The organism is Pontiella sulfatireligans, from assembly GCF_900890705.1.
Classification (GTDB): domain Bacteria; phylum Verrucomicrobiota; class Kiritimatiellia; order Kiritimatiellales; family Pontiellaceae; genus Pontiella; species Pontiella sulfatireligans.
Genome location: NZ_CAAHFH010000001.1, coordinates 1,730,143 through 1,787,813, shown reverse-complemented (window position 1 = coordinate 1,787,813; position 57,671 = coordinate 1,730,143). Strand labels below are relative to the sequence as shown.

Annotated in this window: 50 protein-coding genes (2 of these 50 only partly in view); 40 read left to right on the top strand and 10 right to left on the bottom strand. The window is 54.8% G+C overall.

Annotation, left to right across the window (positions count from 1 at the left end):
- Positions 1-70, bottom strand: partial view of a helix-turn-helix domain-containing protein gene (locus tag SCARR_RS06090; RefSeq protein ID WP_168433045.1) — the beginning only. The gene continues 776 nt to the left of window position 1, outside the view; only the first 70 of its 846 coding nucleotides appear in the window; the start codon lies at positions 68-70; its stop codon lies off the left edge, out of view.
- 113 nt (positions 71-183) lie between these two features.
- On the opposite strand from SCARR_RS06090, the gene SCARR_RS06085 reads away from it, so the two are divergent.
- The 3 genes from SCARR_RS06085 to SCARR_RS06075 all read left to right on the top strand — a co-directional run bounded on the left by SCARR_RS06085 (position 184) and on the right by SCARR_RS06075 (position 3,994).
- Positions 184-1,671 carry an alpha-L-fucosidase gene (locus tag SCARR_RS06085; protein ID WP_136060614.1) on the top strand — a complete coding sequence of 496 codons (1,488 nt, stop codon included), beginning with the start codon at positions 184-186 and terminating at the stop codon, positions 1,669-1,671.
- A gap of 14 nt (positions 1,672-1,685) precedes the next feature.
- Positions 1,686-2,714: a uroporphyrinogen decarboxylase family protein gene (locus SCARR_RS06080; RefSeq protein ID WP_136060613.1), complete on the top strand. Its 1,029-nt coding sequence runs from the start codon at positions 1,686-1,688 to the stop codon at positions 2,712-2,714.
- Between the two features lie 251 nt (positions 2,715-2,965).
- A complete protein-coding gene (locus SCARR_RS06075; protein ID WP_136060612.1) occupies positions 2,966-3,994 on the top strand; it encodes an IS1595 family transposase in 1,029 nt (342 codons plus the stop codon).
- On the opposite strand, the gene SCARR_RS06070 is transcribed toward SCARR_RS06075, so the two are convergent.
- Complete coding sequence (locus SCARR_RS06070) at positions 3,980-4,303, bottom strand: IclR family transcriptional regulator C-terminal domain-containing protein (RefSeq protein WP_168433044.1); 324 nt, start codon at positions 4,301-4,303, stop codon at positions 3,980-3,982. The two genes, SCARR_RS06075 and SCARR_RS06070, sit on opposite strands and share 15 nt — an antisense overlap.
- Before the next feature lie 162 nt (positions 4,304-4,465).
- On the opposite strand from SCARR_RS06070, the gene SCARR_RS06065 reads away from it, so the two are divergent.
- The 13 genes from SCARR_RS06065 (at position 4,466) to SCARR_RS29040 (ending at position 21,281) form a co-directional block, all read left to right on the top strand.
- Complete coding sequence (locus SCARR_RS06065) at positions 4,466-6,397, top strand: polysaccharide lyase family 8 super-sandwich domain-containing protein (RefSeq protein WP_136060610.1); 1,932 nt, start codon at positions 4,466-4,468, stop codon at positions 6,395-6,397.
- A complete protein-coding gene (locus SCARR_RS06060; protein WP_136060609.1) occupies positions 6,394-6,777 on the top strand; it encodes a VOC family protein in 384 nt (127 codons plus the stop codon). The genes SCARR_RS06065 and SCARR_RS06060 overlap by 4 nt, the downstream gene beginning before the upstream one ends.
- 31 nt (positions 6,778-6,808) lie before the next feature.
- The gene (locus SCARR_RS06055) at positions 6,809-7,924 is read left to right on the top strand and encodes an AraC family transcriptional regulator (RefSeq protein WP_168433043.1); all 1,116 of its coding nucleotides are present in this window, start codon (positions 6,809-6,811) and stop codon (positions 7,922-7,924) included.
- Between the two features lie 174 nt (positions 7,925-8,098).
- Positions 8,099-8,980: a DUF4861 family protein gene (locus SCARR_RS06050; RefSeq protein WP_136060607.1), complete on the top strand. Its 882-nt coding sequence runs from the start codon at positions 8,099-8,101 to the stop codon at positions 8,978-8,980.
- 7 nt (positions 8,981-8,987) lie between these two features.
- Positions 8,988-11,444, top strand: a complete 2,457-nt coding sequence (locus SCARR_RS06045; RefSeq protein WP_168433042.1) for a glycoside hydrolase family 88 protein — start codon at positions 8,988-8,990, stop codon at positions 11,442-11,444.
- Between the two features lie 18 nt (positions 11,445-11,462).
- On the top strand, positions 11,463-12,290 hold the full coding sequence (gene kduI, locus SCARR_RS06040) for a 5-dehydro-4-deoxy-D-glucuronate isomerase (RefSeq protein ID WP_136060605.1): 828 nt from the start codon (positions 11,463-11,465) through the stop codon (positions 12,288-12,290).
- A gap of 9 nt (positions 12,291-12,299) precedes the next feature.
- Positions 12,300-15,830 (top strand): glycoside hydrolase family 88 protein, encoded by a 3,531-nt coding sequence (locus tag SCARR_RS06035; RefSeq protein WP_136060604.1) that lies wholly within the window; start codon positions 12,300-12,302, stop codon positions 15,828-15,830.
- Between the two features lie 90 nt (positions 15,831-15,920).
- Positions 15,921-16,937 (top strand): TRAP transporter substrate-binding protein, encoded by a 1,017-nt coding sequence (locus SCARR_RS06030; RefSeq protein ID WP_136060603.1) that lies wholly within the window; start codon positions 15,921-15,923, stop codon positions 16,935-16,937.
- Complete coding sequence (locus tag SCARR_RS06025; protein ID WP_136060602.1) at positions 16,937-17,494, top strand: TRAP transporter small permease; 558 nt, start codon at positions 16,937-16,939, stop codon at positions 17,492-17,494. Before SCARR_RS06030 ends, SCARR_RS06025 begins: the two co-directional genes overlap by 1 nt.
- Before the next feature lie 67 nt (positions 17,495-17,561).
- Complete coding sequence (locus SCARR_RS06020; protein WP_136060601.1) at positions 17,562-19,076, top strand: TRAP transporter large permease; 1,515 nt, start codon at positions 17,562-17,564, stop codon at positions 19,074-19,076.
- Positions 19,077-19,158: 82 nt separating this feature from the next.
- Positions 19,159-20,676 carry a sulfatase family protein gene (locus tag SCARR_RS06015; protein WP_136060600.1) on the top strand — a complete coding sequence of 506 codons (1,518 nt, stop codon included), beginning with the start codon at positions 19,159-19,161 and terminating at the stop codon, positions 20,674-20,676.
- 76 nt (positions 20,677-20,752) lie between these two features.
- On the top strand, positions 20,753-21,187 hold the full coding sequence (locus SCARR_RS06010; protein ID WP_136060599.1) for a hypothetical protein: 435 nt from the start codon (positions 20,753-20,755) through the stop codon (positions 21,185-21,187).
- Positions 21,159-21,281: a hypothetical protein gene (locus SCARR_RS29040; protein ID WP_281281131.1), complete on the top strand. Its 123-nt coding sequence runs from the start codon at positions 21,159-21,161 to the stop codon at positions 21,279-21,281. Before SCARR_RS06010 ends, SCARR_RS29040 begins: the two co-directional genes overlap by 29 nt.
- Before the next feature lie 114 nt (positions 21,282-21,395).
- Here SCARR_RS29040 and SCARR_RS29245 read toward each other — a convergent pair whose 3' ends face one another.
- Both SCARR_RS29245 and SCARR_RS06000 read right to left on the bottom strand, forming a co-directional pair.
- On the bottom strand, positions 21,396-21,614 hold the full coding sequence (locus tag SCARR_RS29245; RefSeq protein ID WP_136060598.1) for a CopG family antitoxin: 219 nt from the start codon (positions 21,612-21,614) through the stop codon (positions 21,396-21,398).
- A 4-nt stretch (positions 21,615-21,618) separates the two neighbouring features.
- The gene (locus tag SCARR_RS06000; protein WP_136060597.1) at positions 21,619-21,903 is read right to left on the bottom strand and encodes a BrnT family toxin; all 285 of its coding nucleotides are present in this window, start codon (positions 21,901-21,903) and stop codon (positions 21,619-21,621) included.
- 197 nt (positions 21,904-22,100) lie between these two features.
- Between SCARR_RS06000 and SCARR_RS05995 the strand changes: the two genes are divergently transcribed.
- The 4 genes from SCARR_RS05995 to SCARR_RS05980 all read left to right on the top strand — a co-directional run bounded on the left by SCARR_RS05995 (position 22,101) and on the right by SCARR_RS05980 (position 26,199).
- On the top strand, positions 22,101-22,373 hold the full coding sequence (locus SCARR_RS05995; RefSeq protein ID WP_222846194.1) for a DEAD/DEAH box helicase: 273 nt from the start codon (positions 22,101-22,103) through the stop codon (positions 22,371-22,373).
- 523 nt (positions 22,374-22,896) lie between these two features.
- Entirely contained in the window at positions 22,897-24,222 is a 1,326-nt protein-coding gene (locus tag SCARR_RS05990) for a DEAD/DEAH box helicase (protein ID WP_136060595.1), read from the top strand.
- On the top strand, positions 24,215-25,051 hold the full coding sequence (locus SCARR_RS05985; protein ID WP_136062118.1) for a CvfB family protein: 837 nt from the start codon (positions 24,215-24,217) through the stop codon (positions 25,049-25,051). Before SCARR_RS05990 ends, SCARR_RS05985 begins: the two co-directional genes overlap by 8 nt.
- Before the next feature lie 80 nt (positions 25,052-25,131).
- A complete protein-coding gene (locus tag SCARR_RS05980; protein ID WP_136060594.1) occupies positions 25,132-26,199 on the top strand; it encodes a M42 family metallopeptidase in 1,068 nt (355 codons plus the stop codon).
- 152 nt (positions 26,200-26,351) lie between these two features.
- On the opposite strand, the gene SCARR_RS05975 is transcribed toward SCARR_RS05980, so the two are convergent.
- Positions 26,352-27,038, bottom strand: coding sequence for a LamG domain-containing protein (locus SCARR_RS05975; RefSeq protein ID WP_136060593.1), 687 nt, complete (start codon positions 27,036-27,038; stop codon positions 26,352-26,354).
- A 46-nt stretch (positions 27,039-27,084) separates the two neighbouring features.
- On the opposite strand from SCARR_RS05975, the gene SCARR_RS05970 reads away from it, so the two are divergent.
- Complete coding sequence (locus SCARR_RS05970) at positions 27,085-28,332, top strand: cation:proton antiporter (protein WP_136060592.1); 1,248 nt, start codon at positions 27,085-27,087, stop codon at positions 28,330-28,332.
- A gap of 1 nt (position 28,333) precedes the next feature.
- Here the strand turns inward: SCARR_RS05970 and SCARR_RS05965 are convergent, their stop codons facing one another.
- Positions 28,334-28,555: a hypothetical protein gene (locus SCARR_RS05965; protein WP_136060591.1), complete on the bottom strand. Its 222-nt coding sequence runs from the start codon at positions 28,553-28,555 to the stop codon at positions 28,334-28,336.
- Between the two features lie 304 nt (positions 28,556-28,859).
- On the opposite strand from SCARR_RS05965, the gene SCARR_RS05960 reads away from it, so the two are divergent.
- The 6 genes from SCARR_RS05960 (at position 28,860) to SCARR_RS05935 (ending at position 35,716) form a co-directional block, all read left to right on the top strand.
- Entirely contained in the window at positions 28,860-31,715 is a 2,856-nt protein-coding gene (locus SCARR_RS05960; RefSeq protein ID WP_136060590.1) for a tetratricopeptide repeat protein, read from the top strand.
- Positions 31,715-32,608 carry a tetratricopeptide repeat protein gene (locus tag SCARR_RS05955; protein ID WP_136060589.1) on the top strand — a complete coding sequence of 298 codons (894 nt, stop codon included), beginning with the start codon at positions 31,715-31,717 and terminating at the stop codon, positions 32,606-32,608. Before SCARR_RS05960 ends, SCARR_RS05955 begins: the two co-directional genes overlap by 1 nt.
- A 16-nt stretch (positions 32,609-32,624) precedes the next feature.
- The gene (locus tag SCARR_RS05950; RefSeq protein WP_136060588.1) at positions 32,625-33,386 is read left to right on the top strand and encodes a MotA/TolQ/ExbB proton channel family protein; all 762 of its coding nucleotides are present in this window, start codon (positions 32,625-32,627) and stop codon (positions 33,384-33,386) included.
- Positions 33,387-33,435: 49 nt separating this feature from the next.
- Positions 33,436-33,840 (top strand): ExbD/TolR family protein, encoded by a 405-nt coding sequence (locus SCARR_RS05945; RefSeq protein WP_136060587.1) that lies wholly within the window; start codon positions 33,436-33,438, stop codon positions 33,838-33,840.
- A gap of 2 nt (positions 33,841-33,842) precedes the next feature.
- Positions 33,843-34,277, top strand: coding sequence for an ExbD/TolR family protein (locus tag SCARR_RS05940; RefSeq protein WP_168433041.1), 435 nt, complete (start codon positions 33,843-33,845; stop codon positions 34,275-34,277).
- A gap of 152 nt (positions 34,278-34,429) precedes the next feature.
- Entirely contained in the window at positions 34,430-35,716 is a 1,287-nt protein-coding gene (locus SCARR_RS05935) for a hypothetical protein (protein ID WP_136060585.1), read from the top strand.
- A 216-nt stretch (positions 35,717-35,932) separates the two neighbouring features.
- On the opposite strand, the gene SCARR_RS05930 is transcribed toward SCARR_RS05935, so the two are convergent.
- On the bottom strand, positions 35,933-38,824 hold the full coding sequence (locus SCARR_RS05930) for an insulinase family protein (protein ID WP_222846193.1): 2,892 nt from the start codon (positions 38,822-38,824) through the stop codon (positions 35,933-35,935).
- A 228-nt stretch (positions 38,825-39,052) separates the two neighbouring features.
- Here SCARR_RS05930 and SCARR_RS05925 point away from each other — a divergent pair, with 228 nt between their 5' ends.
- The 3 genes from SCARR_RS05925 (at position 39,053) to SCARR_RS05915 (ending at position 43,712) form a co-directional block, all read left to right on the top strand.
- Entirely contained in the window at positions 39,053-39,784 is a 732-nt protein-coding gene (locus SCARR_RS05925; RefSeq protein WP_136060583.1) for a hypothetical protein, read from the top strand.
- Positions 39,781-43,101, top strand: a complete 3,321-nt coding sequence (locus tag SCARR_RS05920; RefSeq protein WP_136060582.1) for a hypothetical protein — start codon at positions 39,781-39,783, stop codon at positions 43,099-43,101. Before SCARR_RS05925 ends, SCARR_RS05920 begins: the two co-directional genes overlap by 4 nt.
- 140 nt (positions 43,102-43,241) lie before the next feature.
- A complete protein-coding gene (locus tag SCARR_RS05915) occupies positions 43,242-43,712 on the top strand; it encodes a prepilin-type N-terminal cleavage/methylation domain-containing protein (protein ID WP_168433040.1) in 471 nt (156 codons plus the stop codon).
- 310 nt (positions 43,713-44,022) lie between these two features.
- Here SCARR_RS05915 and SCARR_RS05910 read toward each other — a convergent pair whose 3' ends face one another.
- The 3 genes from SCARR_RS05910 to SCARR_RS05900 are packed head-to-tail and all read right to left on the bottom strand — an operon-like array spanning position 44,023 to position 47,827.
- Complete coding sequence (locus tag SCARR_RS05910; protein WP_136060580.1) at positions 44,023-45,225, bottom strand: hypothetical protein; 1,203 nt, start codon at positions 45,223-45,225, stop codon at positions 44,023-44,025.
- Positions 45,226-45,241: 16 nt separating this feature from the next.
- A complete protein-coding gene (locus tag SCARR_RS05905) occupies positions 45,242-47,359 on the bottom strand; it encodes a PulJ/GspJ family protein (RefSeq protein ID WP_136060579.1) in 2,118 nt (705 codons plus the stop codon).
- A 9-nt stretch (positions 47,360-47,368) separates the two neighbouring features.
- Entirely contained in the window at positions 47,369-47,827 is a 459-nt protein-coding gene (locus SCARR_RS05900) for a type IV pilus modification PilV family protein (protein WP_136060578.1), read from the bottom strand.
- 575 nt (positions 47,828-48,402) lie between these two features.
- Here SCARR_RS05900 and SCARR_RS05895 point away from each other — a divergent pair.
- From SCARR_RS05895 to SCARR_RS05850, 10 genes are all read left to right on the top strand, one after another.
- Positions 48,403-49,914, top strand: coding sequence for a recombinase family protein (locus tag SCARR_RS05895; RefSeq protein WP_168433039.1), 1,512 nt, complete (start codon positions 48,403-48,405; stop codon positions 49,912-49,914).
- Between the two features lie 203 nt (positions 49,915-50,117).
- On the top strand, positions 50,118-51,035 hold the full coding sequence (locus tag SCARR_RS05890; RefSeq protein WP_136060576.1) for a ParB/RepB/Spo0J family partition protein: 918 nt from the start codon (positions 50,118-50,120) through the stop codon (positions 51,033-51,035).
- A gap of 411 nt (positions 51,036-51,446) precedes the next feature.
- Entirely contained in the window at positions 51,447-52,304 is an 858-nt protein-coding gene (locus SCARR_RS05885) for a ParB/RepB/Spo0J family partition protein (RefSeq protein ID WP_168433038.1), read from the top strand.
- A 479-nt stretch (positions 52,305-52,783) separates the two neighbouring features.
- Positions 52,784-53,197 carry an HNH endonuclease gene (locus SCARR_RS05880; RefSeq protein ID WP_136060574.1) on the top strand — a complete coding sequence of 138 codons (414 nt, stop codon included), beginning with the start codon at positions 52,784-52,786 and terminating at the stop codon, positions 53,195-53,197.
- 63 nt (positions 53,198-53,260) lie between these two features.
- Positions 53,261-53,494 carry a hypothetical protein gene (locus SCARR_RS05875; protein ID WP_136060573.1) on the top strand — a complete coding sequence of 78 codons (234 nt, stop codon included), beginning with the start codon at positions 53,261-53,263 and terminating at the stop codon, positions 53,492-53,494.
- Positions 53,487-54,452 (top strand): hypothetical protein, encoded by a 966-nt coding sequence (locus SCARR_RS05870; RefSeq protein ID WP_136060572.1) that lies wholly within the window; start codon positions 53,487-53,489, stop codon positions 54,450-54,452. Before SCARR_RS05875 ends, SCARR_RS05870 begins: the two co-directional genes overlap by 8 nt.
- A gap of 411 nt (positions 54,453-54,863) precedes the next feature.
- Complete coding sequence (locus SCARR_RS05865) at positions 54,864-55,451, top strand: helix-turn-helix transcriptional regulator (protein WP_168433037.1); 588 nt, start codon at positions 54,864-54,866, stop codon at positions 55,449-55,451.
- Positions 55,448-55,909, top strand: coding sequence for an ERCC4 domain-containing protein (locus tag SCARR_RS05860; RefSeq protein WP_136060570.1), 462 nt, complete (start codon positions 55,448-55,450; stop codon positions 55,907-55,909). Before SCARR_RS05865 ends, SCARR_RS05860 begins: the two co-directional genes overlap by 4 nt.
- Before the next feature lie 258 nt (positions 55,910-56,167).
- Positions 56,168-57,235 (top strand): DUF2800 domain-containing protein, encoded by a 1,068-nt coding sequence (locus SCARR_RS05855; RefSeq protein ID WP_136060569.1) that lies wholly within the window; start codon positions 56,168-56,170, stop codon positions 57,233-57,235.
- A 151-nt stretch (positions 57,236-57,386) separates the two neighbouring features.
- A protein-coding gene (locus tag SCARR_RS05850; protein WP_136060568.1) for a hypothetical protein crosses the window boundary here: on the top strand, positions 57,387-57,671 show its start. It continues 537 nt past the right edge of the window; the window shows 285 of its 822 coding nt (coding positions 1-285); the start codon lies at positions 57,387-57,389; its stop codon lies beyond the right edge, outside the window.

Sequence of the window (57,671 nt, the reverse complement as noted above, 5' to 3'; positions counted from 1 at the left end):
CCAGCCCCAGCCCGGAGAAGGGATGCTCGTAGGCTCCTGGCCTCGGAATGATTTTGACAGAATTAGACATAAGTTTTCCAGAACCGGATATAGACATATCTTCCCCGTTTCGTGAAGCTGAATCACCGTCTTATCCAGGGCTCACTATGCCGTCAGATGAAAGAATATGAATTAGGAGATGAAATGAGGTCCATCTTAGCTCTACTGTTTGCCACGGCCTGCAGCGTCCATGCATTGGAAAAAGAAAAAGGGCCGTTTACGGCCGATTGGGAATCACTGAAGCAGTATCGTTGCCCGGAATGGTTCCAAGATGCCAAGTTTGGAATCTATGCCCACTGGGGCGTTTATTCCGTGGCGAAGGCGCCCGGAAACACCGACTGGTATGGCCGCAACATGTACCGTGAAGGCCATCCCAACAATGTGTTCCACCAAAAAAACTACGGCGCGTTGGATCAGTTTGGCTATAAAGATTTTGTGCCGATGTTCACGGCGGCAAAGTTTAATGCCGACGAATGGGCGGACTTGTTCGTGGAAGCCGGGGTGCAGTTTGCCGGACCCGTCGGCGAGCACGCCGACGGCTTTTCGATGTGGGACTCGAACGTGAATTCGTGGAACGCGGCCGACATGGGGCCGAAGCGCGATATTGTTGCCGAGCTGGAAGCGGCGGTTCGCAAGCGCGGGTTGAAATTCATGGTCAGCATGCACCACTCGTGGCTGTGGGGTTGGTTCCCGACTTGGCAGGAAGGAACCGATTGCGCGGATCCGGCCAATGCATCCCTCTATGGCCCCAAGCTGCCGGCCACTTCCCGAGGGATAAAGGCGGCGAACAGACCAAAGGCTTGCAACCCGATGCCGAGCGCCGAATTTGAGCAGGTGTGGCTGGAAAAGGTAAAGGAAGTGGTCGATGGATATTCCCCCGATTTGCTTTGGTTCGACAACCGCGTGGAGATTCTATCCGAGAATGTCCGGCAGCAGATGGTGGCGCATTATTACAACCACGCCGCTTCCAAAAACAAGGAAGCCGTTCTAACCTTTAAGAGGCCGGATCTGCCGCTGGGCGTCGGCACCATCGACCTGGAACGGGCTCGCATGCCGGATATCTATCCCGATCCGTGGCTGACCGACACTTCGGTCTCGTGTGCATCGTGGTCGTGGGCATCCGACCTCGAATGCTACACCACCGACCGGCTCGTCGATGATCTGGTGGATATTGTCAGCAAGAATGGCTGCCTGCTTTTAAACATTGCGCCGCATCCCGACGGCTCCATTCCTGAAGAGCAACAGGAGCGGTTGCGGGGCATTGGAAAATGGCTGAAGCTCAATGGCGACGCCATCTATGGAAGCCGCCCGTGGCTGGTTTACGGCGAAGGCCCTACAGAAACCAAGGTGGGCCATATGGCCGATAAGGACTTTGATGGCTTTGGGGATGAGGATATCCGCTTCACAACCTGCAACGGGCAGCTTTATGCCATTGCATTGGGATGGCCGGGGTCGGGCGTTCTGCCGATTCAATCGTTGAGTCTCTCCTGCTACAACGGGGATGTGAAAGGCGTTGAGCTGGTCGGCTATAAAGGCAAGTTGAAGTGGGAGCAGACTGAAACGGCGTTGGAGATCAAACTGCCAAGAAAGAAGCCCTGCGAACACGCATTTGTTTTCAAAATAAACCGATAGAGAAGGGGAATAAGATGAACCACATTGAACGTTTCATTGCGACGATTGAGCGCAGGCCGGTGGATCGGCCGGCAACTTGGCTGGGGCTTCCAACCACAGCGGCGTATGAAGGCTTGTTTAGTTATTTCGGGGTCAGCAATGTTCTGGAGTTGAGCCTGAAGCTCGACGATGACGTGCTGCCGATTGAAATGCCATATCACTCGCCTTCGGCCGACGCGATCCACATGGCGCTCGATTTTTCCAGCCATGGGAAACTGGAGAACGAAGAGCGCACGCTCGGGGAAACCGGGTTTTTCCAAGGGGTGGAAGATCCCGCGCGCATCAATGATTTTGATTGGCCGGGCCCAGCAAAATATGTCGATAAGGACGAGTGCCGGAAACTGGTGAACGAGCTTCCGGACGACCGCGCGATTATGGGAATTCTCTGGTCGTCGCATTTTCAGGACACGTGCGCCGCCTTCGGCATGGAGGAGGCGATGATGATGATGTACGACGCGCCGGACATGTTTAAGGCCGTCATCAACCGTTGCACCGATTTTTACTACGAGGCCAACAAGATTTTTTACGAAGCGGTGGGCGACCGGATTCATGCAGTGCTGATCGGCAACGACATGGGCAGTCAGAATGGCCTGATGGTATCGCCGGAGCTGCTGCGCGAATTCGTGGCGCCGTGCAACCGGCGGCTGGTCGAGCAGGCAAAGTCGTACGGGCTGAAAGTGGTTTACCACTCGTGCGGCGCCGTGGCGGACATTATCCCGGATTTGATCGACTGCGGGGTGGATGTGGTTCATCCGATTCAAGCGTTGGCTGCCGGGATGGAGCCGCAGGGTTTGAAGGACAAGTATGGCGATGGGGTTTCCTTCTGCGGCGGCGTGGATGCGCAGCATTTGCTGGTGAATGGATCGCCGGAAGAGGTGGAGGCCAAGGTGAAGGAACTGCGGGAAATCTTCCCGACAGGGCTCATCATTTCACCAAGCCACGAGGCGATTCTTCCGGATATCCCGCCGGCCAACATTGAAGCGATGCTTCGTGCCGCCAAATAGTGCTGCTGATCTCTATTCCGTTCTACATCTTCCAAATGCCGGAACCGGCATGCCTCAGTTTGGAAAGAAGGCGAAGTTCCAACTCGGTTTTGAGCGCTTCCCAGTTTGGGAGTTTGGACTTCTGCAGGGCGTAAAGCGGCCCTCTCTGTTTCGAACCAGCCTCGTTTCGTATGTCGAACGTATTACTGTAGAGTTGATGTAACCATGCCTGTCCGGTTGACACAGGTTGATGTTTCAGCACAAAATATCACATGTCAAATTACCCACGAACATTGCTTGAATCCCAAACCCTTTTCCCAGATGAGGCAGCCTGCTTACGCTATTTAGAACATACCAGGTGGCCAGAAGGATTCGAATGCCCTTCTTGTAATCAGAAGGAAATCCCATGGCGCCACAAGACTCGACCTCGTATTTTAGAATGTCGAAAGTGCAGTCATCAGGTAAGTCTCACTGCTGGAACAATTATGCACCGAACACGGCAACCCCTCCAGGTTTGGTTTTGGGCTGCATATTTGACGACAACACAAACACCTGGACTGAGTGCCTTGCAGTTCCAGCGGCAACTTGGCATCAAACGATATGAAACTGCACTCCTCATTCTCCACAAAATACGGGCTGCCATGGTGCGCCCCGATCGAGATCAAATTGGTGTCGAATGGCCAGTTGAAGTGGACGAAACGTATGTCGGAGGTAAAACACAGGGAGAGGGAAAAGGTCGACACCATAAATCGCTTGTTCTTGGAATGGTGGAGGTTATACCTCGAAATAAAGTGACCGAGCCTGATTCCAATATCCCATCAGGGCAACGTCCACAACATCAGGGAGGGCATGGGCACGGATTTATTGCGGGAAGATTGCGCCTTGAGCTTATACCTAACCGAAAACAGGAAACATTGGAGGCGATAGTTTCAGCCAATGTTAGCAAAAAAGCCGAAGTAAGAACCGATGGGTGGGTTGGCTATAATGGTCTGAATAAACTGAAATATAACCATAAGGCGGTAGCTATCTGTAGTGATCAAGTGAAGACAGATCAGCATCTGCCCATGAACCATATTGTGTTTGGAAATCTTGATGCGTGGCTTTTGGGAACCCACCATGGCGTGAGTTCAGCACACTTGCAGGGCTATCTCAATGAATACGTGTTCCGGTTCAACCGAAGATACTGGCCCATGGTGGGTTTTGAGAGTGTGTTAAAAATTGCCGTCCAAGCGAAACCGGAAACCGAACAAAAATTTTATGAAAATGCGCGCATACGTTCGCATTCATCAAACATGTTTTAACCGGATAGGCATGGACTGTAGATTAAAGTTGCCCGGCCGTTGTCTAACGATGCCACCGGCGGCGATTGTTTTGCCGAATGCATTTTTCGACGGTGCGGTTATGCAGCGCACGCCGAGGACATATTCCTCCTCGTCCATAACATAGCCGAGCTTGCGGGTTTGCTCGATGCTGGTCAGCACCTCCGCGACGGAGGAGTCGGTGTTTTTAGTGTGCGGGGTGCATTCGAGCGCTTTGCAGAATTCGGACGGCTCGGGAATGCTGAAGGCGAGGAACACCTTTCCGGTTGAGGAGCAGTGTAGTTCGACCAAGGTCGCCCTGCGTGTAGGAAACCAGCTCCAGTACCTCGCACGCTTTTCCAAGGATTGGAATGTGGTATTTGTTTATTGGTCCAGTGTTCATATTTGGATAATGGCGATTTATATGAATGTGTTAATTGATGATTTGCTGATTTGCGGGCACAGTTGCTGACTATGAAAAAGTGCCTCCAGATTATGTGTTTGTGTTTCCTGCTGGCCATTACGGCTTCCGCTAGGGACAACGCGCGGATTCGCAAGCAGTTCATTGAATATTTTACACAGTATTCGACAAGCGAATCTGCGGTTGAGCGGGATCTGAAAACGATGCGGCCGGATGGAACGTGGCCGGATGTGAACTATACCAGTACGCGGCGGGGCGGCTGGCCGACGCTGAATCATCTTAAGCGGGTTGTGGCATTGGCGACGGCGTACGCCAATCCGGAATCTGCGCTGTATCAGGATCCGCGATTGAAGGCGGTACTTCTGGGTGCGCTGAATCATTGGATTGAGGCAGATTACCGGAATTCGAACTGGTGGCAGTGGAGGATCGGCATTCCCGAGAATATGCTGACCGCCTTTATTCTGCTGGGTGATGATCTGCCGGAATCCATGCTGAAAGATGCGCAACCGATTCTGAATCGGAGCAAGATGGGCATGACTGGGCAGAACAAAGTTTGGTGCGCCGGTATTGCGTTGATGAAAGGGCTGTTGGCAGATAATAGCGAAATGATGAAAACGGCCAGCGATGCCATCTGGTCGGAGCTGCGTATTACGACCGAAGAGGGCATTCAGCCGGATTGGAGTTTTCATCAGCACGGCCCGCAACAGCAGTTCGGCAACTATGGCGGTTCTTTTGGCGCGAGCATGGTGATGTGGGGCAGTATTCTGCGCGGTTCGAATTATGCCTTGGGCGGAGGGCTGCTGGCGATTCTGCGCAATTATCTCTTGGAAGGCCCCTCATGGATTCTATGGAAAGGACGGATGGATCTGAGTGGTTGCGGACGTCAGGTGGACGAAGGCTGCCAAACCGCTAAGGCGCGAGGTATTCAACGTCAGCTTAAACAAATGGGATCGATCGATCCGGACTATCGGAGCCGCTACGAAACAGTGAATGGATTGACGGGGCACAAGTCCTATTGGCGCTCCGATATGGCGGTGCACCGTCGTCCGGAATGGTATGCTTCCGTCAAAATGTCGTCCACCAGGGTGATCGGGGCCGAAACCTGCAACGATGAAAACATGCTGGGGCTCCATCTCGGCGACGGTGTGCTGCTGACGTACCAGACCGGCGCGGAATATGAAGACATCGTCCCTTTGTGGGATTGGAAGCGCCTGCCCGGAACCACGTGTGACCAAGGTTTAGAAAATCTCACCCCGAAGAGTTGGAACGGTGGCTATGGCGGTAGCGATTTTTCAGGCGTGCTGGGCGACGGTGAAACCGGCATGGCTTCGATGATTTACAAACGCGATAACCTGAGTGCTCAGAAATCATATTTCTTTCTGACTGACCATATGGTTTGTTTGGGTTCCGGTATCAGTGGTGAAACCCTAGGCGACGTTTACACGTCGGTAGAGCAGTCGTGGTTGACGGGTGACGTGAAACGGGGCAAGGGATGGATGAAACATTCCGGCGTTGCTTATCAGTTCATTGATAGTGAGCCGGTGTTAAAGACGGACAGGATTGAGGGTAACTGGCTTCCCGTCTTTCCGACCCGTGGTGATCAGCCTGTAGAGGGTAACGTTCTCAGCCTGTGGATTAATCACGGGAAGTCTCCGAAAGGCGCAACCTATGCCTATCGCGTTGTTCCCTGTGCAGGGAGTGAAGAGGTTAAGTCGACCGTCCTCAGCAATACGGAAGCGGTTCAGGCGGTTGCCTGTGAAGGGATGATCTATGCAGTGTTTTATGAAGCGGCTAAATTAAAGGCCGCTAAAAACCGGATTATTGAAACTGACGGCCCATGTCTGATGCAATTCTCGGAGGGCTTGATTATGGTTGCGGACCCAACGCACAACCTCCAGACCTTGGAAGTTAAAGTGAATGGGAAAAGCATGATAGTGGATCTACCGCAAGGGGCGGAACGAGGGAAACAGGTGACGGTGAAATGAAAATTGAACATTTTGCATATCAGGTTGAGGATGTTGCGGCAGTGGCCGATTGGTACTGCGAGCATTTGGGCTTTCAGGTCAAGCGCGGAGCGGATGATCCGTTTCCTGTTCGCTTCCTTGCGGACGGGTCAGGCGATGTGATGATTGAGATCTACAACAACCCAAAGGTAAATACGCCGGACTATGCTTCCATGGATCCATTGATCCTGCATCTGGCTTTTGTCTGCAATGAAATCGAAGCCACCATCGAACGCCTGTCGGCAGCTGGCGCTGAACTGCTTCTAACCGAAACCACGCCGGCCGGCGACACCGTTGCCATGCTTCGCGACCCGTGGGGGCTGGCCATTCAACTTTGCCATCGTGCCCAGCCTATGATTTAATCTTGCCATGCGATCCGAGCCCCATATTTTAATGATGATTGAGTCCTCCCGGGAATCGGGGCGGCAGTTGATTTCCGGGATTGCGGATTATGCCCGGCATTTCGGGCCGTGGCACTTTCATTGGGAAACCCAGGGGCTTGCACATGTTGACACCCTGCTTGAGGAAACGCGGTACGACGGCGTTCTGATGCGCGATATGGCCGAAGTGCAGGCCTTTCTGGATGTCGGGATTCCGGTCGTGGCTTTTGCGTACAGCAAGCGGCACATTGTGGATACGTGCTGGGTGAAAACCGATGACCGCGGGGTGGGCGAGGTGGTTGCTAACCATTTCCTGCAACGCGGCTTCAGGCACTTTGCCTTTTGCGGCTACGACGGATTGCCTTGGGCGGTTGACCGCGGAGACAGCTTTGCCGCGGTGCTCGGAGAGGCGGGCTTCCAAGTTGACTCCTTCTTGATTCCTCCTCCGGTGGCCGGGGAGCTGGACGATGCGGCGATCGTTCGCTGGCTGGCGGCGCTGCCATGTCCGGCGGCCTTGATGGCCGCCAACGATGACCTCGGGCAAAAAATCGTGCATCTATGCCGGGAATCGGGGCTGCGCGTGCCCGACGACTGCGCGGTGGTTGGAGTTGATAACGATCCCGTTGTTTGCGGCATGAGCAATCCGCCTTTGTCGAGCGTGCGGCTGGATCAATATCAGTCCGGCTATGGCGCCGCGGCCATGCTCGACAAGATGATGAAGGGGAAGGCGCCCGAAAACAAAATCATCACCGCGCGTGCGGGCGAACTGGTGGTGCGGCAATCGTCCGACCTCATTGCCGTTGACGATGCGGCGGTGGCCAAGGCGCTGCGGTTCATCCAAGAGAACGCCCACCGCCCGCTAAAAGTCGATGAGGTTGCACGCGCAAGCGGCTTGTACCGACGCGGTCTGGAAAAGCGTTTTCGGGAGCACTTGGCGCATTCCATTCAGGAATACTGCCGCAAGGCCCGGGCGGAACACGTTGCTAAAATTCTGCGCGAATGCCGTCTGAGCCTCGAAGAAATTGCCGCCCAGTGCGGCTTCTCCCATGCACCGCATCTAACGCGCTTCTTCACCTCCATGCGGGGTGAAACCCCTTCTGCATACCGAAAGCGGGTCTCGGTTCCCTAGCGGGGGGTGCCGCTTTCCAGAAGATCAAGGTTTGGATCAAGTATCGCAAAATGGTAAGAAACAGCACTTGAAGTGGTATGGTTAAAAATGGCTGAACATGCTTTCATACAGCAATTGTTTTAAGCTCATACGTTGTCGGTTGAGCGGTATTGGCGGAACGGGATAAGGGTGAACATGATGAAAATACATAAGCAATACGTAGCCGCGGCAATGGCGTGCGGTTTTTTGACTCTTGGCGCAGTGGCGGCTGAATCGGGGAAACCTTCGACCTTCTGCCGGTTTGTGCCGGAGCGGGTCGACGACTTTGCGTGGGAGAACGACAAGATTGCGTTCCGCGCCTACGGTCCTGCGATGCGCAAGGGCAAGGAAGACAGCGGCATCGACTGCTGGCTGAAGCGGGTCGATTATCCGATCATCAACAAATGGTATGGCGGGATGAAGAAAAAGACCTATCACAAGGACTGGGGCGAGGGGTACGATCCATACCACGTTGGCGGTTCAGCCGGCTGCGGCGGAACCGGCATCTGGCTGGATGGCAAGCGCGAGCCGCTGGAAGCCTATGCGAAACAGGAAGTGATTGAATGCTCGCCGGCGAAATCGGTCTTTAAACTCACCTACGAACGGGAAATCGGCGGCGTGGTTTACGGCGAAGAAAAAACCATCACCATCGAGCTGGGCCAGCGCCTGTTTCATGCGTCGTGCCTTTTTACCATGGATGGAAAACCTGCCGCTAATCTGCCGGTTTGCATCGGCCTCACAACGCACGACGGCAAAGCGGCGGCATCAAAAGATATTTCCAAAGGCTGGATGGCCTGCTGGGAAACGATAGACAAATTCGGAATTGGAACCGGCGTGGTCATGGCGCCTGCGAAGATCGCGGAGTACCGGTTGATCGAGTCGCCGAAGAAGGATGAAAGCCACGCGCAGCTCATCACCCAAACCGATGCCAGTGGGCAGGTGGAATATTATGCCGGCTACGGCTGGGAAAAGGCCGGCGAAATCAAAACTTCCAAGGAATGGAACGCCTATCTCGACGAGTTTCAGCAACGAATGTAGGAAACGAATGATTAAAAACGGATTTTATATGACCGCAAAGCCGCGAAGAAACAAAGCATTCAAATGCCGTTCCTTTGCGTCTTTGCGTCTTAGCGGTCTAATAATTGCAACGGCGATTGTTTCAGTTGCAGCTGCGCCGTATTCGAAGCTGGATGAATATGCGTTCCGTCAGGATACGATCAAGTCAACGATCCGTTCGGCGGCGGAATATCAGCTAAAACTGTATGGCCCGAATATCCCGACGAAGGATTGGCTGGTGGGTACGTTCTTTTCGTCGTTCGTTGCGGCCTATGGGCAGACGGGTGACGAATGGTATCTGCAACAGGCCTTGAAATGGGGCGAAGATTCGGAGTGGGATATCGTCCGTCCGCTGCACGCGGATGATGTCTGCCCGGGGCAGGCCTATCTGGATCTCTACTTCGCCAAGGGCGGCGATGAAAAGATCGCCAAGCTGGTTGAAAAGCTGTCCGCTTATCTGGAGCGCGATACCCTTTTGCCGGGCGAGGTCAACACGTGGGAGAAAAAGGAGCGGCCGTTCATTGGCCGCAAGCTTTGGAGCTGGTGCGATTCGCTCTACATGGCGCCGCCGGTCTACGCACGGATGGGCAAGGCCACCGGCGACAAGCGCTACTATGATCAGCTGCACAAACTCTATTGGGATTCGGTGGATTTTCTTTATGACGGGGATGAACAGCTTTTTTATCGCAACAGCAAGGCCCAGACCGAAAAGCTCAAGACGCCCAACGGCAAACAGGTGTTCTGGGGGCGCGGCAACGGCTGGGTGATTGGCGGCTTGGCGCGGTTGATCCCGTATCTGGAGAAGGATGATCCGATGCGTCAGAAATACATCGACCTGTTTGTGGATCTGTCGTTCAGCTTGGCGAAATACCAAGGCGAAGACGGGCTGTGGCGTCCGTGCGTCAACGATCCCGAATGGTACGCCATGAAGGAGACCACGGGATCCTCATTCTTTGTTTATGCGCTCGCCACGGGCGTCAACGAGGGCTGGCTTCCGCGCGAATATTTTGAGCCGGTGGTGATGCGTGGCTGGCGCGGACTGGTGGATTGCGTTTCGCCGGAAGGGCGGTTGGGCTGGTGCCAGCTCGTCGCCGGTTCGCCGCACGAGGCGCGCGCCGAGGACACCAAAGACTACGGCGTCGGTGCTTTTATTCTGGCCGGGGTGGAAATGCTGAAGCTCCAGCCGCTGGAAAAAATGAAGGCGGAAATCGCAACACCGTTCAAGCCGCGCTCGGTGGCGGATGACGGCGCGTGGACGTGGTACAACGATGAGCGCGTGATTTTTCACAACAATGTTTTTTATGCGAGCTATGTGAAGAGCGATGGCAAAACCGCTCTAACCGCATTTGGTTTGGAAAAGATGTCCAGTGCACATGCCCGAAAGGAAATGGTGCTTAGCACTTGGGAGCAAAAGGACGACCACAACAACGCCGCTTTTCTTCCGCTGAAGGACGGCAAGTTGTTGGTTTGCTATGCAACGCACGGCAGCCATAAAAACTTTTATCAGCGCAAGCTGACCCTGTCGCAATGGAAGGAAGCCCGGGCGTCTGATGAGCAGCGCTTTAAAATGAGTTTTGGAAAACGCGGCGTGACCTATCAAAACCTGCATCGTGTGGAAGATGAAGGCGGGCGCATCTACAACTTTTTCCGCGGCAATAATTATAATCCGCATTTCACCTATTCCGACGATGAGGCGGAAACGTGGAGCGAGCCGGTTCAGTTGGTTCTGGTCGGGCAGGGGAGCGCGCGGCCTTACATCAAGTATGTTTCCAACGGGAAAGACCGCATTGACCTGTTCTATACGGACGGCCATCCACGCGACTGCAAGCAGAACAACGTGTATCACATGTATTATAAAGACGGCGCGTTCCGGAAATCCGACGGTACAGAGATCCGCAATCTGCATGAACTGCAGGACAAGCCGATGGAGCCACAGGACGGAACCCTCGTCTTTGACGGCTCCACTCCGAACGGCCGCGGCTGGGTCTGGGATCTTGAATATGATCAGACCGGCCAGCCATTCGGCGCTTTCATCTCGTCGCCCAGCGGCGACATGGGAACCGACATGCGCTACTGGACGGCACGCTTAGAGAACGGCCAGTGGGCGTGCGAGCAGATTGCATTTGCGGGGAGCAATCTGTACCCGAAAGAACAGCACTATGCCGGCGGCGTTGCGCTGCATCCGCAGAACGACCAGCAGGTGGTGATTTCTGCGGATGTGAACCCGAAAACCGGCAAGCCGCTGCCGAAGCGGATTTATCAACTCTTCAAAGGAACGCGAAGCAATGGGGTGTGGAAGTGGGAGCAGCTGACGCACGATCCGGTCAACAACCACCTGCGTCCGGTCATTGTGCGGGGCAAGGAAAACGCGCTGTTCTGGTTCGCTGGGGACTACACGCGTTATCAGGAATACGACTGCCAAATTATGGCGTCATTCGAATTTTAACACATAAAGGAAATCATTATGAACGTACGTTATACAGTTGGAAAAAATGAATACAAACGCATGACGACCGACGAGCTGCGCGACGCGTTTCTCGTTGAACTATTCAAAGCTGGAACACTGAACCTTCTTTATTGCGAAGTGGAGCGTGCCATTGTCGGCGCGGCGGTTCCGACCGTTGGGAGCTTGAAGCTCGAAGCGGGCGCAGAGCTGGCGGCGGACTATTTTTGCCAGCGTCGCGAAGTTGGCGTGCTGAACATTGGCGGCAACGGAACGGTTGCGGTCGACGGCACCGAATACCAAATGGAAAATCTCGACGGCCTCTACATCGGTCGCGGTTCGAAGGAGATTGTTTTCGACAGTGTGAGCGGCGAAGAGCCGGCGCGCTTTTATCTGATTTCGTATCCGGCCCACGCCGAATATCCGACCACGCAGGCAAAGAAGGCTGACGCGAACGCCATTCAGTTGGGAACGGTTGAAGATGCCAACAAGCGCACGATCTACCAGTACATCCACGAAAATGGCATCAAGAGTTGCCAGCTGGTGATGGGCTTCACGGCGCTGGAGCCGGGCAGCGTTTGGAATACGATGCCGTGCCATACGCATGAACGCCGCACCGAAGTCTACATGTATTTCGGCCTCGACGAAGCGTCGAAGGTCTTCCACATGATGGGGCCGGGCGATGAAACACGGCACATTGTGATCGGCAACGAGCAGGCGGTCATCTCTCCGATGTGGTCCATCCACTCCGGCTGCGGCACGAAGGCCTATACGTTCTGCTGGGGCATGGGTGGTGAAAACCAGCGCTTCGACGATATGGACCACATTGCTGTTAGTGACTTGAAATAGGGGAAGCGAATGAGGCTGTTTAGTTTACTGATGTCGTTGGGTATTGCGGTCGGAACTTTTGCCGCGACTCCTTCGCCGGAGGAGGTGAAGGCTGTCACGGACAAAGTGGCCGATTGGCAGATCAAGACCTTTGATGATCAGCAACTATACCGCGGGATACCGCTTTCCCTCCAGACCGTGCTGGAGGAGATGGGGGATAGGAAGCCTGAAACCGGTTATGAAAAATATGCGGTGACCTTTAAGAAAAAGTGGCACGACAGGCAATGGCACAATGCGGCTTTATACGCTGGCATGAATGAATGGCGCCAAGTGGCCGACGATGGCGGTATCTATACCCAATGGTTGCATTCGATTGCGGAACGAAACGACTGGAAGCTGCACTGGTCGAAATACCATGCCGACGACCATGCCGTTGGGCATTATTACCTGGCACTCTATGAAGAGTCCCGAGATCCAAGGATGATTGCCGATACGGTCAAGCGTTTCGACTGGATTATGGCTAACCCGAAAACCGGGTCATTGGAATGGAAGGAAGGGGGCGACTGCCATAAACGATGGGGTTGGTGCGATGCGCTGTTCATGGCGCCACCGGTCTGGGCGCGATTGGCCAAGGTGACGGGGGAGCGGAAATACCTCGATTTCATGGATCAGGAATACCACGCCACCTACGACCTGCTCTGGAGCCAGGAGGATCAACTGTTTTTCCGCGATTCCACCTATTTTGACAGAAGGGAAAACAACGGGGCAAAGATTTTCTGGTCTCGTGGTAACGGGTGGGTTTTCAGCGGGCTCGCATTGATGATTCCCGATTTGCCGCAGGACTGGGATGGGCGGCAGTTTTACATCGATATGTTCAAGCAGATGGCTGAATCGCTGAAAAAGACGCAGCGCGAGGATGGTACCTGGTCGATGGGGTTGCTGGGCGACCCGAAAGACTATCCGATTCCTGAAGCCAGCGGTACGGCGTTCTTCACGCATGGACTTGCATGGGGCATCAACAACGGCTTGCTGGATCGCGCCGCCTACGAATCGGTCGTACTCAAGGCCTGGGTGGCACTCACGGCGTGCGTCACTGAAGAAGGGCTGCTCGGTCACGTGCAGCCGGTCGGTGCCTCGCCGGGCGAATCCTATCCTGACAAGACCGAGGTCTACGGAGTCGGGGCATTCCTTTCCGCAGGTTCGGAAGTATATCGGTTGGTTGGCGGCATTCCCGGAGCCACCCGTTCACCCGAACAAGTTAAAGCGGAAGTGAAAAAAGTTGCCGATTGGCAGATCGAACATTTTCACGGCGACTATCAGCGAAAGCATAAGCACAACAATGTGTATACCGCCTGGACATATGGTGCGTGCTATGTCGGCCTCGATAAATGGGCGGCCATGACGGGGGCTGATGAAGGCTATGAATTCCTTAAGTCGATTGCAGAAGGGCTGGACTGGAGGCTTGGCAAGCGAACATACCACGCCGATGACCAATTAATCGGTCGGCTCTACCTGCAACTCGCGGAGCACTACAACGACCCGGAAATGTACGCCAGCATTAAGGCGAGACTGGATTTTATCCTAGCCAATCCGAGCAAGCAGTCGGTCATCATCAAAGGCAAGCAGCAGGAGCGCTGGACGTGGTGCGACGCACTCTTTATGGCACCGCCGGTCTGGGCGCAGATGGCGCGAATCACCGGCGACGAGAAATACCTCGACTTTATGGTCAAGGAATACAAAGCCACCTACGACCACCTCTACGACCCGGAAGAGCATCTGTTTTTCCGTGATTCGAACTATTTCAAGAAGCGCGATAATGGGCGGAAGATTTTCTGGTCGCGCGGCAATGGTTGGGTGTTCGGTGGACTTGCGCTTATCATCGACGAGCTGCCCGAGGGCAAGGACAAAGAGTGGTTTGTGGGGCTCTACAAGGATATGGCTCCAGCCATTGCGAAACTCCAGACTCCGCAAGGGCATTGGGCGATGAGCCTGCTGTGCGCTGATGCGTATCCAACACCTGAAACCAGTGGGTCATCCTTCTTCACCTACGGATTGGCATGGGGAATCAACCAAGGATATCTGGATCGGGCGGCCTATGCGCCTGTGGTTTTGAAGGGCTGGGATGCGCTGGTGAGTCATGTGACTGCCGACGGCATGCTGGGCTATGTCCAACCCGTGGGCGCGGCGCCGGGCCAAGCCTGGCCTGACCAGACCGAGGTCTATGGCATTGGCGCATTTCTTTCAGCAGGTTCCGAGGTCTATAAGCTGGTGGGTGGCAGGGCGCTCTGTCCCCAGAGCGCCTCGGACAGCCGTCCCTTCCAAACGTTCATGAAAGACACGGGCTGGTGCTGGTACGAAGATCCGCGCGTGATCATCAACAATGGGAAGCTGATCATCGGCGGGATCAGCGGAAAAAGCGGCGATGCAAAAGTGGGCGTCTATGATCTGAAGGCAGACAAGCTTCTTGGCGCCGCGGTTCTTTATGAAAAGTTCGAGCGCGACGACCATGACTCGCCGGTCTTCCATGTTCGCCCCGATGGCAGCCTGCTGACCGTCTACGCCAAACATGGGAAGGAAAAGATTCATCACTATCATATTTCCGACCCTCAGGATTATCTGAAGTGGGGACCGCGCAAGGAATATCATCATACCTACGAAGATAAGCGTGGATCCACCTACATGAATCTATTCACCATGAAGGATGAGGAATTGCTCTATTGCTTCTTTCGGGACGGACAGCATTTTAACCCGGCTTTCATCACCTCTTCGGACGACGGGGGATCCTGGGGGAATTATAAGCACTTCATCACACACGATGTCGGCGGCCGCCAGCGTCCGTATGCGCGCTATCTGCAGCGCGATGAAAACACGGTGGGCATTTCCTTCACCGACGCCCATCCGCGTCAGTTTGGAAACAGCCTCTATTATGCCGACTTTCGCAAAGGCTCGTTCTTTAAAGCGGACGGCACCAAGATTAAGGATCTGTCGGAAGGGCCGCTCATTACTTCTGAAGCTGAAATCGTCTATCAGGGCAGCGGGGTTAAGCGCAAGGGCGGACACGGCGGCAGTGCCGCCAACAGCGCGTGGTCGTGTGCGGCGGGAATGGATGCCGAGCGCAATCCGCATCTAGGCTACACGGTGTATTTCACCAACGACGACCATCGTTTCCGCATTGCCTCCTGGACAGGGAGCGCGTGGAACGACCGCGAAATTGCGTATGCTGGGAAATGCCTCTACGAGAAAGAAAGCAGCTACACCGGCCTGATGGCGTTTGATCCGGAAAACCCGCAACGGGTTTATATTTCCACGGATGTCGATCCGGCGACGGGTAAGGATTCCGGCGGCGTGCATGAAATCTATACCGCGCTGATTGGTGCGAAAGATAATGTTTCCACCATCAAATGGGAAGCGGTCACATCCGGTTCGAAGTATAAGAACATCCGCCCGATTGTGGTGGCAGGCGATGGCTACAAGGTACTGACTTGGTTGGGCAATGGGCCGTGGAGCCACTTTTGCGACTATGCGACCGATGCCATCGGAATGATTCTGGAGCGACCTTGACCGGAATGGAGATCATGTATTTGGAGGATGAGGTTTGTCTTGATCTCAAACGTTTGAAATAGTAGTTATATCGGTTTTCAAGGGGTGAATATGAATAAGGCGTCATCAATGTTTGTGGGTGGAATTCTGGTGGGAGCCATGCTGGCATCCGCAGGTTTTTCGTTGTATTTGCGCGGGCAGAAGGCGGGGGCCGGCCGGCAGGGCCAGCTGGTGCTGAAGCTCGGGCATGGTTTGGATACCGGCCACCCGGTGCATAAAGCCATGGAATTCATGAAGCAACGGCTTGAGGCGCTTTCCGGAGGCAACGTTACGATCGATATCTATCCCAGTTCCGTGCTCGGCTCGGAAAAGCAGTGCATCGAGCAGCTGCAAAGCGGTGCGCTCGCCATGACCAAAACCTCGGCCGCCGCCATGGAAAGTTTCATTCCCGCGATGTCCGTCTATGGGCTGCCCTATATATTCCGTGACGGGACGCATTATTGGAGCGTGCTCAATGGCGAAATTGGCCGGGGAATGCTGCGGCAGGGCGAATCCAAGTTCCTTCGGGGCCTGTGCTACTACGATGGCGGAAGCCGCAACTTCTACACCAAAGAAAAGCCGATCCGCACGCCCGACGATCTCAAGGGGCTGAAGATCCGCGTTATGGAATCCAAGACCGCGATGGACATGGTCGAGGCCATGGGCGGGGCGCCCACGCCGATTGCGTGGGGCGAGCTCTATTCCGCGCTCGCGCAGGGCACCGTTGACGGTGCGGAAAACAATCCGCCCAGCTTCACCTCCAACAAGCACTACGAAGTGTGCAAGCACTTCACGCTCGATGGGCACACCCGCATCCCCGACATGCTGCTGATCAGTTCCAAGGTTTGGAAAAAACTGGATCCGCAGGTGCAGGCCTGGGTGCAGCAGGCCGCCGATGAATCCTCGGTTTTTCAGCGCGAGCTCTGGGCAAAAGAAACCGTCCTTGCGCTCGCAAAAGCAAAGGAAGAGGGGGTTGAGGTCTACGAAGTGGACACCGCCGCCTTCGCGGCCAAGGTGGCACCCATGCTGGCCGAGGTTGAAGATCCAGAAGTGCGCGAACTGCTGAAGCAGATTTCTGAGGTCAAGTGATGCTGGACGGTCTGCTTAAGTTCAAGAAGGGGATGACTTCCGCACTCAACGTTGTACTCATTGTTGTGGTCGCGCTGTTGGTCATCGATGTGGTGTGGGGGGTCTTTTCGCGCCACGTGCTGGGTGCGCAGACCAAGTGGACCGAAGAGCTTGCCCGCTTTCTGCTCGTCTGGGTTTCGCTGCTGGGCGGCGCCGTCGCCTTCGGCACCAAAGGGCATCTTGGCGTCGATTATTTCGTCGGCAAGTTTCATCCCGAAACGCAACGCCTGATGGCGATCGTTTCGCATGGGGTCGTCCTCTTTTTCGCCTCGGCCATATTTGTGTACGGCGGGGCCCGTGTCGTTTCCGATGCTCTGACGATGGAGCAGACCACGCCCGCGCTCGGTTGGAAAATGGGCTATGTTTATCTGGCGCTTCCAATCGCTGGAATTTTCATGGTGATCTATACGATCGAAAATCTCATTGAGACGATAAGCCTGAAACTGGAAAACGGAAACCTGAAACCTGAAAAGGACGGACCAAGCACGATGGACGCCGGCGGAGAGGTGGAGTCATGAACCTTTCACGTTTCACGTTTCACGTTTCAAGTTTCGAAGTTGCGAACGCAACTCAGGAGGCACTCTAATGGGTACCGTCGCGCTCGTCCTGGTTGTTGTTTTTGTGCTCCTGCTCGTCATGAATGTGCCGATCGCCGTGTCGATTGCATTGGCGACCTTTTTTGCGATCCTGGCCGATGGCACCGACCCGACGGTCATGGTGGCGGCCAAAATGGCCAATGGCGTAAACAGCTTTGCGCTGTTGGCGATTCCTTTCTTTATTCTCTCTGGCCATTTGATGGGCAAGGGCGGGCTGGCCCGCCGCCTGATTGATTTTGCAGCCACGCTCGTCGGCCGGCTTCCTGGCGGACTCGGCTATGTGAACACACTCACCTGCATGCTGTTCGGATCCATTTCCGGTTCGGCGGCCGCCGCGGTTTCGTCGGTCGGCGGTTTCATGATTCCCGAAATGAACCGCAAGGGCTATGGCCGCGAATTCAACGTGGCCGTAACGACCACGGCTGCGACCACCGGCTTGCTGATTCCTCCGAGCAATATCATGATCGTCTATTCCGTAGCCGCCGGCTCGGTCTCCATTGCGGCCATGTTCATGGCGGGTTTCCTGCCCGGTCTGATTACCGGCCTGTTTATCATGCTGGTCGGCGGGGTTATTTCGGTGATCAAGGGCTATAAGGGCGAAGCGCTCGAAATGCCCCGATGGAAACCCATTGCGGCAACGTCCATCGTTGCCTTGATGATCGTCTTCGTTTTTGCATCGCAAAAGGGCTGGGTCGATCTAGGGTTCAAGATCGGAAAACTGGTGGTTTCGAATGGGATCGTATGGTTCTTGATTTGGTCGGCCGTTTGCTGTGGCTTCTTCAAGACCTTCCGTCGGGCCTACTTCACGCTGCTGCTGATCGTGATCGTGATCGGCGGCATCCTCGGCGGCGTTTTCACCGCCACCGAAGCGGCGGCCATTGCCGTGGTGTATTCCTATCTGCTTTCCGTGGTCATCTACCGCGAAATCAAGACGAAGGAACTGCCTCGGATTCTGCTGGATACCGGCATCACAACCGCGGTCGTCATGCTGCTTATCGGCGCGAGTTCCGGCATGAGCTGGATCATGACGATGGCCAATATTCCGCAGACGGTCAGCGCCGCCCTCCTGGGGCTCTCCGAAAACCCAATCGTCATTCTGCTGACGATCAACATGCTGCTGATTGTGGTCGGCACCTTCATGGACATGACCCCGGCCGTGCTGATTTTTACGCCGATCTTCCTGCCGGTCGTCTCCGCGTTGGGCATGCATCCGGTTCACTTTGGAATCATGATGATCGCGAACCTCTGCATCGGCCTCTGCACGCCGCCCGTCGGCACTTGCCTTTTCATCGGGTGCGGGGTCGGCAAGACGACCATCGCGAAAGTGACGCCCACGCTGCTGCCGTTCTTTGCTGCGATGATCGCCGCGCTGCTGGTCATCACCTACGTGCCGGCCGTGTCGCTCTGGATGCCGCTGCAGACCAAACAGGTGAAGCAGGAAGACGTTGATAAAGCCTATTTTATGAATCCTCAGGAAGCCCCCGTTGCCGAAAACACGCAATAAGCGTTAAAAAAAACGGCAGGACTGCCTCTTTGGCGACGTCTCCTTGTGTAAGGTTCTAAATACAAGAAAAGGAGAACGGACAATGAAGAGAGTGACTTGTGGATTATTTGTGGCGGCGGCATTGATGCTGGCCGGTCATGCGGCGGGCGCGAAGCCCAACATTGTCTGGATTTTTTCGGACGACCATTCGTACCAAACCATCGGAGCCTACGGCGGACGGCTGCAGCCGTTGAATCCTTCACCGAACATTGACAGCCTTGCCCGCGACGGGATGCGGTTTGACCGCGTTTATGTAGGCAATTCGATCTGCGCGCCGAGCCGTGCGACGCTGCTGACCGGCAAGCACAGCCACATGAACGGGAAATACGATAACCGAGATGCGTTCAACCATGACCAGCAGCAGTTCCAGAAAATCCTGCAAAAGAACGGATATCAGACCGTTATGGTCGGCAAGATTCATCTGGATGGCGCCATGCAGGGCTTCGACTATTGGGAAGTGCTGCCCGGCCAAGGGAAATACTACAGCCCGGATTTCATCACCGAAGAGGGGAAGACCAAGTACGAGGGCGAATATGTCACGGATGTCATCACCGACCGCGCCCTCAACTGGCTCGAAAACAAGCGCGACAAAAACAAGCCGTTCATGCTGATGGTCCACCACAAGGCGCCGCACCGCAACTGGGATCCGGCGGACCGCCACATGAGCAAGTACGAGGATGTCGAGATTCCCGAACCGGCCAACCTGTTCGACGACTATGCCTCCCGTGGCGTGGCCGCACACGGGCAGGAGATGGAGATTGATCGCTATATGAAATTAGACTCCGATCTTAAGGCGGAAGGCAAACGCTATCAAAACAATCCTCGCTTTGCCGCCCGTCAAAAGTGGTTTGCCGAAAACAAACCGGAGGGCAAGGCGCTGGTGAAGTGGAAATACCAGACCTACATGAAAGATTATATGCGTTGTACCTGGGCGGTCGATGAAAGCGTCGGGCGCATTCTCCAATCCTTGGAAGAGCAGGGGCTGGCCGATAACACCATCGTGATGTATTCGTCCGATCAAGGCTTCTACATGGGCGAGCACGGCTGGTTCGACAAGCGCTTCATGTATGAAGAATCGTTCCGCACGCCGCTCATCGCCCGCTGGCCCGGCAAAATCAAGCCGGGCTCCGTCAACGATGACCTAGTGCAGAACATTGACTTTGCCGAAACTTTCCTCGATCTGGCCGGTGCGCCGATTCCCGCCGACATGCAGGGCAAGAGCATTGTCCCGTTGCTGGAAGGCCAAACGCCGCGGGATTGGCGCGAGTCGCTCTACTACCATTACTATGAATATCCTGGCGCCCACAGTGTTCGCCGCCACGAGGGCGTCTTTGACAGCCGCTGGAAGCTGATCCGTTTCTATGGCGTGGATGTGCCCGGCGAAGAGGAGTGGGAGCTGTTTGATCTGCAGAACGATCCCACCGAAATGAAGAACGTCTACGGAAACCCCGAAAATGAGGCGAAAATACAGGCGCTTAAAAAAGAGCTGTCGCGCCTGAAAAAGCAGTATCAGGTGCCCGACGAACCGCCTCCGCAAAAGCGGGCCGGCAAGAAGAATTAAGCCGCTTGATTTTTTCCTAGGAAATATGATCTGTGTTGTTATGTTTCTTGTGGATGGTTTTAATTGCGGGTGAAAAATGGGAAAGCAAAGATCGTTGGATGCGCAGATGCTGTTGGGGGCGCTCGCCCATATTGCAGAAAAGCTGACTACCGATTCGGGCGATGATGCGCTCTACGAAATTCTAAGCACACTCGGAATGGCCGTAGGCGTGGACCGGACCTATCTGTTTGACTTCAAACTCCTGCCTGCCGGCAATCTGATTGCGAGCCAGCGCGCGGAATGGGTGGAGGTCGGGCAGGACCGCCAAATCGCCAATCCAGAACTGCAAAGCTTTGACATGGCGGAGAGCGGTTTTGCTGACTGGAACGAAAAAATGCACAACGGCGAGGTGGTCGCCTGCCGCGCCTCCGAACTGAGCGCCGCTCAGCAAGAGGTGCTGCTGGAAATGCAGGGCATCCTGTCGATCGCTTTTGTCCCCGTCTTTGCGAACGGCACGCTGCGTTGGCTATGACGACTGCACGAACGAACGCGAGTGGCAGGTTGAAGAGATCACCGCGTTGCGCATCGCCTCCTGCATCGTCGGCGTGCTCTGCTACAAGGGCTGAAGTCTTTTAGGTAGTTCTACGGCCGCGGATAAGCACCGCTGAACGCTCATTTAGAACCGTCCATGTTTATGGGGGCGGGTCAGCGGGAATTGGACAGTCCGCTTCATGATAACGTTATGATGCCCACTTGAGGGAGAGTTTTTTGTGGTTTAGAGCACAGTCTCTCAAATAGAGATTGATTAAGCTTTGATAGGGCATGCCCAGTTCGTTTGCGAGTGACTTGAAGTAGGCAACCGTTGATTTGTCTAGGCGCATAGTCACAGGTTGTTTGAGTTCCTTAACGTAGGGATTCTTCTCTCCCTTCATGTTTTCGAAGTCGTAATGGTCTCTCATTGGTTTATCTCCAGTAATACGATTGTTCTTTTTTATCGGCCTTGCGTGCAGAGATGATTCGTATGACCGAATCATTATCTCTGTAGCAATGACTAACGATCAGGACACGAAGCTTAAAGCTCATGCCAAGCATCAAGAAACGATCCTCGTCTTCGGAATGGTCTGGGTCGAAAAACCGAATGGCATTTTCATCTAGGAAAGCAGTCTGGGCTTCCTCAAATGACACCTTGTGCTTACGTTTGTTTTCTAGGGATTTATTTTCATCCCATGTAAACTGGATCCCACTCATGCGTACAATGTACGTACCGACTGTTGTTTGGTCAATATATTTGATTTGTCGAACGACCAAGCGAGTTGCCTCAAATTAAATGACTCCGAAGCAATCGCGCTGCAGGGAGTAACCCGTGCCCGATTCGTTTGATTGGCCCCCTCGCGCTCTAGAAACGGGTTTCCTATGGCCGAACCCGCTTGATACGGGCGGGGCTATTGCCGGAAATCGGCCGCGCTGTATCCGATGCAGGCTACCACACACCGTCACCGATTCAGGAGCAGGCGATCCCGCCGTTGCTGAAAGGGCGCGACATGATTGGTTGCGCGCAGACCGGAACCGGAAAGACGGCGGCGTTTACGCTGCCGATCCTTCAGTACCTTGCAATAAAGAACAAACCCCCAGTCTCGAAACGGCCGGAAGTGCTGATTATTGCGCCGACCCGCGAGCTGGCCGCACAGATTGGCGACAGCGTGGCCAAATTTGTGTGATTCCTCTAAATTTGTAGAGCTTCATTTATCTTGTCGCCTAACGATTAGGATTTTATCCCTCCTGTTTCCCCAAACTCCAAAGTCCATCGCAGGAGCTGAATGGCAGGAGGATATGAGGGTACCCAAAAGGTGCCATCTTGATGTTGGACTGAGCCTCTCGGCACGTGCCAACTAACTGTGGGGATTGTATGGATGCCCGGGTGCTTCCGCCATGGTTTTCTTTATGTTTCTTTCCGGCGAAGTGGCAGACGATGAGGGGGTTGAAGGTTTTTGCGAAGGAGCGCTGTGGATTTTCAAGGGATTGAAGGGTGCTGCCACGCCTTTTTTCCGGGGTCGGAGCGTGCGGAAGGGCGGTGCAGCGGATTTCCTGTGGATTTCCTGTGGCCGAACCCGCTTGACACCGGCGGGGGTTGTCTATATGAACGCCGCTCAATTCATGGACGGCCGTTTGGGCTGCTCCTCTTTTTCTTCACTCCACCGGCGGCGAGCAGAAAAATATTTATTCGCCGGTAGGACAAAACATATGAAGAAAGAAAACGACCTCAACGGGGTCTTCGGATTGCTATTGCCGGAAATCGGCCGCGGAGTATCCGAAGCAGGCTATCACACACCGTCACCGATTCAGGAGCAGGCGATTCCGTTGCTGCTGAAAGGGCGCGATATGATTGGCTGTGCGCAGACCGGAACCGGAAAGACGGCGGCGTTCACGTTGCCGATTCTCCAGTATCTAGCCATAAAGAACAAACCCCCGGTCTCTAAACGGCCGGAAGTGCTGATTCTTGCGCCGACCCGCGAGTTGGCGGCGCAGATTGGCGACAGCGTTGCCAAGTATGGCAAGCATACTAAAACCTCGCAAACCGTCATCTTCGGCGGCGTGGGGCAAAACCCGCAGGTGAAGGCGATCCGCCGCGGCGTGAATGTGTTGGTTGCAACACCCGGCCGGTTGATCGATCTGGTGAACCAGGGCTTGATTGATCTCGGCGGGGTGGAAATCTTTGTCCTCGACGAAGCGGACCGCATGCTGGACATGGGCTTTATTCACGATATCAAGAAGGTGATTGCGAAGCTGCCGAAAAAGCGCCAGTCGCTCTTCTTTTCGGCCACAATGGAGCCGAAGGTGAAACAACTGGCAGAGTCGCTGGTGAACAATCCGGTGCAGGTGGCGATCGAACCGGACAAGCCGGCGGTCGACCGCATTATTCAGAAGATGATGTTTGTGGATAAGAAGAACAAGGACGAGCTGATCATGGCGCTGATGGCGAGCAAGAAGCTCGACCGCGTGATTGTCTTTGTGCAGATGAAGCACGTGGCCAACAAAGTGGCGCGCAAGCTTGAGGGCATTGGCATCGCGACGGCGGCGATCCACGGCAATAAGAGCCAGAGCGCCCGCACCCAGGCCTTGGCCGACTTTAAGTCCGGCAAGCTTCGCGCGCTGGTCGCAACCGACATCGCCGCCCGCGGGATCGACGTGGACGGCATTTCGCACGTGATCAACTATGACATTCCCGTTGAGCCGGAAACCTATGTTCACCGCATTGGCCGTACGGCTCGTGCCGGCGCCGATGGCGATGCGATCTCGCTGTGCAGCGCACAGGAGCGCGACTATCTCCGCGCCATTGAAAAACTGATCAAAATTCAAATCCCCGTCGACCTGAAGCATGGGTTGCATTGCGAGAAATCGATGAATGCCACGGGCGCCGACGCCAAGCCGGGGCCGAAGGTCCGCCAGCAACGCGGCAAGGTGACCGTGAATGCCAGCGGCCGCGCAAAGCATACCGCCAGCGACAAGCGTCCGGGCAAGGTGCATAGCCGCCGTGCTTCGAATTCGCGGAGAAGAAGCCATGGTTGAAGTGGGGAAGGTGAACACCCTTGAGGTGTCGCGCAATTCCGATTTTGGGCTGCTGCTCGACGGCGGCGACCTGGGCGAAATCCTGATGCCGAAACGTTATGTTTCCAAGGAGTGGAAGCCGGGCGACAAGATTGTTGCTTTTGTGTATCTCGATTCCGAAGACCGTCTGACGGCGTCGACGGATCGGCCCAAGGCGATGGTCGGCGAATTTGCGCTGCTGCGCGCGGTGGATGTGAATGCCGTGGGCGCATTCCTTGACTGGGGCATGCCCAAGGATTTGTTTGTGCCGTTCCGCGAACAGCGGGTGAAGATGCGCCAAGGCGAGTCGTATATTGTTCATCTCTACTACGACCGCGCCAGCGGCCGCATTGCGGCTTCGTCCAAGCTCGATAAATATCTGGAGTCGTCCCGCAAGTTCTATAAGAGCGGCGAAGAGGTCGATCTGATGATTTGGCAGAAGAGCGACTTGGGCTATAAGGCGATCATCAACAACGAGCGCTGGGGCATGGTGTTTTTTAACGAGGTGTTCCAGACGCTTCGCCGCGGCCAGCGCGTGAAGGGCTTCATCAAGCAGGTGCGTCCCGATGGGCGCATCGACCTCTGTCTCGACAAGCCGGGCTATGAGAAAGTCACCTTGCTGACCGACAAGATTCTCAACTACATCAAAGAACAGGGCGGTTTCATGCCGATCACCGACAAGAATCCGCCGGAAGAAATCTACGGCGTGTTCGGCGTCAGCAAGAAAACCTACAAGAAGGCCATTGGCGCGCTCTACAAGCAGCGGATGATCACGATTGAAGCGGCGGGAACGCGTCTGGTTGGGAAATAGGCTCTGCGTATTGCGTACTACGTATTGCTTGACCCGTTTCCAGCGGCCGGTACACCATACGCAATACGCAAAGGAGTCTTATGAACAAACAAACCAAGCAGTTTCTCGCCGATCTCGTCAACAGCATCAGCCCGTCGGGCTATGAAGCGCCGGTGGCCAAAGTCTGGAAGACTGAAGCCGCCACGTTCGCTTCGAAAGTCTGGACGGATACGCACGGCAACTCGCACGCCATCGTTAACCCGGGCGGTTCGCCGCGCGTAATGTTTGCTGGGCACTACGACGAAATCGGCTTCCAGATTTCATACATCGACGACAAGGGTTTTCTTTGGATCCAGGCGCTGGGTGGCTGGGATCCGCAGATTGCCCAAGGACAGCGCGTTCAGATCATGACCAAGAAGGGCGTCGTGCGCGGCGTGATGGGCAAGGTCGCGATCCACATGCAGACGCCGGAGCAACGCAAGCAGGTTACGGAGATCAAGGATCTCTGGGTGGATATCGGCGCGAAGGATAAAAAGGATGCCGAGAAAATGGTCGAGGTGGGCGATCCGCTCGTCGTGGCCTATGGCTTTGAAGAGCTGGCCAACGGGCTGGCGGCGGGGCGCGCGTTCGACGACCGCGCCGGCGCATTCGTAGTGCTTGAAGCGGCCCGCCAGTTGACAAAGCTTAATCCCAAGGCCGAAATCCACGCCGTTGCGACGGTGCAGGAGGAGATCGGCCTGCGCGGCGCACAGACGGCCGCCTACGGCATTGATCCAGACATTGGAATTGCCGTTGATGTAACCTTTGCCACGGACCACCCGAACATGGATGAGGCGAAGAAGCGCGAAAACCTGATTGAGCTCGGCAAGGGCCCCGTGCTGACGCGCGGTCCAAACATTAACTCAAAGCTGTTCGATCTCTTGGTGAAGACGGCGAAAGCCGAAAAAATCCCGTACCAGGTCAATGCCGAGCCGCGCGGCACCGGCACCGACGCCAACGCGATCCAGCTCAATCGGGCAGGGGTGGTCTCCGGATTGGTCAGCATTCCGCTGCGCTACATGCACAGCCCCTGCGAACTGATTTGCCTGAAGGATTTGGAACTCTGTGCCGCATTGCTCGCCAAGACCGTGGTCAAAATTACGTCGCGCACCAACTTTGTGCCGTTTTAATTGCGAGCTGCGCAAAGCGCTCTGGAGTGCGGAGACCGCGTCTCCGCTTTCCGTGCGCCGGAGCCGTTCATCCGCGAAGAGCGCCGACGTTGTCGGCGCACTCCAGGGCGTCGCTCCCGCGTCGCACTTTGCACCCGGGAAGAACAGTTCTATTATTGCCGGAAAATCTTGAGCGAGTTGAGGCCTCCGGTGAAGCCGTCGAGGGAGATGTTCGGCTTGAATTTCAGTGCAACCGGCAAGGTGCGATGCTGGCCGATGCGGATGTACATGTTTTCCCCGGCCAGAGGGGTGCTGAGCTGCGAAAGCGCTATTCGGGTCCGGTTTAGGAGCAGGGTGGCGGAGTCGGGTCTGATGCGCAGTTCGACGGTGACCCATTTATTGCGGTAGTCGGTTATGGCGGTGTTCGGATTTCTTTGGAGGGTGACGGCGGAGTGTCCGGCTTTTACGGATGCGTAGACCTCGCCGTCTTTGAGGTAGATGGCGTATCCGGTTCCCTCGTTGCCTTGTGAAAGGACGATGCCGTCGGTCAGTGCAAAAATCCGCGTTGAAACGATCCATTCGCTTCCGTCGGGATCGAGCAGCGAACTATGGGGGATGTCGAGCCCCTGTCCGTGTTGGATCCCCAGCATGCTGCGGTTGTTCACGGTTTCCGTAGCGAGCCCCGCGAGCGGGACGTGAAGCGGGAAGAGTGTTTTGCTCGGAATGATCCCTTTTTGTACGTTTTGAAAGTCGAGGTTGAGCATTAGTCCTGTAGGTTGGCGCTGCTCTGCAAGACCGGTTCCGGCGAGGGCGAGGAAAATAATTGCGATGGATGCTGTTTTTCTGCTGTTGTAATTCATCCGTATAGCTAACCTTTGCAAGCATACGGTTATCAAGGAGAAAAGGATGGCGTTTAGCATAGCGGAAATGATTCTGCTGGGATTATTGGCCGATTGGCTGTTCCGCAAGCTGCGGATGCCGGGGCTGCTGGGCATGTTGCTGCTGGGTGTTTTGTGCGGGCCGTTCGTTTTTGGGGTGCTGGACAAGGGGTTCCTTGATGTGTCGGCGGACCTGCGCATGATTGCGCTGATCATCATCCTGCTGCGGGCTGGTTTCGAGCTAAGCCGGGAGGTGCTCAACCGCGTGGGGCTGCAGGCGTTGCTGCTTTCATTCATTCCGGGCATGATGGAGGGTGGAACCATTGCGTTGCTCGGGCCGTTCTTTTTGCCGCTGACCCATCTGGAGTCGGCCATGCTCGGATTCATTATTGCCGCGGTTTCGCCGGCGGTGGTGGTTCCAATGATGATTAACTTCATTGAACGGCGCATGGGGGCCAAGAAGGGAATCCCCACCATGATTCTGGCGGCGGCTTCGCTGGACGATGTCGTGGCGATTGTGATTTTTTCCGTGTTCCTCGGCTTCTACACGGGCGCCTCGGAAAACGTGTTGCTGAAGGTTGGTGGAATTCCGGTTTCGATTCTGGCCGGCATCGGCGCCGGCTTGCTGGCGGGCTGGATTTTGCTGAAGATTTTCGAGCGGTTCAACCCGCGCGCAACGAAGCGGACGATGGTGGTGATCGGCGTCGCGCTTCTGTTGGTCCGGTGCGAGCACCTACTGGGCGGCTGGGGCATTCCTTTTGCCGCGTTGCTGGCGGTGATGGCCATCGGCTACCAGATTTTGGAAAAGCGGGAGCGCATGGCGCATGAGATTTCCTCCAAGCTGGGGAAGCTTTGGGTGTTCGCTTCGATCATGCTTTTTACGCTGGTGGGTGCGCAGGTGGATGTCGGGCTGGCTTGGGATACCGGTTTGGCGGGGCTGGGCTTGATTGCTTGCGGTTTGACCGCGCGCAGCGCCGGCGTGATGATTTCTCTTATAGGGAGCCCGTTGAACGCGGGTGAGCGCTTCTTTTCGGTAGTGTCCTATTGGCCGAAGGCCACGGTGCAGGCGGCGATGGGCGCTGTTCCCTTAATGGCCATGCAGGCGGCGGGAATGGAAACCGCCCCCGGTAACGTCATTTTGGCGGTTGCGGTAATGAGCATCGTCTTTACCGCCCCTCTGGGTGCGGTAGCCATCAAGCTCGCGGGTGAACGGATCCTGAGCCCCGAGCCCGAGTCGGGCCGGGCGGCGTTGAATGCCCTGTCCGAAAGCCGGTAGCCTAATAATAGGTTCCGTACGGCATCGGGACGCTGTATCTTGGAAGAACCGCATTGTTTCCAAGCAGCACGATGGCTGTAAACAGTCCGGCTAGAAGCGCAGCGATCAGCACAATTCCCCAAAATGCTTTTTCGTGAAACATGTGTCCAGTGGCGTGCGCCGCTTTAACGGTTCCGTCGTGCATCTGGTGCATCCAGATCCTGACTGTATCATTAGCATGCATTGTACTCTCCTTTCCTATTTGTTTGGACACAAGAGGGATGCGAATGCTCAATTTTTATTCCGCAGGACAGGGCGGTTGCCCCGTATGGCCGGCGGGAGAGCTCTGAGGCAAGCCCTGATTGCAATAAGAGGGCTTTCTAAACGCATTTTTGGCCGTTATTGGCTTGAATTGTTTCCTATGCCAGATACCTTGGTACGAATCGCAACTGCTAAGTGTCGAGCATGACCGGGCAGTGCAAACAGGGTGGGCAATGTTCGTGTTGCCACCTAAGGTCTTTTTTTAGCTGTAGCGAGGGGTACATATAATGAGTTTTTTCCACCGTTGTTGCGGATGTTCTGTTCAAGCTGTGCTGTTGGCGTCCGTTTTTGCGACTGGCGTCTGCACTGCGCAAGACTACAGTACGCTGGGCATTTCCGATGTTGTGGGCGGCGCCGACCGATTGCTTCAGCGCGGCGACTACCGCGGCGCCATTCCCGCTCTTGAAGAGGTGGTCCGCCGTACGCAGGACCTAACCGACCCCGCAGGCCGGGAAACACTTCAAACCTGCCGCTTCCAGCTGGCTCGTTCTCACTATCAGGTCGGTGACGTCGCCGCCGGGATGGCCGTGCTTCAGAACTATTTGGATGCTGAGCCCCGCAAGAAAGAGCGTCTGGCGCTTCGCATGATGGCCCAGGGGTTTTTTGAGGTTGAGGATTGGGACAAGATTCAAGAGGTGGCCAATCGCTTGCTCGCAATGCCTGACCTTGAAAAAGAGGATCGCTACAATGCCAACCTGCTGCTGGGCCAGGCGCTGTTCCGGCAGGAAAAATGGGCGGAGTGCGTTGGCCCTTTAAGTTATGCTGCAGACCATGCCACGGATGAGCGCACCGGCGGTCTCTGTCAGATCATGGCGGTTCGTGCACTGGTGGAGTCCGAAAGCTGGAAAGAGCTGTTTGGCTGGATCCCGCGCCTGTACCGCACAGATTCGAAGTATGACATTACCCTTAACCTCACTTTGATGAAGGCCGGAAAGGCCCGTTTCGAAGAGGACGACTACCTTAACGCCCTCCTGCTTTATCGCATGGTGCTCCCGCGCCAGGAGATGCTCGACTTTTCTGGAAAAAAAGTGCGCCGCCTCTCCAAGAAGCTAGTAGCTGACAGGAAGGTCGGCATCAGCGATGCTGTGGTTGCCGAGCGCGAAAAAGAGATTGGTGAGATCAAAGAGTCGATGACCATTCTTTCGGAGCTTCCTCCCTACGAAGACGAGGTCACGCTGCGCATCGGCCAGATTTATGCCGAGGTGAAGCGCTATTGGGAAGCCTATGTGCTGTTTGATCGGCTTTACGCCAACGACCGCAGCAGCGAAATCGGCGAAGCCGCCATGCTGCAGTCGGTGCTGATTCTTTATGATGTTGGCCAGGTGGATCGCGCAGAAGAACGCATTTTGCGCTATTTGGATGAAACCCCCGATGGAAAATTTGCGCGCACGTTGCTTACCATGATGTCGCGCGACAACCTGATGAAAAAGAACTTCGATAAGGTCATCAGCCTCAAAGCGAACGTGGAGCGGTTGTCGGCCACTGATGTTGAGGACGAGAAGAACCTTGAGGCCGACGTTCATTACATGACGGCGTTCGGCTATTTTCAGAAGTTCGATTATGCCAGTGCGGGCGAACAGTTCACCTCGATCGTCGAGAACTATCCCAACAGCCCTCAGGCCGGAGATGCGCGCTATTTCCGCGGCATGACCTTTATGATGCGCGCCGACTATGCTCACGCCTTGGAAGATTTCCTTGCCTACCAGAAATCAAACCAGAACGGCGAGCACTATGCCGCTTCGATGTTCCGTGAAGCGGTCTGCTTGTTTGGTCTGGCTGGGGAAATCCGGGATGCGGAAGAGTCCGCGGCAAAACTCAAGGAATCTGAAGTGGTGTTCACCCGGTTCATCGAAACCAACCCCAACGATGTGCTGGTGTCGGAAGCTTACAGCATGCGCGGCGACATCGAGGCGGCCAAGGAGGCCACCAACGAAGATCCATACACGCTGGACCGCGCTCTGGCCGACTACCGCCAGGGGATCGATACGGCCACGACGGCCATGCAGGCCTCTTATCCGGCATTCCAAGCGGCCAAGGTCTACAAGCTGGAGTTCAAATGGCAGGACATCATTGATTTGATGAACTATTACATGGATCGCTGGGAAGAGATGGCGAATGTGTCTGAAGCGGTGTATTGGATCGGGCAGTCGCAGATCGAACTCGGCGAGGTCAATGAGGCGATCGAAGCCTATCTTGAAGCCATTGAACGGTTTGGAAACGATCCGGAAAAGCAGGGGGTGGACAAGATTATCTCCGAGCTGGTCAAAGTATCGAACCAGCAGCTCGCCGACGAAGAGCGTGAAGCGCTTTCGGTTAAGCTTAAGTTTAAACTCACCTCGGTTGATGATCGGATGGATGTGCTCAAGCTGCGGCTGCAGGTGGCTCAGGCGTTGCTGGCCGGCGAAGAGGCCGCCTCGGCGCTCGGCGACCGGTTGATCAGCGAAAACCAGGATCTCAAAAAAACTACGCCGGCTTCGCTGGCGCTGATGTGCGACTCGGCCGTGACCGCCACCGACACCGAGCAGATGCAGCGGCTCTACGATTATTTCTTTGATAAGTACGAGGAGTCGGACGAGCTTTGGCATGCCTGCCGCGCCAAGACCTATATGATGCTTGCGAACGACGACGATTGGGGCGTGCTGAAATCCATTGACGAGGCGCAGGGCATGTTCGGCGCAGAAGAATTCATGGGCTGGGCACAGCTCATCAAGGCCCAAACGCTGTTGAAAATGAAAAAGTACGAAGAAGCGGAAGAGGCCTTCAACATGGTCATGGGCGTGCCGGAATGGCGCGGTCCGATCTTTGCCGAATCGATGTACGGCATGGGCATGTGCCGCATGGGGCGGGAGGATTTGACCAATGCGCATGCCTTCTTCCAGCGCACCTACCTGCTCTTTAAGAGCTATTCCGACGGCGAGTGGGCCGCCAAGGGCTATTTGGCCGCTGCCGACTGCCTGCAGAAGCTGGGTAAGGAAGAGGATGCTGTGAAGACCTTGAAAGCTATGCTCGAAGATGTATACACGAACACAACCCCGCAGGCCGAACTGGTCCGGGAACAGCTTAAGAAACTGGGAGTTCAATAATGAACAAGGCGATTTTTGTTTTGGCGCTGGCGGGAGCGCTGCTGGTGCAGGACGGGGCTGAAGCCGCGTCGCTCAAGGCGGAACTGGTGATGCCCGGCGGGCGTTCATGGAAAGGCCACGTGGTCGGGCGCGACGGCGACTGGGTTGAATTTGCCACTGCGAATTCGGCCAAGCCTATCCGCGTGGGAGCCAGTACCATTCAGGAGCTTAATTTTGAGATTGATCTGGATGCGGAAGAGGTTATGGAAATGAAGCGCAACCGCGAATTTGAGCGGGTCATTGGCGCGCTGGAGCGGGCGATGAAGCCTTTTCTTGACTACAGCGACATTCCTTCCAATCTGACCAAATACAATGCGTTGCTGATGGAGATTAACTATCAGATCGGAAACTTTGACAAGGCCATGGCCATTGCTTCTAAAATTTCCGAGGACGGCCGCGATCCCGTAATGCAGGAAAAGAGCCGCATCTTTCAGGCATTGGCATTGATTGATGCCGGACGCACGGCCGAAGCGGAAGAGTTGCTGTCCAAATATGGCTGGGACAAAGGTGTTTCCGATGATTCTCCGCCTGAAAAGCTGTACATCACCGCCAAGTTGCTGGCCCTGAAAAAAGAATACAGCAAGGCGATGGAACTTGTGGCCAAGGTGATTGCCTTCAACAGCCAGAATACAGAATGGATGCAGCCGGCTGAATTGCTGTGCGCTGAGCTCTACATGGAATTGGGTGCAACCAATCCGCTGATGTATGATTCAGCGGAGGAAGTGGTTCGAGAGATCTCGTTATTATACAAGAATACGGTGGAATACGACAAGGCGCAGCTGCTGAAGGTGAAGATCCAGGAGTTGCGTGCAGTGCAGGAAGTTGAGAAGAGTTTAGAGTCCGAAGAAGCTTAACCGAAGGAGAAATACGATGACTAAAAAAATGATTAAACTGGCATTTTGCTTGAGTCTGATGATGGTCGGCCCTGCCGCCTTTGCTCAGGAAGCAACCGAAGAAGCTGCGCCGAAGGTTCAGCAGACCACATTGTGGCAGATGATTCAACAAGGTGGATGGGCGATGATTCCGTTGGGGCTGATGTCCACGGGCATGGTCTATTTCATTGTGCAAAACGGTTTGGCCACACGTGAAAAAGTGTTGCTCCGCCCCGACATGATGCCGGAATTCATCATGTTGATGAAGGATAAGAAGGTGCTGGAAGCACACGCCCTCTGCAAAGAGAATGAAACCTTGTTCACCTATGTATTCGCTGCGGGACTGGAGCGTTGCTCCACCAAGGGCGACATCAACTTCAGTAAAGTGAAGGAAGCCATCGACGAAGCCAGTACGGAAGAGGTTACTTCCTACATGAAGCCGATCGACTATCTCTCTATTATCGGCGCTACGTCTCCGATGTTGGGACTGCTCGGTACGGTATCCGGCATGATCAAGGCTTTCCAGACCATCGGTGCCCAGGGCATGGGCAAGCCGGAAGCACTGGCCGGCAACATTGGTGAGGCTCTCGTAACGACCGCTACCGGCTTGATCATCGCGATCCCGGCCATGTTGTTCTACTACTACTTCCGCAATAACTTCATCAAATCCTGCGCCACGCTGGGCCGCAATATCGGCGCGCTGCTTGACACGCTTGAAAGCGGCGAGCTGCCTCTCGGATTCGAAGACAAGGGCGAGTAGTTGGTGCTAATGGCGCCGCGTGGTTCAACCCGCACGGACGAGGTTTAAAATGAAAATAAAAACGCCTTCCAGGGACGATGCCTCAGTCGATATGGCTCCCATGATCGACTTGGTGTTCCTGTTGCTCATTTTCTTCATGGTGGCTTCCGTCGTGACCGAATTGGACAAGGTCGAAGTGGCAATTCCCTCTTCAGACCATGCCAAGGTTCCGGACGACACCAAGGGAAGAATGATGCTGTCGGTGGATGCGAACGGCCAGGTCTACTCCGGTACGCTTCCGGTTACGTTGGAGGAGCTCAAGGTGCTCATCAACTCGGAACTGGACCTGAATCCGGACCTGCGCATTCTTATTCGTGCCGACAAGCTTGTTGAGTACAAGACCTGTAAAGAACTGATGATTGCATGCGGCGAGGTCGGAGCGACCGACCTTATCTATGCAACCTTCGAGGAGTAGCGATGAAACTGCTTGACGACTTAATGAACACAAAGGCGGAATTGCAGATTGCGCCGCTCATCGACGTGGTATTCCTGTTGCTTATTTACTTTATGGTTACGGCTTCGTTGATCAAGAAAGAGGCGGATCTTTCCTTTATGCTTCCAGCTAAAGTGGAATCGTCCGAACCTCTTCAGCTTCCGCTGGAGGTTTTGATTGAAGTGTCGGAACTGGGCGACATCATCATTGAAGGAATGATCTTCGACAAAGATGAAGGTAATCTTGATGAGTTGATCGGGCACCTGCTTTCCTGCAAGGAAGCGGCCGAGTCAACGCAAAGCGATTTGATCATTAACATCATGCCGGCGGACAAAGCATTGCATGGTCGCATCATTAATGTGATGGATGCCTGTGCCGCTGCAGACGTGAAGAACATGTCGTTCAGCATGTCGATGTAGAAAGATGAATTCAAGGAAAGGCGCTGGGGGAATTCGGCGCCTTTCTTTCAGCTTTGCCGATGGCGCGGGCGATTAATAATCGATGTTGAATGTAAACGTGCGGCATAGACAAAGTTCCTTTTTAAACAGTAGATGTAAATGAGGTGGTTGAAATGGCTGAAAAGCGAAAAAAACGATGGTTTTCCAAGCACGCGAAATCAAGTGCAATGGTCGTCAGCCTCGCAATTCATGGGGTCTTGATTTTGATTGCGTTGTCCTTTGTGGCCGTCACGGTTATTCAGAAGGAAGATCAAAAGTTTGAAAATAAAACGGTCAAACGGCCGAAAAAGCCGCTGAAGAGGCTCCAGGTTCCGGTTAAGGTTAAGAAGAACAAGCCGAAACCCAAGCTGCGCAAGCGGATGGTCGCAAAAAACCTGAACCGCAAAACCCCCGATTTCAAGATGCCGGAAATTACAGGCATTAAAGGGGGCATGGGGGCTATGGGGGATGCGGCCGGCGGTATGGAGAGCATCGGATTTACCATGCCCGAAATCGACTTCTTTGGCGCCAAAGCCAAGGGGGAAAAGGTCGTGTTCGTCGTCCACTTTGGTCCGGCAACCATCAGCGCAGGCGGTGGAAAGGACGGGGGGACAAAATACACACCGTTTTCCCGCATGACCGGCCTGACCATAAGAAACCGTCTTGAAGACCTTGTGGACTCCCTGCCTGAGTACACGCTGTTTAACGTCATGGCCTATTATGCGGGTGACGCCTGGGCTATGGAGCCGAAAATGCAGTTGGCGACTCCTGCCAACAAGCAAAAGGTGAAGGATTGGATGGAGCCGGTCAATCCGCTGGAGGGCGATTACCAATACTGCTTTTCCATTCCAAAGGAGCCTAGAGACCGAATCAAGAAGGGTTATGCCAATTATCCTAAACGGGTGGATAACCTGCCTTTTTACTCAACAAAATGGGCCTACCCCTATTATGTGCCCAAAGCCATGGAGCAGAAATATGCACCGGATGCTGAGGGGGGCTTTATGCACTGGGGCCGTGGTGTTGCGTGGGCCATTTTGGAGCAGAAGCCCGATACGATCTTTGTTTTGACCACCAACTATATTGATGGCTGGCACCGAACCAAGAAAGAGGGCGGGGAAAATGTTCAATCAAAAGCCAACAATCCCATTAAAATGGCGGCGGCATTGAAGAAAATGTGCCTCGATGTTTATGGACCGGACAAAAAGCAATGGCCCACCATCAATGTCGTGGTGCTCGCCAAGGCCGGCAAGGATTCAACGGGTGCAAACAATACCCTCAGCGGTCAATTCGGTCCCATTTGGAAGGGGTTCAAAAGCGAAGGGTCAGTCATCGATGACATCAAGAAATACATGAATGACGAGGAACAGGTTTTATATCGCAAATACCAGTCGGAATATGGAAACAAGGAAAGCAATAATTAATCCTCTCGCAATACGATCGTGAGAAAAACGTCCAGATTGCTCTGGGCGTTTTTTTTGCTTTCAAGGCTTTCGCGTGGCGCTTATGGCGTATTTTTCCGATGATCTGCCGGAGGGACAAGCGTCCCCGCTGTCCGTATCCTTTTAAAGGCTCTAGCTTCGGGAGGGCAATGAGGACCATTGTCCCTCCAAAAGACCAATTTCAGTGTGATGCTGATATTAAAGCACCTTAGTCTTGGTCTGAAGTCCGGCTTTCTCGGCGGATTCAGGCGAGCAGAGCACCGACACGGCGCCGTTTTTAAAGGCCCTGTTCAGGGTGTTGCCGAATGCGTTGAAATGCTCCTGCGTGGTGGCAAGCACTTCGTCGCGGAGCTGCTGGCGTTCTTCATCGGTATAATCGAGGAGGAAGCGCGCGGTGCTGGAATAGCCCTTTGAGTCGGGAAGCTGGTAGGAATCAAGCTGGCCGATCGCACCGATTAACGCCCGGGTCAGCTCATCCTCGCTCAAAACCAGATTTTTGAGGTAGTCGCCGGTGGCCTTGTAGACCTCCAGCGAGCTTTCCAAATTAGGATCGCGGTACGAGGCGAAGGTGAATACGCCGGAGCGTTGGTCGAAGCCGCACATGCCTCCATAGGCGCCGCCTTGTACGCGGATTTTTTCCCAGAGCCATGCCGTTTGCAGGTAGCGGGAAATCACCATCGCCGAGCCGTGCATTTTGTAGCCGGCGTTGAAGAGGTTGGCTGCGCATCCGACATAGTTGACCTGCGTCGGGGCCGTTAACGCTTCAGGATTCGGGAACTTGCCGGGATTCCAGGTTTTAGCGGAGAACGCTGTTGCCTCTGGAAGGTGTGCCGTAAATCCATCCAATGAGTTAAGCACGCCGGGGAGCGCATCTTCGCTGACGGTTACGTTGATGACCATGTGTTTGCGGTCGAGCAGCGACAGGCGGATTTTTTCCAGGCGTTGGGAAACCGCGTCCCAGTCCTTGTCCATGTCTTCGGCCAACTGGCGGATGAAGAAGAGGGCGTCCACGCCGCCCAGCTGCTCCGCCGCCCAGTGCGCTTCGTTGTAGCGCGCCTTGAGGCGGGTCATGACGGCTGAGTGGCCTCGTGGAACAATGGCGGTTTCGAGCTCGGATTTGTGCTCCAGCACAATCTGCTTGAAGCGCTCCTTGTTTCCCAGATCGGGTTCGGTCAGGACATCGTACAGGATGGCCAGCAGTTCATCGGTTTGACTGATCATGCATTTGCTGCGCAGGAAAAAACGGGTTACGCCGGTTTTTGAGCCTTTCTGTGCAGATAGGAACGGCGCGCCGTAGATGCCTCCGGTTTTCTTGGCGATGCGCTGGGAGAGCGAAACATAGTCTTCGCTTTGGGTCCCCATTTCCAAGAGGACGCTGGCTAGCAGCGAGGCATAGGGCAGGTTGTCCTGCTCAATTCCATGGAGGTCGAGTCCGATGTCGAGGTAGAGAATTCCGTTGGTGAACAGATCGTGCGTCAAGACCGTCGTGCCGTTGATCGTGTTGACGTTACGCTCAATTTTACGGATGTTTTTTTCGAGGTCTTCGCGATGGAGCAGGGGAACGGTGGCGAGCGCTTCGGGCGAATCGGGCGTGGCCTGCAAGTCGAGCAGACGCTGGGTGTTGGCGGTGATCTCCAGCAGCTGGTCGGCGCTCATCGAGGCTTTGATGGCCGCCAGCCGGCCCTTCTCCTCCATTTCGACGCGGGCGGCTTCGCCGGGGTCGGGAAGCAGCACGACGGTGGAGCGGTGGGTGTTGTCGATGAACAGCTTTTGGATGAGCGCCTCGAAATAGCCGCCTTGAGCGGCGTTTTTCTTGATGGTGGCCAGCGGCGTTTCGAAGGCGACCAGTTCCAGCGGGTCGGCGTCGTAGTTCCAAGCGTTGAGCGACCGCAGCATCAGCGCCAGTCCGCGTGGGAAGCCCCCGCTGTTGTTTTCGCGCAGGTCGAATTCAAAGGTGTTGAGTGCGCCGTCGATATCTTTCCGCTCGATGCCGTTTTGGGCCAAATTCTGGAGCGTTTGTAAAATCAGCGCTTCGGCCTTGGGGATGTCCGCCGCATCGATGCCCTTGAGGCCGATAGAGAACAGCATTTGGATCATGTGGGTTTCGGTGCCGCCTCCCGTAATATCTTCGCCCAGCCCGGATTCGATCAGCGCCTTGCGCAACGGGGAGGCGGGGGTGCCCAGCAGGATGTGGTCGAGCAGCATCACGGAAAAGACCTGTTCGGCATCCGTCGGCGAGGGCAGCATCCAGTTGCTGGCGAACATGGGTGTCGGGTTTTCGTCGTCGGCCGATACGGCATAGGGCTTTTCGATGCGCACGGGCTTGGCCAGCGGGCCTTGCAGGTCGATGCCCGACTTCGGATCAATCTTTTTAAAGTCCTTCAGATATTCCTCAAGCACGGCGAAGCGCTCGGCTTCCGGATCGTCGCCGTAGAAGAAGATCCGGGCGTTGGACGGATGGTAGTAGGATTCATGGAACGCTTTGAACTGCTTGTAGGTCAAATCCGGGATATGGCGCGGGTTGCCGCCGGAATCGAGCCCGTAGGTGGTGTCGGGGAAGAGCGACTGCTGCGAGGCTTCCATCAGCAGGGAATCGGGCGACGAATAGACGCCCTTCATTTCGTTGTAGACTACGCCCTTGATGGTGAGTTCAGCTTCCGGCGATTCGAGCTCGTAGTGCCAGCCTTCCTGCATGAAAAAGTCCGGCGTAATGCGCGGGTGGAAGACGGCGTCGAGGTAGACGTCCACCAGGTTGTAGAAATCCTTCAGATTTTGGCTGGCGACGGGATAGCAGGTTTTGTCGGGATAGGTGAAGGCGTTGAGGTAGGTCTGCAGCGAACCTTTGAGCATCTGAACGAACGGATCCTTGACCGGATATTTCCGCGAGCCGCACAGCACCGTGTGCTCCAGAATGTGCGCCACGCCGGTCGAATCCGACGGCGGCGTGCGGAACGAGATGCCGAAACACTTGTTCTCGTCCTCGTTCTGCATCGAAAGAATCTCCGCTCCCGTCGGGATGTGGCGATAGATCTTTGCCTGCGTATTCAGTTCCTTGACTTCTTCCGTGCGCACCAACTCAAAATTATTCAAACCAAACCTCCGTGAAATGGCAGACATCTTTATCGGAACTCCGTTCAAATATCCACTCAATTGCAGAGCAAACGGCTCACCCGCATTTGCCAAGCCGAGTGGGGAGGGGGCACTGTAGATGGAACAAGCGGCTGAGCTTGAGTCTTGTAGTGTTTCGTTGACTTTAACCATTGCTTGTTTTGTTTTCAGATGAATAAGATGTTTCAGCTTGTTTTTTTGAGGTTTTAGATGTTTAGGAAGGAACAACTCAGGCGCATTGTTTTGATGGTAGGCGGATTGCTTTTCCTGGCCGTAGGACTGAATGCCCTACGTATTGGGAAGTGGCTGGAAAAGCGTGCGGATACGCCGTCTTTGGACGCGGCGCACAAGGAATACACCCATAACGTTGCGGAGGGGCTGGCCGTTCGGAACGGGGCCTATCCGGAAATCGACCTCCTTCGCTTTGAATCATGCAAAATCCAGAAGCAAACCAAGGGCGGGTTTTCCTTCGGTGCCTTTAATGTGCTGGTGATTGATGGGTTGGAAGTTGCGGCTCCCCCGCAGACGAGCCGGTCTTCCAATGGAAAGTCGGGTGGCTCGCGTGGAAACGACGGATTAGTGAGCAGTTTGGTCGAAAAGGAATTGCGCTCCCTGTTGGCTCAATATCCCCGATTCTCGGCGGTTCGGATCAATGGCTTGTCTGTCGGCGTCATTGACCCTGATACGGGCGGCGGGGCGCTTCGGAATGTCTTAACGGCGAAAAAGGCAACTGCAGGTGGCAAGCGCCAGCTCGATCTGACCGGTTGCAGTTTTTTGACGGATGCGGGGGAACGGATCGAATGCAAAAGCGCCTCGCTGGCGCTGGAATGGCCCTTGCGCATTTCCACTGAGCGCGGCTCTTTTCAAGTCGCAGGATTTTCAAACGGATTTGCCGGCGCAGTTGCCGGATTGAATAGAAAACGAACGGAGATGTTCAAATGAAGAAAGCATGGATTGTTGTCAGCTTGTTTGCATGGGCCATTGCGCCTATCTCATCAATGGCGGTTGGAATTGCCACATCGATGCTGCCCGAGGGCGATGTGGGCTTACCGTATTCGGCGACGTTGTCGGCAACAAATGGAACGCCTCCCTACAGCTGGGAATGGCGTACTTATGATATGGAGGCTCCCTACATAGAAACCTCGCAACCCAACAGCTTTGCTGAAACGGGAGTGGCTCGCGGCTGGCAGGGGTATTCTTATAATTCGTGGACGCTGGCTATCCCCTTTGACTTTCCCTGTTTTGGAGGAAGCTATTCCTCTTGCCAGGTAGACAACTATGGAAGGATTGGTTTCGATCCTGATCCCTATGACGATGTTGACAGCTATTACTACCCCAAAGTGACGGCGCTTGGTGATAGTCTGATTACGATGGATGGGGATATCTATGTGGATGCTCAAGCGACATATGTAACGATTCGATGGGAAGGGGTGTATGAATATTATACGGATGAGTATGGCAACCCTTACCCTGTGGCATTTTCTGTAACGCTGGCGGACGACGGAACCATCACAATGAAATATGGCAACGGCAATGCTCGAGGCGTTAGAATCTATATTAGAGAAGGAAATAGGCCTCTGGCATATTATGTCAGAAGTCCATTTAGCTATAGTGGAAGCATGGACAATGTGCCTGATATAGTGTTCTCGCCTATTGCCCGAGACGCAAGGGTGGCGGGGCTGTCGTTGACTTCCAGTGGGTTGATTTCGGGTGTTCCGACTGTGGGGTTTAGCAACGAAGTTTGGGTAGGCGTAACGGATGCTTCTGGGGAGACAGACTATCGCCCGATTGAGCTGGTCGTGTTCGATGACCGCGATGCCGATGGAATGCTTGACGTATGGGAGGAACGAATTTTTTCCCGTAATTTTGAAGATGCCATTGCTTCCATTTATGATGTGCAGCGGGAGGATAATTTTGATGGAGATGAATTCTCCAATATTGAGGAGTTTTTGCTCGGACTTGATCCCGTGACGCCCGACGGCGATCCACTTGACACAGTTCAGGAAGGGGTGGAATTAATTTCTAAAGCTTTAACCAATGATGTCGACTCGGTTTATTTCTCTTTAATCGACCGTTGCTTTATGGTCGCGGTTGATGCTGATCCTGCGAATTATGAGGCTCGGATTTATCGCGCCTTCAGCCGGTTGATGAATCTGGTTAATGATGATGAGTTGAGGGCTTGGCTGGGGGAGTTTGGTGGCGCTTTGAGCTTTGATTTCAAGCTGTCTGGTGAGTTTGATATAAACAATATTCCTTTGGCAGACGACGTGGTTGATCGGATTTGCTCCAATGCGCTTCCGGCCATCGACGCCTCTTATGCTGATCTTGCTTTCATCCCTGCCGATTGGACCGGCACCGCTGAGATCTCTACTAATTATTTCCCGGTAGATGAGACGGTTTATGTGGATGCCGCCGACGTGGCGGCGGCGATGTCGATGCTGCGTCTGGCCCGTGCGGCGGCGCTCATGGCGCGGTCGCAGTCGGCCAATGTGGATTTTGAAAAGTTGGTGCTGCCCATGGACGGCCCGCTTGCTTCGGTCACTGTCGATGGCTCCACCAACGATTGGAATGGTGTTCCGGTGCAGTTGATTGGGAAGATTGGTTCGAGCATTGAGTATGTGAAGGGCGCGCGCAGTGCCTCGTCGGTTTATATCCTTGCGACGCTGAATACCGAAGAATTTGATTCTCTGAGGATAGAGGCCAAGGTTCGTCTGGGATTGGATTCTTCCGTTAGCGCCAAGCAGGGGTATTCTTCTAAAAATGGTTGGGGTTATACAAATGTTTCATTTTCAGCAAATGGAACCAATACAGAGGATATGGCGTGGGTGTACACGAACGGAATGCTGGAAATTGAAATCCCCGTTCCGCCTGGCATCGCCATTTCGAATGCCTGCGTTGCCGATCTGCATCTCGTATTCAAGGGGTTTATTGAAGGGGAGTGGTATGATGAATATGCGGGTGTGACGAATTATTATTCGTATTATGGCTCGCTTGATGACGACAGCCTTTCCGCGCCCTCTGCATCACCGGTGGAGACCCTGCTTCAAAGTCATCCCGAGCTATTGGCGTCTGTCCGCTCGGAACTGGATTTGAGCAATGCCAAAATCCACCTGCATGAAGCCATCGACCTGATGCAGGTGGCCGATGATCGGATGAAGGCGCGTGCCGATACGTTGATGCATTTCATCGAATACGATCCCACCAACGAATTAGTGCGGACGGAGTTTTTCAACCGGTTGCTAGAGGTGGAGGCCAGTCTGGATGCGCCGCTTCTGGTGACGGAAACCAACAACTTTGGTGAAACCGTTGTTGATGAGCTGGTTCATTTGGGCGCGATATTCCAACCTCCGTATCTGTCGCGCGCTATGCTCCCCGAGTTTTGGCAGACTTCGGCATATCCGATGAACGGGACCTTTCCTGACCCCACTTTTGGCGGGTTGCTTCCCGGCATGTCCCAGGGCAAGGTCGATGAATACCTGAGCCTAGGCGCGATGCCGGATGCTGATTTCGACGGTCTTCCAGACGGATGGGAATATTTGTATTCCGGCCACCCAACGAATTTGGTTGCTCTATCGGATGACGATGGAGACGGACAGTCGAACTTTGATGAATTTGTCAGCGGGATGAACCCGACCAATCCTTTGTCCTGTTTCAAGGCAGCATTTGCCCCGCAGGAGGCCGGCGCGGCGCCGGGCATCATCATTAATTGGGATGCCGCCGAAGGGCGCGTTTACGACATTCTCCGGTGCGACCAGCTAGGGCAGACCTTCCTGTTGCTGGAGTCCGGCATCCACTATCCGCAGAACAGCTATACGGACACCCTCCATCGGGCTTCGTCTTCGGGGTTCTACCGGGTGGTGGTCCGCAAGCCAACTGTAGATGACTCTGACGCCGACGGGCTGCCCGATGAGTGGGAGCGGGATTATCTCGGGGGAACGCACCTCGCTGGTTCCGGCATGGATTCCGATGGCGACGGGCAGGACGATGTCCACGAATACCTCGCCGGAACTGATCCGACGAATGCGGCGTCGGTCTTTGCGGTTTTTGACGCTCGGCAGGCAACAGAAGGCTTTGTCATCGAGTGGGTGTCGATGCCAGAGCGCACGTACACGGTTAAATGGGCGCCGGAAGTGGGCGCCATGTTTAAAACTCTGGAAACGGGTATCATTGCTCCGGGCAGCTACACCGATACGGTTCACAGCGTCGAATCAGAGGGATTCTACAAGGTGGATGTTGAAATGACGCCGCCGACGTTGTAGCGGCGTGCTTCCTCCTGCCTCATCGCTCTTCCATCGGGCAGGCGATGGGGCGGGCGGAAAGGATGCTTTCTTATGGCATGCGAATTGCTTCTTTGTTTTGGGTTGAAATGGCCGTGCCGGCCGGCCCAGTGGAGTGCGACATGCTTATGAAGAAACAAAGCGGATTCACTTTGGTTGAAATTATGATTACCGTAAGCGTGATTGGCCTGCTTGCCTCGCTGGGCGCTTATGCGGTTCGACGAGGGATCTCCAACGCGCGTATAAAGGAAGCGAGCACTGAGCTCGAAATGCTTTCTGCCTCAACGCTTCAGCTGGCGTGGGACACCGGGCGCTGGCCCAACAAAACGATCCGGACCAAGCCGGGCAGCATTGAAATCTGGGATATTTCCAGCCGGGTTTGCGGTTTGATGGCCTCCGATGCAATTTATGAAAACTGGAAGGGGCCCTACTACGACGGTGCTACGGTTGATCCGTGGGGGAATCCCTATTTCTTTGATCCCGACTACCGGGTGGACGGAAAAAACCGGATCGTGGTTGGTTCGTTCGGCCCCAATGGCGTTGGAAAAAACCGCTACGACAAAGACGACATCTATATTTTCTTGGATGACTGAGGTTTGTCTTCCGCAAATCATCTTTTTCAAGTGGCAGGGGCGTCTCCTGCATAGAACACCGGATTGGAACCGGTGCCACACCGCTAAACCGACATGCGGAACCGCATCACCTGACAGGAAACAGGCTGAAGCCTGAACTACAAACTCTTGAAACAACCTTGAGCGATAGCTTTGAGTGTTCGTAGTCCACCCTTTAGAGTGTTCCATCTATTGCGCCTCCGGACAAGCGTCGTTCCCCGGAAATGGCCATGACAAAAAAACCCCGGTTCCTGAGAGAAAGGAATCGGGGCCGGGTGTTTGTTGGGGAGATTTATTTTTGCCAGGCGGTGATGACAATGTTGTCGGTGGAGGTGATGCCGCCGGGCGGTGCAGGAATGCTTTGGGCGTATCCGGTCATGATGTCGGAGTTGCCGGCCTTTTTGATGTCTCCGTTGACAATGATCTGCCCTACGATTTCCCCGTTGGCCGTATGTTGCAGTCCGCCGGTTTTTGCATAGATAAGCCCGTTGATCGTCCCGCTTGAGGTTACCTGGATTTCACCATCGCGCGAAACCAGTCCGAATTCGCAGGTGGTGGGGTTGATGTCGATCTGTCCCGACATGTTGATGTCGCCGGTGGCGATGATGGAACCGGAGACTACCGCGTGCGCTGAAATATGAACATCGCCTTCCACCCAAAGAATCCCTCCATCGGGAGTGATGTCCGTCGTCGTTGTGAATCCACTATGAACCTCGCCGTGGTCCAGTGCCCAGTTATAGTAGGGGGTCAGGTCGATGTCGGGAATGGGAACCGTTGCCACTTCGCCTTGGGTTTTTACGCCGGAAACGGAGACCTTGTTCCATTTCGTCTTGCCAAAGTCAGGAGCCGCGACATCGCCGCCGACCGTCACATTATTGTTAATGACAATGGATTGAGACGAAGACAGGTCGATGAGCGCGTCGGTGTTGCCCCGCAGGAACATGTCGCCATTGGCATGGAACAGCGATTGGTCGCCCGGGGAGGAAATGGTGCCGCATCCGCTGAAGTCGAAGTCGCCGCCGCAGAGGATGGCATAGCTGAAGGCCTCGTCGTCGAGCACGCTGCCGTCTTCGCTGCTGCCTCCAATATTCTGGACACTGACCACGGAAACCGCGCTGACCGATCCGCAGGTTCCGGTGGAGGAAACAAGCATGGCCGTGGAGTTCACCGCCTTAACCTTCAGTTGGTAGGATGCGGTCTCCTCAACCGCATTGATGCTTTTTGCGGATTGCACCGAAGCGAGTGCGGAGCCGTCATCGGTGAGCATCTGGTAGCGTCCATCCCAGTCGGCGGCGAGCATAGAATAGGCGTATTCGCATCCGGCTTCCGCGATGGCTTTGGCTTTGATGTTGCTCGTCAACCGTCTGGCAGTGAATGCCCGCTGCGAAGAGGAAACGGCCAACATGGCCAGCATGGTGGACATGGTTGCCAGAAACAACAGTATCACAACCAGCGAGAACGCTTCCTTGTGGGCGTGTGCGGCTTTAGTTTTCATGACGTACTCCTTCTGCTTATTTTCCTGTATTGCGCGGCCGGATATCGGCCAGCAATGAAGATGTGATCCGTTTTTTTTCGCCTTTGATGCTGCGGATGTCTTTATAGATCATGAGATCGACGGTGAGCGCCGATTGGAGGGGCACCCCATCGACGAGCACTTCGACCACGCCGTATCCAGGCCCCTTGGTGAATGTGCCGCCAATGTTCACCAGCTGCAGTTCGCCCGTCCAGTCAATGGTGACGTCCTGAAGTTTCGGCGTGAACGTACCATCGATTTTCGGCGTGTTTAAATCGCCGGTATTGGTTTGCATCAGGGCTTGGAATTGAATGTAGCGTTTGCTGTCTACGGTCAGGGTGCGCGCCGAGGAAAACGGGGTGATGGCGCTCCAGTCCGGAGCATCCACGAGATCGGGGGAATTTCCCGTTCTGACCTTGAACTCCAATCCCGTTCCATAGGGGAGGTCGGCGTTCCAGCTCATCTCTCCATAGGACGGTGCGGCCAAATGCGTGTCGAAGATCTGCGATGTAAACGTGCCGGTTTCCGGATAGCTGGCGGTGATGGATTCGAGGCCGAACACCCGGTTGGTGGCATAGACGGGCAGGCCGCTTATAGAGCTCCATGAAGGGTTCTGCGCAACATCGTAGCTGGCATTTTCAACGATCATGGTGGTCAAGGGGGAGGGGAATGCCGGATCGGTGGCTTCGTAGTCAGTCCATTGTTTGGGGCCGTCTTTGGCGACATTGTTGGCGATGCGGAACGACACCAGATAGTTTTTGTTTCGGTCGATTGGCAGATCAATCCAGTCGGACGTTCTTTTTTGGCCGATGGGAATTTCCACCACCGTCGCGCCGTTGTTGAACGTCACCGGTTTCATGGGGGCATCGATGGTGTTCATGTAGTCCATGGCGGCATCGGTGGATGATGAGCTTTCGCCAATCCAGATGTTGCGAATCCTGAATGTTTCAAGGGAGGATGCGGCAAAGGTCAGTTGGCACTGTTTGCCGTTGTAGGCGAGCCAGTTGCCGTTGTCGGTGATATCGGCGCCTTTTTGCATGATGCGCACGGCCATGTTTTTAAGATTGCCGGTCGAGTTTGTGCCGACAAGGTCCCCGGTCTGGTCGGCCGCCGACCAAGTTACGTCCATGCCGTCGAGTTGTGCAATGAAATCGCGGGGGGAAAGCGTTTCGTCAAATTCGACGGTGGTGTCTTCTTCCACGCAGTTTTCATCTTTGAAGTTGGTTTCCTCCCAGCGGTCGTTGTTCATCGAAAGCGTAAAGCTTGCGCCGGGTGAAGCCGCTGGGAAGTAGAGTTGGTGGTTGCCTTGCCAGGAGCCGGCAGTCATGTACTGGGAGACGGCTGCGGCGCCCGACTGCGAAGCCGCCGGCAATTGAGCCTCGGCTTCCCGGTCGCTGTAGGACGGCGAAACAACCAGCTGGTCGATGCCGATGTCATAGCCCGTGGCCATTGAATTTTTTCCCGCGGCTTTGAATGTGAACTGATGGTCGCCTGCATCAAGAAGGGCGAATCCCAGACTAACCCTTTCCCTCTCGTTGATGGGCGAGTAGGCATCGTAGATCCCCTGTTTCGGGCGAAGCGACCATTCGAGCAGGTTTTCAAAGAGGACGGCTGAAGAGGCGTTGTCGTTGTTTGGAATGCCGAAGGCAGTTCCGCCGCCGGTTTCAACCACTTTGTCGAGCTGATACTGGCGGAAAGTGTCGCTAAGATCGTTGTTTCGGTTCTTGAAGGTGGTAACCCGCAGCTGGTGCGGTGAGCTCGGCCAAACGTGGTAGACCACGGTCTTGTTCCAAATGATGAAGCCGTCGGCATCCAGCTCGAAGAGCCCGTCGTCGTCGTCGTCTTCGGCCAAAGGGAAGCTCATCGCCGTGTAGGGGCCGGCGCCGGCGGGATAGTAAAAGATTTGATCCAGCGAAGAGAGGCGCAGGTCCGACTTCAGCCGCTCCATCGCCTGCTGCACATTAATGTCGAGCTCGCTCTGGATATCGCTCTCGTTGGTGTTTTTGAGCGTATATATGTAGCCGGTCATGCCCAGTCCAAGCGCAATGACCACCATGAGGAAGGCCCCTAGCGCTTCAATGAGGGTAAAGCCCTGTTTGTTTTTGTGCTTTGTCATGCCTGCCTGTTATAGGTGCTTTGCAATATAGGTGCTGATGCTTTGGCCATCGCCGCTGAACTCAAGCGTTTTGCGGTTCCTGACCCGGACGGTTACCGCAAACTCATAAAGGTTGGTCCCAATCGTGCCGATTGTGGTGGTGCGGCTAAAGGCGCCACGTACTGCCGGAAATCCGTTTTTATCCACAGAAAGGGCGGTTTCGTTCAGCCCCTGGATTTGATCGAAATCAAAAGTTCGCGCCAGTTCCATACGGTTTTTTGCAATATTGGCGGCGGTATAATAATCACGCGCGAGATCAAGGGTCATGCGCTGGGTAACGATCAATTTGCAGGCACCCGTTGTAAAGAAGGCAAAAAGGGCCAAGGCAATCAGCGCCTCGACCAGCGTTGTTCCGGAACGGCTCTTGTGTTTTTTTCCGCCTCGGATCGGTTGGGGGGTATGTTTTGTTTTGTGTTTCTTGTTTTTCATATTTCATCGCCATTGAAGCAATACACACTAAAGCATGAAACATGCCCACCTTCTGGGCTGTTCCTGTGAATAGGTGGTGGCAGTGCTATGCTTGACTAAGCGGCCTTATTTTTTCCACCGTCATTGCCATATGGTTCTCACGCATGAGAGGTTTTTGGCGATATTCCCAAATTGTGTAATTTTTTGAACAGGTTAACAGTGCGATGTGTCATACGGGGCGTTCTGTAAGCGACTGTGTTTGCCCCAAATCGTTGAGTTATTTCTCGCGGACTGTGGTGATCGGTGGCGGACTCAGGAAATGCTTAGTTTTTTGGGAGGCTAGCAAAAGGTGCAAAAATAAAGGCCGAAACGTTAGTTCCGGCCTTCAAAGTTGGTAGCGGGGCTTGAAGCAAGGAGCAAGGGGTCAGCAAGGGGTCAGACCGCAAGGGGTCAGACCTATGAAATGATGTTTTTTGCTTCTGGCCCCGTTGCCCCCTTATTGAAATGCCGTCTAAATTTCTCCCCCAAAAGTGCCTGTATTTTTCCCCATAGGTAGAGGTGTATTGTTTTTTCACCCCTTCTAGGGAATGACCATCATGGATTGGTTTAACACGAGCAAGGCCAGCAAATGGCGGGCGGTGGCGTATTATCGCCATTCCGCCCAGGACCGGCAGGAAAACTCCGTTGAGATCCAGCAGGATCAGGTGCGCCAGTTTGCCAGCGAGCACGAAATCGAGATCATCCGCGAGTTTGCCGACCGGGGGAAGTCCGGTCTTTCAACCGAAGGTCGCGACGGCTTCAACGAAATGATCAGCGACTATGTGGAAGGCGGAAAGGAAGCCTTTGACTTTATTCTGGTGCTCGATGTCAGCCGATGGGGTCGCTATCAAGATACCGACCTCTCCGCCTATTATACCGGGCTGTGCGCAAAACATGGAAAGCAGGTGGTATTCACCTCAATCGGTTTCGGCGAGCAAAACGATCTGCTTCACGGTCTTCATCTAAGCATTGAGCGCTACCGAGCCGCCAGCTACAGCCGAGAGCTGAGCACCAAGGTTTTTAAAGGCTGCGCGAAGATTGCCAGCCAAGGCTTCCGCGCCGGAGGCATGCCCCCCTATGGATTCCATCGCTTATTGTTGGATGAGCAGCGCAATCCCGTTCAGATATTGGAAAGAGGCCAGCGCAAGAGCATTCAGAACCAAAGGGTCACGCTCACGCATGGCGCGCCGGATGAAGTCGCTGTAGTCCAGCGCATCTTCAAGGAGTTCGTTGAATGGGGTTATTCCCCCAAGCAGATTGCGTTGACCCTGAACAAACAGAACATCCCGTCACCCGGGGGGTGCCAGTGGTCGCATGCCTCGGTTCGCTCTGTACTGGAAAATGAGCTGTACGCCGGCACGATGGTCTACAACAGAACCACCCAGCGCCTCAAATCCGCCAGCCACCACAATCCAAAGGAGGAGTGGATACGTGCTGAAAACGCATTTCCGGCCATTGTGGATCCCGGACTGTTCAGCAAAGCCCAGGCGGTGATCGCGGTGGCCGAGGAAGCCCGGCGCATCAAATATTCCGCCGAGGACATGCTCGAACGCCTGCGCCATATCTATGAACAATACGGCACCGTTCGCACTTCGCTGGTCGCGGCCGACAAGGAAATGGTCTCCGCCGCCACCTACGCCAAACGCTTCAAAACCTTCACGGGAGCCTATCAGCACCTCTTTTCAGAAGTCATCGATTCTCGCCGGGCCGAAGTCACCCAGACCATAAAGCAGCTCGTGCGCGAGACGGAGGAATACGGCGATTTCATCGTATTGCGGAACTATGTGAGCATCCGCATCCAGCCCGTCATTCCATATCCCCATGGCTATGAGGAGGAGTGGACATTCATGCCCGATGTCAGCCCCGAGATCGACATCACCATTGGCGTCCCGCTTTCCAATGGCGGGAAATACGACGTATTGGGCTATCTCTTCTTTCCCCGGCTGATGACGGGTGGGCACAAAATTAAGGTTTCGACCACGACGTCGGAAAAGCTCGACCTGCACGCCTACACCCTTTCCCAGGCATTGGAAAAACTCATAGGACTGGAGGGCATTGTAAGTTGCTGAAGATTTCCGGTTCCAAGTTTGATGCAGATATAAGGTATGCGTTCCGACGGTGTAGCAACCTACTCCGAGGAGCTCAAACCGCAGTAGATGGGGTAAAATCGGAACTCCGGAGGAGGGGAATGGAGAAAATAAAAAGTACTTCCGACCCGCGCAGTATCGATTTTAAAAAGAACCTTTTTCTACATTTCCACGGAGGATTCTAGATGAAAAAGAAGAAGCAGATTACATTGATGGCGGATCGCACGTATCAGTTGATCCCCATCGACACCATCGTGGTGCTCAACTCCCGCAACCGGAACCGGCAAAAGTTTGCCGAGAATATCCGTAGCATCGAGGAGGTCGGACTGCGCAAGCCGATCGTGGTCAACGGTCGGGGCTTCTCTCGTAACGGAAAATACGAGCTGGTCTGCGGCGAAGGCCGTTTCCTTGCCCACCAAGAGCTGGGCCGGGACGAAATCGCCGCCGAGGTGATCGACTGCGACCGCAAAACCGCGTTGCTCTATTCGCTCGTTGAAAACATTGCGCGCGTGCCGCCCGGTACCATGTGGTTTGCCCAAGAAATGAAGCGGATGCATGACGGCGGATTCAATTTCTCTGAGATTGGCCGGATCGTCGGCAAGAGCGACTCCTACGTCGGCGACTATGTCCGGCTTGTCGAGCAGGGGGAGGGCCGTCTGATCACAGGTGTGGAACAGGGTCTCTTTCCCATGTCGTTCGCCATGCAGGTGGCGAAGTCCGACAACACCACCATTCAGAACGTGCTGATGGACGCCTTCGACGGCGGCGTGGTCAGCAGCTCGTCCGTGGCACGCGTGCGCCGTTTGCTTCAGCTTCGATTCAGGCATGGCAAAAGCAACAAAAGCCGAGGCCAACGGTCTGAAGGCTACTCCCTCGCAGATTTGAAACGCGAGATCGCCAAAAGCACGAAGGATAAAGAGGATTTCGTGCGCGAAACCCAACAGAAGGAAAACCGCCTGCTTCAACTGCTGATGAACCTCTCTTCGCTGATGGAGGATTCGGAGCTAATCATTCTGATGCAGACCCATGGTCTGGCGACTCCTCCAGCGCTCGAAGGAAAATACGGCGTCGAGCTGCCCGTGCCGTCTTCACCAGGCACTTAAAACCTACTTGTCCGCCGTTGCCATTGGCGGAGGAGGAAAACTTTCCTTTGGAGGAAGAGCAATGAACAAACCATCTTTAGTGTATTTCGTGTCTTTAGTGGTTCAAAATTCAGTCCACACCGCTCGCACATTTTATCTTCGTGTACGTTGCCGCTTCGCTGCCGTCACTTCATGCCAGCCTCACTGCGTGTGCGCCTTCTCGTGGCCAACAAAACCCGTCCGCCCCGTTTCGTGTATTCTGTATATTTCGTGGTTATCTCTTCCGCCCCGGCACAGCCCGCGTTTGCGCAGCATCACGCCGCACCGTTTCGTCCGCAGGGCCATCATTCTGCCTCCAAATCATTTTGCCTAAATCCCTTTCCAGTTTCAGGTTTCAAGTTTCCAGTTTCTAACCCCCCTGGAGGACTAGCAATGAATAAACCCTACCACGTGGAAGGCATCGACGTACCGCTCTCCGCCCTCAAGCCTTTGCGGGAGCGGACAAACATCAACACCGCCAAACATCGCGGCTACCTCAAGATTCTGGCGAGCATCCGCTCGCTCGGGCTCATCGAGCCATTCTGCGTCTTCCACGAAAACGGGCAATACATCATCCTCGACGGCTATCTTCGGTGGCTCGCGTTTCAGGAGCTGGAGCTCGAAACCGCCCCGTGCGTCGTCTTCAAAGACAAGGAAGCCTACACCTTCAACCGCATGGTCAACAACCTCTCCAGCTTTCAGGAGATGCGAATGCTCCGCAAATCCATGGAATCCGTTGACGAAAAAACCATCGCCGAGACCTTCGGCATGAAAACGATCCGGCACCGGCTTGCCCCGAAGCTTGTCGAACGGTTGCATCCGCAGGTGGCCCAGGCCTTCAAGAACGATCTCATCGGAAAAACCGCCGCCAGCGAAATGTCGTGCGTTAAGCCGGCGCGACAGCTCGAAATGCTCCGGGAGATGAATCGGGTTGGCGATCACACCCCGGCGTTCATCCGGGCGCTGGTTCTCAAAACGCCGCCCGAGCTTCGGCTCAACACCCCTGGCACCCGATATGGCCGGAAGAAAAACGAGCGCGAACAGCGCCTTGTCCTGGTAGAACGGTTGGAGCAGGCCGAAAAGCAGCACGACTTTTATACCAAGCTCTACCGCACCTATTCCGCCGACCTGCTCAAAATCTCCCTCTACGTCCGCAAAGTCATCACCACCCCCGAAATCCGTGAATTCATGGAGCAACGGCATCCCTCAGTGCTTGGTGAAATGAGGGCCATCGTCATGGATTCGAAATGATATACGGGGTACTGTAACGGCCATCGTATAAATCAAAGATTCAGGCCTTGATATTGGCATCGTCAGCTATGGCTCTTCAAACCGGCAGATCCGAGAGCTCGTCACGCAATAGCCGCACCTGCGCTTCATGCAAAAAAAACAGGGATGAGTTTCCATCCTGTAATTCGCACTTTCCCCTTATACCTTGCACTTGCGCTCTCCCCGTGCGCACGGGACTAGTAAATTATACCACTAAACACTGGTAAACCGATGAGTATTATAAGCGTTATAGCTTGCTGTGCGGCACTGTTTGCGATATTTTCCTTACATTTACGGTCTGGGGGGATTGGAACAGGGTGGTATGGGATTGGATTATAAGACTCTGAAGAGTCGGCGCAAAGAAATCCGGGCGACCGGAGGCCACGCGCCTACGGATTCACTACGTATTGAGCTGGCTGAAGGTTGCTGGCCCCTGTTTTCCTCCGTTGGAGCAGGGTGGAATGAATTTTTTGAAATGGTTTCATAGGTGGGGAAAATGCGGAAAACATCATTTCATAGGACTGACCCCTTTTCCCTGCTGCATTTCCGGACTGCGGGTCGAAACCTCCGTCAATGCCTCGCTGATTGATGCCTGCCACATTGTGCCCTTCAGCCAGTCGCACGACGACACCATCTCCAACGGCCTCGCCCTCTGCCCAACGCTGCACCGGGCATTTGACCGTGGCCTGGTCGCCATCGATCCCGAAAGCTTCACCGTGCTCGTTTCAAAACGTTTGTCCGAGCCGGTTACATCGACCTATTCCATCGGCCAATTCGACGGACAGCAGATACAACTTCCCGCTGATAGGCGTTATTTTCCAGGCCAGAAGAACCTGCAGGAGCATCTGTTGCGATTTGCCGAGAATTTCCAGTAGAAAAACATGGCTAGTACGCTTCCAGAGGCATCCAGTAACGACTGTGTCAACATGGAGCTGCTAATGAAACCTTTACTATGCCATGCCGAAACCGGTGTTTGTCCACCCATTGTCCATAACCTCATTGCCAAATGCTTCTCGCTCGTGCTCGTCCTGCTGTATGTTCCAAAATGGAAGCTGTCGCAGACCCGCTCGAAGCGAAGCGCAGATAATTTCCGTTCAGGAAATAGTAACGAAGTAACGGTTTATCTGAAATCAAAAATGCGGATACCTCCGGGGGAGGCTATCCATGTTTGAATGTATCGATAAGGATCTCGGAAAAAGCACGACACTTAATCAATGGCACCATATTTTTGATTCCGACTACGATCTTTTGAGTCCCTATTTGCGCCCAACCGGGGATCAGTCCCCCGTGTCCTTCTGTCCGGCCTATGCTCAGCCAACGCGGCAGTTTGACGGCAGTGCCGGAAACGAGCCGGAATGCTCTTCGTGCTGTTGCCGTGAGTCGTGTGACTTTGCTCAGAATACGTTTGGGCTTTGGAAATTCAGTCCAACCCGTCTGGCTTCACGTCTGGGCAGTGTTTTCCGTCTGACCCCGGAGCCCGAAACGCTCAAGGATGAAAGTGTGCGCATAGGCACGGTGCGTTCTAAAGCCGAGGGCTATCCGGCTTTTTTGTTGAAAGGCGGAAGCGGCGACTACGTGAAAACGGCCCAGAACGTTTTACAAAACCAACAGTGCCCCTGTTTTTTCATTACCCCCATGCACTGCCCTGAAACGGATCAGTGGTCGGCTCGGTACAAAATGGGCTATTCTTCTCTCGAAGAACAGTTCGAGCCCCATTCGTTTTCCCTTAAAAGGGGCTGCCCGGATCCGCTTCTGAAATTCAAAGCATTGAATCACAGCCCTGCCGACGTGGCCGGTGCAATAACGCACTTGGTCGAAGATGTCCGTCCCGGCGTTTTCATTGAGCATTCATTTAAGTATATTAAGTTTCCTGACGGATATCGGGTCAATCTGGTCAGAGCCCCCATACGCCGTGCCGTGGTTCGGTTTATCCATCAGCAGCTTGCTCATACAGGTTGCAGGGAGTTCGATGTGGAGGTCATGCGCGAGTCCTACAATGACGCCCACCCGAAGCACGAATGGAGGAGTGTTCGCATTCGTGAAGACCTCTTTAAGCGCCATCCCGATGATTTCGACCGTCTCTTTGACGCGGTCGATAAGGCTAATGGCCGCTACTTTATGCTCGTCTAGATCATGTAGCCGGGCTCAGGGATCGACTGAGCTCGCCGAAGTTTGATCCCGGCGCTGGAGGGGCGTGCTCTGTCACGCCCGCCCCTGCGCAGCCCGCGTTTGCACCAGCACCGCTCTGTCTCCCTCTGTCTCTCCTCTAGCGCAGCGGTTGTAAAAATCCCCTATCCCGGCGCAGCCCGCGTTTGCAAAGCATCCCGCGGCACAGTCTTCGAAATTGGAGATTCTTTGTTCAATATGAAACGTGCTAACGCACTATTTGCATTCGCAAATTATTTATCGCGTTGCTTTCAGCTGCGGTTCACCCTCTGTCCCCGCACTGTCTCCGTATTGTCCCCGTATTGTCCATAGCCCGTGTCGATGCGGGCTTTTTCATTTTCTGTCAGCTTGTTCTTCATCAACAGGAGATACTGCATGACAGCAACCAACGACGAAATTATCCAAGCCGTCTTTACGGCCGCCGACGAAGCTAAAACCCGTGCCCTCGCCATCCTTAAAGGCGAAGCCGATCCGTCATCCCTCCGGGGCGAAGGCCCCTCTGGGCCGGAAGCCGACCTCCGACCTCCGTCCTCTGAAATCGGCCCCTTGCTCATGGGCATGGGCGAAGCCGCCCGTTTCCTTGGCGTCTCCCGCGCTACGCTCTGGCGCATGATCCGCGACCAACGCTTGTCCAAGGTCGAGATCTACCACAACGCCTTCCGCCTCCGCCGCTCCGACATTCTCGAACTCGTGAACCGTCGGGAGGTCAAGCGTGATAAATACCGCTTCAGGCAGCTGTATCAGCTTGCTCACGGGGGAGACATGGTCGCAAAGGCCAACCTTTGGTTGGAATTCGAATTTGCCTACGACCACGACCCGCTTCCCGATTTCATGAAACCGCCGGCACTCCCCGTATCGCAGGCATCCTGCCTGCCTTGCCAAGAGAATGCTGTCGCAGACCCGGCAACTAATAACCCCCAACCATCAACACCAAACCGCAACGCCGAAGGCGGTGCCCAATGATCATCCGTTGCGACACTCGGGAACAAAATCCCCTCATCTTCGAGCCGTGCCGGGCCGTGCGTGGCACCATCACTACGTTCGACTATGCCGTTGAGGGTGACCACCACGCCTTTGCCGTCGAACGCAAATCGCTGTCCGACCTCATCCAGTCGCTGGCTATGTCACGCAACTTTGCCCGGGAGCTGAAAAAGATCCGCCGGGCCCGGTCAGTGCACCACATGTCCCGCATCTTCTACGTGGTCGAAGCCAATCGAGAAGATATTGAGCACTACGATTTTTCTTGTTTCAAGCGGGGCAGGGTAACGCCCCAGTTCATTTATCGGCAGCTCTCTATTCTCGAATACATCCACGACGTACACGTCATCTTTTCCGGTGACGCACTCGGGGCGGCCCGCGATGTCCACCGCATCCTCAAGCGCCGCGCCGAAGACCTTAAAGCTCAGGAGGCCTCCTCATGATTCGCTCATGTCTTTGTGCTTCCTTGCGCCTTTTCGTGGCCAACCAAATCATCCCGCACCGCAATCATTCTGCCTCAAAATTATTCTGCCTGAACTCCAACCGCACTGCCCTTTGTTTCTTCGCATCTTTGTGGTCAATACCCAGCCCGCACCGCCCTCCGTAGCCCGGTACTAAGCACCACGCACTAAGAACTAAAAACCAAGCCCTACGCACCTTTCCCTAAAACCTAACACTTAAAACTTAAATCAGGAGGCACCATGCCGACCACTCACGCAAAACATGGCCCATCATCCCTCAAAAACAAGGAAATCTGCCCCCACTGGCAGAACCGTCCCGGCTCATCCGCGGCGGCCGACGAAGGCACCCGTATGCACGAGGCCGCCGAGACGAACAACCTCGAAGACCTGAATCCCGAACAATGCGCCCAGGTGGAATCCTGCATCGACGAAGTCGCGCGTCGCCAGCAGGCGCTTAAGCCTTGCATTCGCCGCAACGAGCTGAAGCTCGAGATCGGCGGGCTTACCTTCGGCACGGCGGACGTCGTGTTGGTCGGTTCCTCTAAGGCCTGCCTGATCGACTACAAGATGGGGCGCGTCCCCGTCGATCCCGCCGAGACCAACCTGCAAGGCTGGGCCTATGCAATCGGTGTGTTCGAAGCCTTCCCCGTTGATTCGGTGACGGTTGTATTCCTGCAGCCGCGGTGCGACATCATTTCGGAACACACCTTCCACCGTACCCATGACTACGACCGCATGCGGGCACGGGTGGCCGATGTGATACGCCAGGCGGAGGATGAAAACAGTCCCTTCTGCCCGCATCCGGAAAACTGCGAATATTGCGGACGCAAGGCCGAATGCCCGGCGCTGGCATCCAAAGCGCTCGCCATCGCCGCCCAGTATGCCGATGCATTGGAGCTGCCGGATGAAATGCATCCGTCCAACATCACCGATCCGAAGCAGATGGCTCTGGCTTTGAAGCTGGCACCGGTCTTGACCGACTGGGCGCAGAGCGTCCGCAAGCATGCACTGGATATGGTGCAGGGTGGGGTGGAGGTTCCCGGCTATGGCCTGAAGTTTCGTTCTGGCCAGCGAACGATCAAGGACATCCCGCTCGTATGGGAAGTCATCCATTCCGAATTTTGCGTGTCCCTTTCCGACTTCCTTCCCGCCTGTTCCATTTCGGTAACGGCGTTGGAAAAGGCCGTCAAGAATCAGCAGGAGCACGGCAAAGGTGCATCGGCCATTCGCCGCATGAACCAGCTCCTCGCATCCGAGGGACTCTGCACCACCGGCAACGAAGTCACCTACCTGGCCAAGGAGCGGTAACCCAGTTGTAGCCGGGGGCGTTGACCCCGGTCTGTACCGCGGGCGTCCCGCCTGCCCTGTTTTGTATCGCGGGCGTCCCGCCTGCCTTGCACTAGGCACTAAGCACTAGGAACTAAGAACCAGTAACCACAACCCAAAAGGAAACAAAAACATGACCACAAAAAAAACAACCAAGAAAACATCGTTCAAAAAATCCGCATCCAAAGTTGTAGCCGGGGGCGGCGACCCCGGACAGTCCGCACCTGTGGTAAATAATACAGCAGTCGCAACGGTCCCGCCCTCTGACCTCTGTCTTCCGCACTCCGACAACCTCCCCGCCATCGGCGGTCTGCAGGGCGACTTTGCCGAAGAGGACTTTCGCCTGCCTCGCATCAACATTGTGCAGGCCGTCGGCCCTCTGTCCGAGGACTTTGAGCCCGGCTCCATCGTCTACAAC

What these genes read in the sequence shown, in the direction of transcription:
- SCARR_RS06085 (WP_136060614.1), top strand. Translation starts at nt 184, where the DNA reads ATGAGGTCCATCTTAGCTCTACTGTTTGCCACGGCCTGCAGCGTCCAT.
- SCARR_RS06080 (WP_136060613.1), top strand. Translation starts at nt 1,686, where the DNA reads ATGAACCACATTGAACGTTTCATTGCGACGATTGAGCGCAGGCCGGTG.
- SCARR_RS06075 (WP_136060612.1), top strand. Translation starts at nt 2,966, where the DNA reads ATGTCAAATTACCCACGAACATTGCTTGAATCCCAAACCCTTTTCCCA.
- SCARR_RS06065 (WP_136060610.1), top strand. Translation starts at nt 4,466, where the DNA reads ATGAAAAAGTGCCTCCAGATTATGTGTTTGTGTTTCCTGCTGGCCATT.
- SCARR_RS06060 (WP_136060609.1), top strand. Translation starts at nt 6,394, where the DNA reads ATGAAAATTGAACATTTTGCATATCAGGTTGAGGATGTTGCGGCAGTG.
- SCARR_RS06055 (WP_168433043.1), top strand. Translation starts at nt 6,809, where the DNA reads ATGATGATTGAGTCCTCCCGGGAATCGGGGCGGCAGTTGATTTCCGGG.
- SCARR_RS06050 (WP_136060607.1), top strand. Translation starts at nt 8,099, where the DNA reads ATGATGAAAATACATAAGCAATACGTAGCCGCGGCAATGGCGTGCGGT.
- SCARR_RS06045 (WP_168433042.1), top strand. Translation starts at nt 8,988, where the DNA reads ATGATTAAAAACGGATTTTATATGACCGCAAAGCCGCGAAGAAACAAA.
- kduI (WP_136060605.1), top strand. Translation starts at nt 11,463, where the DNA reads ATGAACGTACGTTATACAGTTGGAAAAAATGAATACAAACGCATGACG.
- SCARR_RS06035 (WP_136060604.1), top strand. Translation starts at nt 12,300, where the DNA reads ATGAGGCTGTTTAGTTTACTGATGTCGTTGGGTATTGCGGTCGGAACT.
- SCARR_RS06030 (WP_136060603.1), top strand. Translation starts at nt 15,921, where the DNA reads ATGAATAAGGCGTCATCAATGTTTGTGGGTGGAATTCTGGTGGGAGCC.
- SCARR_RS06025 (WP_136060602.1), top strand. Translation starts at nt 16,937, where the DNA reads ATGCTGGACGGTCTGCTTAAGTTCAAGAAGGGGATGACTTCCGCACTC.
- SCARR_RS06020 (WP_136060601.1), top strand. Translation starts at nt 17,562, where the DNA reads ATGGGTACCGTCGCGCTCGTCCTGGTTGTTGTTTTTGTGCTCCTGCTC.
- SCARR_RS06015 (WP_136060600.1), top strand. Translation starts at nt 19,159, where the DNA reads ATGAAGAGAGTGACTTGTGGATTATTTGTGGCGGCGGCATTGATGCTG.
- SCARR_RS06010 (WP_136060599.1), top strand. Translation starts at nt 20,753, where the DNA reads ATGGGAAAGCAAAGATCGTTGGATGCGCAGATGCTGTTGGGGGCGCTC.
- SCARR_RS29245 (WP_136060598.1), bottom strand. Translation starts at nt 21,614, where the DNA reads ATGAGAGACCATTACGACTTCGAAAACATGAAGGGAGAGAAGAATCCC.
- SCARR_RS06000 (WP_136060597.1), bottom strand. Translation starts at nt 21,903, where the DNA reads ATGAGTGGGATCCAGTTTACATGGGATGAAAATAAATCCCTAGAAAAC.
- SCARR_RS05990 (WP_136060595.1), top strand. Translation starts at nt 22,897, where the DNA reads ATGAAGAAAGAAAACGACCTCAACGGGGTCTTCGGATTGCTATTGCCG.
- SCARR_RS05985 (WP_136062118.1), top strand. Translation starts at nt 24,215, where the DNA reads ATGGTTGAAGTGGGGAAGGTGAACACCCTTGAGGTGTCGCGCAATTCC.
- SCARR_RS05980 (WP_136060594.1), top strand. Translation starts at nt 25,132, where the DNA reads ATGAACAAACAAACCAAGCAGTTTCTCGCCGATCTCGTCAACAGCATC.
- SCARR_RS05975 (WP_136060593.1), bottom strand. Translation starts at nt 27,038, where the DNA reads ATGAATTACAACAGCAGAAAAACAGCATCCATCGCAATTATTTTCCTC.
- SCARR_RS05970 (WP_136060592.1), top strand. Translation starts at nt 27,085, where the DNA reads ATGGCGTTTAGCATAGCGGAAATGATTCTGCTGGGATTATTGGCCGAT.
- SCARR_RS05965 (WP_136060591.1), bottom strand. Translation starts at nt 28,555, where the DNA reads ATGCATGCTAATGATACAGTCAGGATCTGGATGCACCAGATGCACGAC.
- SCARR_RS05960 (WP_136060590.1), top strand. Translation starts at nt 28,860, where the DNA reads ATGAGTTTTTTCCACCGTTGTTGCGGATGTTCTGTTCAAGCTGTGCTG.
- SCARR_RS05955 (WP_136060589.1), top strand. Translation starts at nt 31,715, where the DNA reads ATGAACAAGGCGATTTTTGTTTTGGCGCTGGCGGGAGCGCTGCTGGTG.
- SCARR_RS05950 (WP_136060588.1), top strand. Translation starts at nt 32,625, where the DNA reads ATGACTAAAAAAATGATTAAACTGGCATTTTGCTTGAGTCTGATGATG.
- SCARR_RS05945 (WP_136060587.1), top strand. Translation starts at nt 33,436, where the DNA reads ATGAAAATAAAAACGCCTTCCAGGGACGATGCCTCAGTCGATATGGCT.
- SCARR_RS05940 (WP_168433041.1), top strand. Translation starts at nt 33,843, where the DNA reads ATGAAACTGCTTGACGACTTAATGAACACAAAGGCGGAATTGCAGATT.
- SCARR_RS05935 (WP_136060585.1), top strand. Translation starts at nt 34,430, where the DNA reads ATGGCTGAAAAGCGAAAAAAACGATGGTTTTCCAAGCACGCGAAATCA.
- SCARR_RS05925 (WP_136060583.1), top strand. Translation starts at nt 39,053, where the DNA reads ATGTTTAGGAAGGAACAACTCAGGCGCATTGTTTTGATGGTAGGCGGA.
- SCARR_RS05920 (WP_136060582.1), top strand. Translation starts at nt 39,781, where the DNA reads ATGAAGAAAGCATGGATTGTTGTCAGCTTGTTTGCATGGGCCATTGCG.
- SCARR_RS05915 (WP_168433040.1), top strand. Translation starts at nt 43,242, where the DNA reads ATGCTTATGAAGAAACAAAGCGGATTCACTTTGGTTGAAATTATGATT.
- SCARR_RS05910 (WP_136060580.1), bottom strand. Translation starts at nt 45,225, where the DNA reads ATGAAAACTAAAGCCGCACACGCCCACAAGGAAGCGTTCTCGCTGGTT.
- SCARR_RS05905 (WP_136060579.1), bottom strand. Translation starts at nt 47,359, where the DNA reads ATGACAAAGCACAAAAACAAACAGGGCTTTACCCTCATTGAAGCGCTA.
- SCARR_RS05900 (WP_136060578.1), bottom strand. Translation starts at nt 47,827, where the DNA reads ATGAAAAACAAGAAACACAAAACAAAACATACCCCCCAACCGATCCGA.
- SCARR_RS05895 (WP_168433039.1), top strand. Translation starts at nt 48,403, where the DNA reads ATGGATTGGTTTAACACGAGCAAGGCCAGCAAATGGCGGGCGGTGGCG.
- SCARR_RS05890 (WP_136060576.1), top strand. Translation starts at nt 50,118, where the DNA reads ATGAAAAAGAAGAAGCAGATTACATTGATGGCGGATCGCACGTATCAG.
- SCARR_RS05885 (WP_168433038.1), top strand. Translation starts at nt 51,447, where the DNA reads ATGAATAAACCCTACCACGTGGAAGGCATCGACGTACCGCTCTCCGCC.
- SCARR_RS05880 (WP_136060574.1), top strand. Translation starts at nt 52,784, where the DNA reads ATGAATTTTTTGAAATGGTTTCATAGGTGGGGAAAATGCGGAAAACAT.
- SCARR_RS05875 (WP_136060573.1), top strand. Translation starts at nt 53,261, where the DNA reads ATGAAACCTTTACTATGCCATGCCGAAACCGGTGTTTGTCCACCCATT.
- SCARR_RS05870 (WP_136060572.1), top strand. Translation starts at nt 53,487, where the DNA reads ATGTTTGAATGTATCGATAAGGATCTCGGAAAAAGCACGACACTTAAT.
- SCARR_RS05865 (WP_168433037.1), top strand. Translation starts at nt 54,864, where the DNA reads ATGACAGCAACCAACGACGAAATTATCCAAGCCGTCTTTACGGCCGCC.
- SCARR_RS05860 (WP_136060570.1), top strand. Translation starts at nt 55,448, where the DNA reads ATGATCATCCGTTGCGACACTCGGGAACAAAATCCCCTCATCTTCGAG.
- SCARR_RS05855 (WP_136060569.1), top strand. Translation starts at nt 56,168, where the DNA reads ATGCCGACCACTCACGCAAAACATGGCCCATCATCCCTCAAAAACAAG.